We start from the raw sequence: 47,108 nt of genomic DNA, 5'->3' as shown, positions 1-47,108 counted from the left end.
GCGGATGCGTTCTACCTGGAAAACCGCGATAGCCGGTTTTAGGGCCGCTTCGCGACCCAGCGGGGGCAAGCCCCCTCGCCACAGGTAGGGTGTTCGACCAGCGAGATATGTAGATACCTATGCCCCTTGGGGAGAGGGTTGGGGTGAGGGGTGGTTCCTAAGCCTGACCAACAATCGGCAGCGCTCACCAAGAGCGGTTATTCGTATTGAGGAACGGTATCAGCCAAACAACCAATACCCCAGCAACGTCAACACGACAACTGCCAGCACTGGCCGCAAAATTCTATAGAGCTTCGGATTGCGGCGTTTCCACTGTTTGATCACGCCGCTGAAGCTGTCGCTTGAGCGCTTGCTCCAGGCATAGAGCTGATTGATCCCGCCGACCCGTTCGTCATCGAGGTTCTGTGGTGCAGTGGCGCGTCCCAGCAGGCCACTGATCCAGCGGTTGATGCCTGTCATAAAGCGGTTGCTCAATGGGCGCTCGATATCACAGAACAGGATGACCCGGGTCTGGTCCGTCTCGTTCTTGACCCAGTGCACGTAGGTTTCGTCGAACATCACGTCCTCGCCATCGCGCCAGGCATATTCCTGACCGTCGACGAAAATCCGGCAATTGTCGGAATTGGGTGTCGACAACCCCAGGTGATAACGCAGGGAGCCGGCGAATGGATCGCGGTGCGGGTTGAGGTGACTGCCGCCTGGCAGCAAGGCGAACATCGCACCTTTTACGTTGGGGACAGTATTGAGCAGCGCCACAGTTCTCGGACACAGCGCCTCGGCCGATGGCAGCGGTTTGTCGTACCACTTGAGGTAGAAACGCTTCCAGCCCTTCTTGAAGAACGAACCGAAACCGGCGTCGTTGTTTTTCTCGGCGGCGCGGATGTAGCCCTCGTCGAACAGGCGCATGGCTTCGTCGCGGATGACTTCCCAGTTGTCCTTGAGCACATCCAGCTCCGGGAACTTGCTGCGATCCAGATAGGGTTGGGACGGCACGCCAGAGAACAGGTACATCAAGGCGTTGTAAGGAGCGAACAGTGCCGAATGGTTGACGAACTGACGCAACACCGGCAAACGCGCCTTGCCACGCAAATGGACATACAGCGTGCTGCCCAAAAACAGCAGCAACACCGACACCTTGGCAGCGAAGGAATAACTCATGACCCTCTCCTTGAAAATCAGTAACGCTGCACCCTGTCATTTACCCGACACTGCAGCCTGCCATGATAAACACTACCGGCTTCGGGAAAAACCCGTTTGAATCAACATTCAATGTTGAGGAATACGTAATGAAGCACTGAATAACATAGGGTAGCTGAAGGAGAGCTGATACCGATCAGCAAATACCCTTTGCAGGTGTGCTCGGTCGGTGTAGGAGCTGGCGTAGCCTGCGATCTTTTCGAGCCAGTCGAAGATCAAAAGATCAAAAGATCAAAAGATCAAAAGATCGCAGCCTGCGGCAGCTCCTACGGGGGGGGAATGGGTTGCCGTCGTTATTGTTGAATCTCCTGCTCGGTGAACAGATCACTGAACAACATGCTAGACAAGTAACGCTCTCCCGAGTCCGGCAGAATTACCACGATGGTCTTGCCCTGCATTTCCGGGGTTTCGGCCAGACGTACCGCGACCGCCATGGCGGCGCCACAGGAAATGCCGCTCAAAATCCCCTCTTCCTGCATCAAGCGCAGGGCCATGGCCTTGGACTCTTCGTCGCTGACCAGCTCGACCCGGTCGACCATCGACAGATCGAGGTTTTTCGGTACAAAACCGGCACCGATGCCCTGGATTTTGTGCGGACTTGGCTTGATCTCTTCCCCGGCCAGTGCCTGAGTGATCACCGGCGAGACGATGGGCTCCACCGCCACCGACAGAATCGGCTTGCCCTGAGTCAGCTTGATATAACGTGACACCCCGGTAAGGGTTCCCCCGGTGCCCACGCCCGCGACCAGCACGTCCACCGCGCCATCGGTGTCATTCCAGATTTCCGGGCCGGTGGTCTTTTCATGGATCGCCGGGTTGGCCGGGTTATCAAATTGCTGCGGCATGAAGTACTGGGCCGGATCGCTGGCGAGAATCTCGGCGGCCTTTTCGATCGCGCCTTTCATGCCTTTGGCCGGTTCGGTCAGCACCAGCTCGGCACCCAGTGCCTTGAGAACTTTACGCCGCTCGATGCTCATGGACGCCGGCATGGTCAACACCAACCGGTAGCCACGGGCCGCCGCGACGAAGGCCAGGCCGATGCCGGTATTGCCCGAGGTCGGCTCGACGATGGTCATGCCAGGTTTGAGCTTACCGCTGCTTTCGGCGTCCCAGATCATGTTCGCGCCGATCCGGCATTTCACCGAATACCCGGGATTGCGCCCTTCGATCTTGGCCAGGATGGTCACGCCACGGGGTGCGATGCGGTTGATCTGTACCAGTGGCGTATTGCCGATGGAATGGGCGTTGTCTGCGTAAATGCGGCTCATGGCTGGGTCCTTATACAGCGTTGAAGAAGCATTCAAGGGTATGCCTCGGGCCCCATGGGCGTCCAGTTGCGACGAACGACTACTTGTTACAGCAGTCACAGGCTTTATACGGCGGAGACTTAACATTATGAAACGTCGCTACAGTTGGCCCCTCTGGACCCTGGCTGGCATAGTCGTGCTGCTGGTAGCGCTGCACATCGCCCTGCCCTTGCTGGTTCGCGACTACCTCAACGACAAACTGGCGGACATGGGTGACTACCGCGGCCAGGTTATCGATGTCGACCTGGCACTGTGGCGCGGCGCCTACCGGATCAATGGCCTGAAGATCGTCAAGGTCGACGGCAAGGTGCCGGTGCCTTTCGTCAATGCGCCGCTGATCGACCTTTCGGTGAGTTGGCATTCACTCTGGTACGACCATGCAGTGGTGGCCGAGGTGCTGTTCGTCAGACCGGAGCTGAACTTCGTCGACGGCGGTGCCAACAAGCAGGCCTCCCAGACCGGCCAGGGCACCGACTGGCGGGCACAATTGAGCAAGCTGCTACCCATCACACTGAACGAAGTGCGGATCAACGATGGACGAATCACGTTCCGCAACTTCAACTCGAAACCACCGGTCAACATGGACGCCACCCAGGTCAACGCCAGCGTCTACAACCTGACCAACGTGGTCGACGTCAAAGGCAAACGCGACGCCCGCTTCGAAGGTAAAGCCCTGCTGCTTGGGCACGCACCGCTGGAAACCACCGCCACTTTCGACCCGCTGAGCAATTTCGAAGAGTTCGAATTCCGTCTGCGCGCCAGGCACATCGAGCTCAAGCGCATGAATGACTTCGCCTCGGCCTATGGCAAGTTCGACTTCAATGCCGGTCATGGCGACGTTGTGATCGAGGCGCGGGCCAACAAAGGCCAACTCACAGGTTATATCAAACCGTTGCTCAGAGACGTCGATGTGTTCAATTGGCAGCAGGACGTCGAAAACGAGAAAAAAGGCCTGTTTCGTTCCGTATGGGAAGCCTTGGTTGGCACCACTGAGACAGTGCTCAAGAACCAGAGAAAAAACCAGTTCGCAACCCGCGTCGAGCTCAGCGGCAGCGTTCACCAGCGCGATATCAGCGCATTCCAGGCGTTTTTGCAGATCCTGCGCAACGGCTTCGTCCAGGCGTTCAACGCCCGCTATGAACAGTCAAAACCGTCGACTGACTAGTTTTTTCCAGTCATTTTAGAGGCTTGAGTGTCAGAACATCAGACATAGGTATGCGTTAGCGGCGGGCGTTATTGCGAGACCCTATCCAATGCCGGAACCACGCAAAAATGGCGCTTGGCCCTGACCGAGTCAACATGTGACGGCCCATTCAGAGACTGAATGGGCCGTCTGCGTTCACAGTCGACCGGGCGCCGCGTTATAGTCAGCTATAAGTTTTAATTCGCCCGCCCTGCTTTGCTCAGGTCGGCGTTACCGTTCGAGGAATTGCAGATGAAGTTCGAAGGCACCAGCGCATACGTCGCTACCGATGACCTGAAGCTTGCGGTCAATGCCGCCATCACGCTGGAGCGGCCATTGCTGGTGAAGGGCGAGCCGGGTACCGGCAAGACCATGCTCGCCGAGCAAATGGCCGAGTCCTTCGGCGCGCGGCTGATCACTTGGCACATCAAATCCACCACCAAGGCTCATCAGGGTCTCTACGAGTACGACGCGGTCAGCCGTCTGCGCGACTCGCAACTGGGTGTGGACAAGGTCCATGACGTTCGCAACTACCTGAAAAAGGGCAAACTCTGGGAAGCCTTCGAATCCGAAGAGCGGGTGATTCTGCTGATCGACGAAATCGACAAGGCCGACATCGAGTTCCCCAACGACCTGCTGCAAGAACTCGACAAGATGGAGTTCTACGTTTACGAGATCGACGAAACGATCAAGGCCAAGAAGCGCCCGATCATCATCATTACTTCCAACAACGAAAAAGAACTGCCGGACGCTTTCCTGCGCCGCTGCTTCTTCCACTACATCGCCTTCCCTGACCGCGTCACCATGCAGAGGATCGTCGACGTGCATTACCCGGATATCAAGAAGGATCTGGTCAGCGAGGCGCTGGACGTGTTCTTCGACGTGCGCAAAGTACCGGGCCTGAAGAAAAAACCTTCGACCTCCGAACTGGTGGACTGGCTGAAACTGCTGATGGCCGACAACATTGGCGAGGCGGTGCTGCGCGAACGCGATCCGACCAAAGCCATTCCGCCCCTGGCCGGCGCACTGGTGAAGAACGAACAGGACGTGCAATTGCTTGAGCGCCTGGCGTTCATGAGCCGTCGCGGCACTCGCTGATACTCCTTTTTTACGATCTCAAGGGCGACAGCCATGCTGCTCAACCTGTTCAATGAAATGCGCGCAGCCAAGGTCCCGGTCTCGGTACGCGAGCTGCTCGATCTGATCAATGCGCTGAAACAGCGGGTGATCTTCGCCGACATGGACGAGTTCTATTACCTCGCCCGGGCGATTCTGGTGAAGGACGAACGGCATTTCGACAAGTTCGACCGGGCGTTCGGCGCCTATTTCAATGGCCTGGAGAAGCTCGACGATCACCTTCAGGCGTTGATTCCCGAAGACTGGCTGCGCAAGGAATTCGAACGCAGCCTGAGCGATGAAGAACGTGCGCAGATCCAGTCCCTCGGAGGCCTGGACAAATTGATCGAGGAGTTCAAGAAACGCCTCGAGGAACAAAAGGAACGCCACGCCGGCGGCAACAAGTGGATCGGCACGGGTGGCACCAGCCCGTTCGGTTCCGGCGGTTTCAACCCGGAAGGCATTCGGGTCGGCGATGCCGGCAAACGTCAGGGCAAGGCGGTCAAGGTCTGGGATCAGCGCGAGTACAAAAACCTCGACGATTCGGTCGAACTCGGTACGCGCAACATCAAGATAGCCCTGCGTCGTCTGCGCAAATTCGCGCGCCAGGGCGCGGCGGAGGAGCTGGATATCGACGGCACCATCGACCACACCGCACGTGACGCCGGGCTGCTGAATATTCAGATGCGCCCGGAGCGACGCAATACCATCAAGCTGTTGCTGCTGTTCGATATCGGCGGCTCGATGGACGCCCATGTGAAGATCTGCGAGGAATTGTTTTCGGCCTGCAAGACCGAGTTCAAGCACCTGGAGTATTTCTACTTCCACAACTTCATTTATGAATCGGTGTGGAAGAACAACATGCGTCGCAGCTCGGAGCGGACCTCGACCCACGACCTGCTGCACAAATACGGCGCCGACTACAAAGTGATCTTCATCGGCGACGCCGCCATGGCGCCCTACGAAATCACCCAGCCCGGCGGCAGCGTCGAGCACTGGAACGAAGAAGCCGGTTATGTGTGGATGCAGCGTTTCCGGGAGAAGTACAAGAAGCTCATCTGGATCAACCCGTACCCGAAAGACACCTGGGGCTACACCGCCTCGACCAACATCGTGCGGGAGCTGGTTGAAGATCAGATGTTCCCGCTGACCTTGCGTGGGTTGGAAGAAGGGATGCGGTTCTTGTCGAAATGATGGGGTGATGGTCAAAAGATCGCAGCCTGCGGCAGCTCCTACGGGTTTTGCATACACCCGACAATTCGCGGGTGTATGCAACCTTTGTAGGAGCTGCCGCAGGCTGCGATCTTTTCCGGCTTCACGCAAATCTGCGCAAATATTCAACCTGCTGCTGATGCGCCGTCTCCTGCACCACAGGCGTCAGCCGCACTTGCATACCCGGCAGACACTGCGCCAGCCGCGCCAACGCCAACGGCGTCAACGCTCCCAACCGCGGATAGCCACCAATCGTCTGTCGGTCATTAAGCAGCACGATCGGCTGCCCATCCGGCGGCACTTGAATCGCCCCCAGCGGGATGCCTTCGGAAATCATCGGCTGGCCCTGGTACTGCAACGCCGGCCCCTGCAAACGAATGCCCATGCGATCGGCGCGGCTGTCGACCGTCCAGACGCTGTTGAAAGCATCGAACAGGCTTTGCCCACTGAACTCGCCAATCTGCGCTCCCAGCACCACCTCCAGTGGCAGCTTCAATTTGAAATCCGGGATTTGTTCGCGAGGCAATTCGCGCAACTCAACTGCCGGTCGCAAGTAACTCAGCTCGGCACCTTTGGCCAACGCCCGGCCAAAACCGTCAAGCCCTCCCAATTCTTCACGCACCACCGTGGCACAACTGCCCAGCACTTTGTTTGCGGCGAACCCACCCGGCGCGGCGAGATAAGCCCGTGCACCGAGCAGCGGCTGGGTGAACTGCAGGCGCTGGCCCTGCTTCAGGCTGAAAGCGCGCCAAGGTGCCAGAGGCTGACCGTCGAGTTGCGCGCCAAGATCCGCCCCGGCCAACGCCAGGCAGCAATCGTCTTGCGCCACCAGAGTAAAACCGCCGAGGGTGATTTCGACCACTGCCGCGTCCAGCGAATTGCCCAGCAGCCAGTTGGCCCAGGACATCGACACCCAGTCCAGCGCCCCACCCTGAGTCACTCCCAGATGCCGCACGCCGAAACGCCCGGCGTCCTGCAGCAGGCACAACGGCGTGCTGGCTTCGATCAATAAACGGCTCATGCCAGGTTCTCCTGCGGCGTGTCATCACCGCCCAGGCGGATGAATTCTGCATGATTGATGGCTTCGAAGCGCACCGTATCGCCCGGTTGCATCAGGCTGTAGCCGTCACGTTCGCGGTCGAACAACTTGCTTGGAGTGCGACCTATCAGGTTCCAGCCACCCGGAGACACCACCGGATAAGCAGCGGTCTGCCGCTCGGCGATGCCGACGCTGCCCGCCGCCACACGCTTGCGCGGCGTACTCAAGCGCGGTGCGGCCAGCGCCTCTTCCACCAGGCCCATAAAGGCAAAACCCGGCGCAAAACCCAAAGCGAAGACTTGATACTCGCGCTCGCTGTGGCGACGAATCACCTGATCGACCGTCAGCCCGCTGCGCTGAGACAGCAAATTCAGCTCAGGCCCGACGCTCAGGTCATACCAGACCGGCAACACATGGCACTGGCCGCGGGCCTGGGGGTTCGCCGCCAGATCGGTCAAGGCTTCGGCGATCAGTTCACGGGCCTGTGACGGCGTCAGCGCGCTCAGATCGTAATGCACCATCAAGGTCGTATAAGACGGCACCAGATCGATCAGATGCCTGCCGAACCCGGCGCGCAACCGCTCAGTGGCGGCGAGCATCCACGGCATATTGTCTTCGGTAATGACCTCAAACAGACGCACCATCAAGCAATCGACAGCCACTACTTCAATCCGCGGCTTCATGATTGAGTCTGCTGGTTCAAGGCTTCGCGGATACACCGCACGGCAGCCACCGAACTGGCATTGTCGCCATGTACACACAGCGTGTTGGCCTGCAGATGCAAGGCGCTACCGTCGCTGGCGACCAGGTTGTCGCCACGGGCAATGATCAGCGCCTGTTCAATGATTTTCTCGGGATCGTGGTGCACCGCCCCCGGCGACTGCCGCGACACCAGCCGCCCGGCACTGTCGTAAGCGCGATCGGCGAAGGCCTCGAACCACAGCGATACGCCATACTCATCACCCAGGGCTTGAGCCACACTGTTGTCGCGAGTCGCCATCAGCATCAATGGCAATTGCCGGTCATACGCGGCCACGGCCTGGATCACCGCCCGCAACTGCTCAGGGTTGGCCATCATGTCGTTGTACATCGCGCCGTGGGGTTTGACGTAACTCACGCGGCTGCCCTGAGCCCGGCAAATGCCATCCAGAGCGCCGATCTGATAGTGCAACAGGTCCTGAATTTCCTGCGGGGTACAAGCCATGGAGCGCCGGCCGAAACCCACCAGGTCCGGATAGGCCGGATGGGCGCCGATCTGTACGCCGTTGGCCAGTGCCAGGCTGACCGTCTTGCGCATGATGCTCGGGTCGCCGGCATGGAAACCACAAGCGATGTTGGCGCAATCAATGAAGGGCATTACCTCGGCGTCCAGACCCATGGTCCAGTTGCCAAAGCTTTCGCCGATGTCGCAGTTCAATAGCAGGCGGTTCATGGTGAACACTCCTGTAGGCCTTTGAATATTCTTGTGCTGGACCGTTCGTCAGCGTCCCTTGGATTACAAGCTACTGCGCATCGAGTTGTTTGCCCTGGGTTTCCGGCAGGCTCAGGGCCGCGAGAATCACCACGCCGTAAGAGACCGCCGCGAAAACCCCGATCCCCATGCCCAATGGGATTTTCTGGCTGAGCAGACCGATCAGCAGCGGAAAGAACGCCGCCAGCGCCCGGCCGATGTTGTAGCAGAAGCCCTGGCCCGAACCACGAATCCGGGTCGGGAACAGCTCGGTCAGGAAGGCGCCCATGCCACTGAAAATCCCCGAGGCGAAGAACCCCAGTGGAAAGCCCAGCCAGAGCATCACGCCGTTGCTGACCTGCAGCTGGGTATAGAGCACGACGATGATGAAGGAGCCGACCGCGAACAGGATGAAGTTCTTTTTGCGACCCAGAATATCGGTCAGATAGGCGCTGATCACATAGCCGACGTAGGAGCCGACAATCACCATGGCCAGATAACCGCCGGTACCCAGCACACTCAATCCGCGCTCGTTCTTGAGGAAGGTCGGCAGCCACGAGGTGATGGCGTAGTAGCCGCCCAGGGCACCGGTGGTCAGCAACGAGGCGCGCAAGGTGGTGCTGAGCATGCCTGGAGCAAAGATCTCGTAGAACTTCGCCGGCTTGCTCGGTTCCTGCTTGGCCTTGGCTTCACGATAGATTTCCGGATCCTTGACCAGGCGACGGACGAAAATCACGAAGATCGCCGGTACGATGCCCAACAGGAACAGCGCACGCCAGGCGTCTTCTGGCGGCAGCAGGGAGAACAGTATGGCGTAGAGAATTGCCGTCAAACCCCAACCCAGTGCCCAGCCCGATTGCACCATGCCCACGGCCTTGCCGCGATCCTTGGCGCGGATGACTTCGCCCATCAGCACCGCGCCGGCCGTCCATTCACCACCAAAGCCGAAGCCCATCAAGGTGCGGGAGATCAGCAGTTGCTCGTAGTTCTGAGCGAAACCGCAGAGAAAGGTGAAGAAGGCGAACCACAAAACCGTCAGCTGCAAGGTGCGTACGCGACCGATGCGATCGGAGAGAATCCCGGCGACCCAGCCGCCGATGGCCGAAGAGATCAAGGTGCTGGTGTGAATCAGCCCGGCCTCACCGGTGGTGATGCCCCACATGGCAATCAGGGTCGGCACGACAAAGCTGAGCATCTGCGTGTCCATGCCGTCCAGGCCATAGCCGATCTTGCAGCTCCAGAATGTCCGGCGTTCCTGCTTATTGATATTGCGGTACCAGTCGAAGGGACCGGGCCGGCCTGCGGGCTTGGCGACGTCGAGGGTGTCGGGCGCATTCATGGCAAAATCTCCACGTTAATTTTATTGGTATTGTTCTGAGCCCCGACGACGCATATCGTGAGGAGGACTGATTTTTGGCACCCATGCCCTCCTGCGTCCAACTAATAAAAACCACCCCAAGGCATAAGAAAAAGTTGATCCCATGAATCTCAAGTTTCTCGAAACCTTCGTCTGGGTTGCCCGGCTCAAGAGTTTTCGCCTGACCGCGGAAAAACTCTTCACCACCCAGGCCTCGATATCCAGCCGCATTGCCGTGCTCGAAGGCGAGCTGGGGGTGAAGCTGTTTCTGCGGGATTCACGCGGAGTGCGGCTGACGCCGGAAGGCTTGAAGGTGCTCGACTACGCCGAACAGATGATGGACACCATGCAGGCGCTCAAGCAGTCGATCTCTACCGGCTCGAGCAAAGTCGGGCGGATTCGCATCGGCGTGATGGACACGGTGATCCATACCTGGCTCAGCCCATTGGTGGCGGAAATGATGGACACCTATCCCCTGGTGGAAATCGAGTTAGTCGCCGATACTTCACTCAACCTCTGCGATCAGCTGCAAAAAGGCTTTCTCGACATCGCGTTGCAAACCGATCTGCTGCGTCAGGAAACCATCCGCAGCCTGGAGCTGGCGAGTCATCCCATCGGCTGGATCGCCGCCACCAATTCGATCTACAACCGCGAGTACTCGAGCGTCGCCGATCTTGGCCGCGAGCGGATCATTACCTACTCGAAAAACTCCCACCCCCATCAGGACGTAGTCAGCCTGATGCAGGCCAACGGCGTGACCGCCCCGCGACTCAACTGCGTGAACTCGGTGTCGGCGATCACCCGCCTGCTGCGTGATGGCTTCGGCATCGCCGCGCTGCCGCCGGTGCTGGTCAGCGAAGAACTGGCGCGGGGCGAGCTGACCTTACTGGCGATCGACCAACGACCGCCGAATTTGCAGGTAGTGGTGTCATGGCGGGTCGGGGTGGAACTGGTCGAGGAGATAGTGGTGTTGTGTCAGGAGGTCCTGCGCAGCTATGCGCAGAAGGTTGGTGAGGGGTATATCGTGTTGAGCAAGCCAGCGGCCAAAGTCTGATCTGGCGCTCCGGCCTTCTGTGGCGAGAGGCTTGTTGTGGCGAGGGGGCTTGCCCCCGTTCGAGCGCGAAGCGGTCGCAATCAGGTTGACTCAATATGTCTGAAAGAACGCGATTGCAGGTTTTACGACTGCTTCGCAGCCGAACGGGGGCAAGCCCCCTCGCCACAACAAGCTCCCTCGCCACAGTGATCGTGTCTGGCTTGGGGTTTTTTACAACCCCTTCAAATCCCGCTCTTCAATCGGCCGGCTCTGGCGCAGGCGTTTGCCGCCGAGCACCACCCAGTCGATCAGGCGAAACAGGCACTCCAGACCGAACGACAGCAGCAGCGCACCGCCCAGGCCCCAGCCCATCGCTTCGGGAGTCAGCAGGATCTGATAGCTGTAGCCGTTCCAGGTTTCCTTGCGAATCTCCGGATCGGCGGCCAGGGCCACCTGCAGCACACGGATGTACCACGGACCTTGCATGGCCTGGAACTGCTTGTCGAGCGCCTCCTGGCGGCCGAGCAAGGTGCCCAGGCTGTCGGCATCGCTGCGAAAGACCGGGTCTTCACTGGCGCGGTAATGGGCTACCAACGCCTGCAGGTCGCCCTTGAAGAACTGTTGGGCGGTGCCCTGAAAACCCTGGAGACCGGTCTGTGCTTCGATCAAGTGAGCTTCAACGCGCTTGGCATAGTCGCTGATGAAACCCGGCACTTGCACACCAACCAACAGGCCAATGGCAAACAACACCAGTCGCAGATAACTGAGCAACATAGGGGATGTCCTTATTCGGTCTGGCCCTGGCTGACGCATTCGCCGCGTCGCCACAGGCTCCATTGGCCCGGTTCGTAGCGGGTCCAGGTCTCGTTTTCGGTCAAGGGTTCGGTGGCAATCACCGTCACCACGTCATTGGGCGTGGTTTCTGCCTGGAAGTCGACGATCACATCGACATCCTTCAAGCGCGCCGGGCCGAAGGGTGCACGGCGGGTGATCTGCGCAAGCTTGGTCGAGCAATAGCAAAACAGCCAGTCGCCATCGCTGAGCAGGCAGTTGAACACGCCCTTGCTGCGGTATTCGGCGCAGGCTGCCACCAGGTCCGGGAGCAATTGCTCGACGTCCACCGGTTCGGGAAAGGCCTGGCGCACCCGGTTGAGCAAATCGCAGAACGCCGCTTCGCTGTCGGTATCGCCAATCGGCCGATAGAAACTGGCGACCGGCCGGAAATCGGCCAACTGGCCGTTATGGGCGAAACACCAGTTACGCCCCCACAACTCACGCACGAATGGATGGGTGTTGGACAGGCAGACCTTGCCGACATTGGCCTGACGGATATGGCCAATCACCACTTCGCTTTTAATCGGATAACGCTGCACCAGTTGCGCCACTTCGGAGTCGCAACTGGCCGCCGGGTCCTGAAACAGACGCAAGCCGCGGCCTTCGTAGAATGCGATGCCCCAACCGTCACGGTGTGGACCGGTGCGGCCACCGCGCTGCATCAGCCCGGTAAAGCTGAACACAATATCAGTCGGTACATTGGCGCTCATGCCCAATAACTCACACATGCTCGGACTCTCGCTTCAATGCCGGGACAGGTTACAAACGCGGTTCGACTCGCAAACGCTGGGGGTTACCGGGGACCGGTGGGCGACCATAACGGTCATCACCGGCACCACCGAAAGGTTGCTCTTCCTCGGGCTCCGGCACGGCTGCCGCAGCCTTCGCCGCAGCGACCTGCTCCTTGCGGGCGTTGGAGCCACGCTCCATCAGCCAGCGAATCAGGACGAATATGAGGTAGATACCGAACGCGATCATGCCGTACATGAACAGATCGGAGACCGCGCGCCAGGCGTTGTTGCCGACCTTGAACAGCAGGTCCAGAGCCGTAATGGCCAGTGCCGGGGCGAATTTTTCCTTCACCGGGTCGATAATGGTCGGAGTGAACAGCAGCACCGCCATCAACAGGCGCAATGGCTCACGCAACCAGCGCCACATCCAGCGGGTCATGCGCAGCCACACCAACAGGCAGCCCAAAGCGGCGAAGGCGTACAGCCCCCAAGCGAACAGATAGTCGTTCTCGGTCATGGTGTCCATGGCAAGGCAGGCAAAGAGGCGCTTATGATAACGGCTTTTCGCATGTCAGGCTGCACCGCTGTCCGCGAACCCTTCTTTTGTACAACCTCCGAGAGCCATTCATGCCCCTATCCGCCAACGTTCTCGCAGCTCCCATCGCCCACAAGGCCGATGGTGCCGACCCTTATGCCTGGCTGCAGGACCGCGACAGTAAGCCTGTGCTCGACTACCTCAAGGCAGAAAACCGCTATCAGGAGGCGCAACTGGCCGATCAGGCCGAACTGCGCGAAACCCTGTTCGAAGAAATCAAAGCACGGATTCGCGAGACCGACCTGTCGCTGCCCTCGCCCTGGGGCCCGTATCTGTATTACACCCGCACCACGGCCGGTGATGAATACGCCCGGCATTACCGCTGCCCGCGTCCGGCCGATGACAGCCAACAGGTCGATGAAAGCCAGGAGCAGCTACTGCTCGACCCGAACGAATTGGCCAACGGCGGCTACTTCTCCCTTGGTGCGTTCAGCATCAGCCCGGACCACCAGCGCCTGGCCTACAGCCTGGACACCAATGGCGAAGAAACCTACACCCTGTTCGTCAAGGAACTGTCCGACGGCAGAGTCAGCGAGCTGTCGTTCGAAAACTGCGACGGCAGCATGACCTGGGCCAATGACAGCCTGACGCTATTCTTCGGCGAGCTGGATGACACCCATCGCCCGCATAAACTGTTGCGCTATCGCCTGGACGGTACCGCAGCCGAAGAAGTGTTCCATGAGTCTGACGGACGTTTCTTCCTGCACTGCTACCGCTCAAGCTCCGAGCGTCAACTGATACTGTCCCTGGGCAGCAAGACCACCAGTGAAGTCTGGGTCCTCGACGCCTCGCAGCCGCAGCAACCCTTTACTTGCCTGGCGCCGCGGGTCGAAGAGCATGAGTATGACGCCGACCACGGCAAGCTCGACGGCCAATGGACCTGGCTGTTTCGCAGCAACCGCGACGGCATTAACTTCGCCCTGTACCAGGCTGCCGACAATGGCGTCGTACCGACCGAGACCGACTGGCAGAACCTGGTTCCCCACAGCGACAGTGTGATGCTCGACGGCATGAGCCTGAACGCTGCGGCGCTGACCCTGAGTCTGCGTGAAGGTGGCTTGCCGATCATTGAAGTCCGCCCCGAGGGTCTGCCTGCCTACCGCGTGCAACTGCCCGATGCGGCCTACAGCCTGCACGTGCAGAACAGCCTGGAGTTTGTCAGCGATAAAATCCGTCTGCGCTACGAAGCGCTGAATCGCCCGGCGCAAATCCGTCAGCTTGAGCTGGCCACCGGCGAGCAGAAAGTCCTCAAGGAAACCCCGGTGCTCGGCCCGTTCGATCCCGAGGCTTATGTCAGCCAGCGCCTATGGGCCACCGCTGTCGACGGTACCCAGGTGCCGATCAGCCTGGTGGTCAAACGCGAATCCCTCGGCAAACCGACGCCGCTCTACCTTTACGGCTACGGCGCCTATGGCGAAAGTCTCGACCCATGGTTTTCCCATGCTCGCCTGAGCCTGCTCGATCGCGGCGTCGCCTTCGCCATCGCCCACGTGCGTGGCGGCGGTGAGCTGGGCGAAGCCTGGTATCGCGCCGGCAAGCAGGAACACAAACAGAACACCTTCGGCGACTTCATTGCCTGCGCCGAACACCTGATTGCCAATGGTTTCACCACCCCATCGCAACTGGCGATCAGCGGCGGCAGCGCCGGTGGACTGCTGATTGGCGCGGTGCTTAACCAGCGTCCCGAGCTGTTCCAGGCGGCAATCGCCGAAGTGCCGTTTGTCGACGTATTGAACACCATGCTCGACCCGGACCTGCCGCTGACCGTCACCGAATACGACGAATGGGGCAACCCTGAAGAACCGCAAGTCCATGCGCGGATCAAGGCCTACGCGCCCTACGAAAACGTCCGGGCCCAGGCCTACCCGGCGACCCTGGTGATCGCCGGCTACAACGACAGCCGCGTGCAGTATTGGGAAGCAGCGAAATGGGTGGCGAAGCTGCGAGCGACCAAGACCGACGATCATCTGCTGCTGCTCAAGACCGAGCTCGGCGCTGGCCACGGCGGCATGAGCGGTCGTTATCAGGGATTGCGTGACGTAGCGCTCGAATACGCCTTTGTCTTCAAGGCTCTGGGCATCGCCTGAGGCACTCGGCCCGAGCTTCATTGCGGGCGCCGGGCAACTGCTGTTGCGACAGATCTAACCGCCGGGTGTCTTGGCTTTCGGCTGGTTTTGCTCCAGACCGGGCAATGTCTGGTCCTTGGGCGGCCTGGGCATCGGGATCGGTGGCAGCAAAGGTGAACCGTCGCCGCCGCCGGCCTTGGGAATGCTCGGAGGGGTGATCTGTGGATACGGCGTGGGCGTCGCGGTGCCCGGCGAACCCGGCATCGGTGCCGGCGTAATTGGCACAGATTGCAGCTGTTGCGCCGGCACTGCACTTATCGAGAGCGCGGCCAACGCAATGACCGTTAGAATGGTGCGCTTCATCAATGGCTCCGTTGCCCTTGTCATCGCACCTCAGGCTACTCCCAACCGCGCAAGTTTGCCTTTCTCAATGCCAGTTTCCCCTCACTAATGAGAGTCCCATGAAACGTTTCGTTCTGCTCGACACCACCCCGATCCCCGAAAACGGCGGTGCCTTGTGCCTGTTCGAATACGGTGAGGATTTCGTCATCAAGATCCAGGGTGGTGACGGCGGGCAACTGATGAACACCCGCATGCACGGTTCAGAAGACGCGCTGGCCGAGATCCCTTGCCGCAAGGTAGCCGGTCGTCCAGGCTCGCGGGTGTTGATCGGCGGCCTGGGCATGGGCTTCACCCTGGCCGCGGCGCTGAAGCATCTGGGCAAGACCGCCGAGGTGGTGGTCGCGGAACTGGTACCGGGCGTCGTGGAGTGGAATCGCGGGCCGTTGGGAGAAAAATCCGGGCGGCCGCTGCTCGACCCGCGCACCGTGATCCGCATGGAAGATGTGGCCAAGGTACTGCAAGCCGAACCACAGGGTTTCGACGCGATCATGCTCGACGTCGACAACGGCCCCGAAGGTCTGACCCATAAGGCCAACAGCTGGCTTTACTCCTCGGGCGGCCTCAGTGCCTGCGCCAAGGCCCTGCGCCCCAAAGGCGTGCTCGCCGTGTGGTCGGCCAGTGCCGACCGGCAGTTTTCCGACAAGCTGCGCAAGGCCGGCTTCAAGGCCGAGGAAGTGCAAGTCTTTGCCCACGGCAACAAAGGCACCCGGCACACCATCTGGATTGCCGAGAAGCTCAAGGCCTGAGCTAAACTTGCTGCATAACCGTCATTAGTCTTTAACAAAGGTGAACCCATGAGTTCGTCAACACCTCCGTCCAACACCGCCAAACTGGACCGCATCCTTGCTGACGCCCAGCGCGACCGCGAGATGGGTTACCGCGACAAGGCCCTGAAGATGTACCCGCACGTCTGCGGGCGCTGCGCCCGTGAATTCTCCGGCAAACGCCTGAGCGAGCTGACCGTGCACCACCGCGATCACAACCATGACAACAACCCGCAGGACGGCTCCAACTGGGAGCTGCTGTGCCTGTACTGCCACGACAACGAACACTCGCGCTACACCGACCAGCAGTATTTCAGCGAAAGCTCCACCAGCTCGCCGAAAATCGCCAAGGCCACCCACAACCCGTTCGCCGCGCTGGCGGGGTTGATGAAGAAAGAAGACTAAAAGCAAAAGATCGCAGCCTGCGGCAGCTCCTACAGATTAATGTGAACTCCGTGTAGGAGCTGCCGCAGGCTGCGATCTTTTCGGCCCTCACCGGCTATCTCCCCCTTGATGCCCCCGTCCCCCGACAAACCCGTATAATCACGGTTTTTCCCGAAGGCACCCCGCTCGTGGCCAACAAACGGTACAGCTGCATTGGTTTGTATAACCCCAAATCACCGGAGAACGTCGGTTCGGTGATGCGCGCCGCTGGCTGTTACGGCGTGGCGTCGGTGTTCTACACCGGCAAGCGTTATGAACGCGCCCGCGACTTCGTCACCGACACCAAGAAAGTCCACCAGGACATTCCGTTGATCGGCATCGAAGACCTGAAAAAAATCCTTCCGCTGGGCTGCATCCCGGTCGCTGTCGAACTGGTCGAAGGCGCTCGTTCGCTGCCGGAGTACACTCACCCGGATCGCGCGCTGTATATCTTCGGCCCGGAAGACGGCTCGCTGGATAAAGACATCCGCGACTGGTGCGAAGACGTGGTCTACATCCCGACCACCGGCTGCATGAACCTTGCCGCGACGGTCAACGTGGTGCTTTACGACCGCATGGCCAAGGGCAATAACACCCGCTCCGGGCCGAAATTCTAGTTTGTAAAAATAGAAAACCGACGGAACAAGCCGCCCGCTTCGGCAGTCAGCTTTATATCCATCACCCTCTGGAGACAGATCATGAGCGACAGCAAAATCGTAGAGCGCATCGAGTCCACCCCATTCCAGACCCGGCCGACGCAGAACGTCCAGGGCTGGGAACGCCTTGGTTCGCTGGCTGGTGGCGTGCTGATGATGGGCAAAGGCCTGCGCCGTGGCGGCGTTTTCGGTCTGATCCAGGTAGCGATTGGCGGCGTGGCCCTGGCCCGCGGCATCACTGGCCACAGCTCGGCGAAAGACTTGCTGGAAAAAAGCCGCCAGGACATGGACAACGTGCGCGCGAAAATCGAACGGGCCGGGGAAGATTTGCGCCGGATGAAAGCCAATGCCGAGGCGGCGACCCGCACGGCGACGGTGACCGGTAATGATTCGCTGAAATCGCCTGACGTCGGGGTTTGATGGTTTTGGTGTACCAGGAAAATCTGCGTTAGCCGAAAAAAGATCGCAGCCTGCGGCAGCTCCTACGCCGACCGCGCACCCCTGTAGGAGCTGCCGCAGGCTGCGATCTTTTGATCTTTTTTCAGGTCACTGCAACAACTTGCTATCGAGCACCGTCGACGATTCGCCAAGAATGCTGTCGCTCAACTGCACGAACTCCTGGGTACTGACACTTTCCAGGCGCATGACGGCGTGTAACACATCGTCCAGCGAACGTTTGTTGCGGGTTTTCAGGCGAATCTCGCTATCCAGCTCCTGCAGCAGCAGCACCGCTCTGGCAACCGTCGGACCGCTGATTTGCTCACCGCGCAAGGTGCTGACTTTATGGCTGTCCCTGGCCAATCGGTGCTGCAGGCTCTGATACCGCTCGTCACTCATGCCGCCAGCCCGGCGTACCAGCTCGATCACGTAATACTCGGCAAATCCTTCACTGATCCAGTCGCTACGCTGACTGTCGTTGATCCGCCCAAACACCTGAGCCAATTCACGTACCAGAGGGCTGGTGCCGTTTTCACTGACCAGCGGTATGCGGCTGTGCAGGTAGATCGAGTCCCGCCCGGCCAGGCTACCGCGCCACATCGGGTCGCCCGCGCCGACAATCAACAACTTGGTCGGGTGGCGCGGGAATGCCGCCTGCACTTGCGGCCAAACGAAGGTCAGCAGCGTCAGCACGTCCATGCGGCGCATGCCCTGCCCTTGCGGCGAGGCGACCGTGACTTCGGTTTCTCCCAGGCGAGTGCGGCGACTGCCCAGGGTGCCGGTGAGTATCCAGCCAGTCGGTCGGTCGAACAGCCGCGAGACGTTGTCGACCCGAAAGCGGTTCTTGCCGATACGTGGCCAGGCGGTCTCGACGCTTTTCCAGCCCGCCGGCAACTCGAATTCCAGCCGCGACACCAGCTCGATGCCATCCTGCTGGTCGAGGCGAGCGGCAGGTACCAGGTCGTCACCGCGCAGCAACGCCCAATTCGGGGTCATGCGCGCTTCGAAAGTGCCATTGTTGCGGGCATGGCTGATGCGCACGCGGTAAGTCAGGCTGGCCTTGCCACTGGCAGGACGCCAGATGCCACGCTGGCCTTCGGGGAGTTTGGGCGCAGAGGATTGCCACTGGCCATCGGCCTTGAAATCGCTGTAATCGCCGCGATTGCCCAGATCCAGGTCAAGACTGCGTACCGCCGCGCCGTCGGCCAGGGTCAGCCGCACTTCGGCCTGATCGCTCTGGGGCAACAGGCGCACGTGGTAATCCAGATTGACTTTCCTGGCCGCCCACAGCGGCGAACTCAGCGCCAGCAGCAAACAGGCTAACGCTAGCCTTGCCCCCACAGCCATACACACTCCCTCGTGAAATAACCTTGAAACGCTAAACCGGCGCGCGCTTGACCCGCAGGCTTTTAACCCGCACGAAAGATCAGATGATCCTCCCAATCCTCTTCGGCCACGCTGCCCTCGGCGAGCATGCGCCCGGATTGGGAGATGCGTTCGTGGTGCACCGCATCGCGATCACCGCAGACCAGATGGTGCCAGAGCGGCAAATCCTTGCCCTCGCTGACCAGACGGTAGCCGCAGGTCGGCGGCAGCCATTTGAACTGATCGGCCTTGCCCGGTGTGAGCTGGATGCAGTCGGGCACCGACTCGCGACGATTGCTGTAATCGCTGCACTGGCAGGTTTTCAGGTCCAGCAGTTTGCAGGCAATGCGCGTGTAGTAGACGCTGTTGTCATCTTCGTCCTCGAGCTTTTGCAGGCAGCACAGGCCACAGCCATCGCACAACGACTCCCACTCTTCTTGATCGAGTTGTTCGAGGGTTTTGCGTATCCAGAAAGGTTCGACTTTGGCGGCCATGGCTCAAGTATCAGTATCAGGCAGTGAAAAGGCCGCCAGTCTAGTGCGCGCGGGCTCTGCGGCCAAGCGCTTGCGACTGCCGGTACAACAGGACTTGTCAGTTCCTGCGCGGCGAAGTAGCTTTGCCAGTCGCAAAGAGCCCCTACCCGAGTGCCATTAACGCTCAACCGCGTTGCATTCAGGTGAACGGCTACGGCTCAAAAAGACCTCACTGCCCAGCCCAACTGCGCCCCTCGGTTATCATGCGACTTCCCGACTCAAACCCAGCAAGGAATCTCTTCATGAGCGCTAATCCCCGCGTCGCCGACTATGCCATCCACCCGCAGTTCACCGAGCGCTGGTCGCCCCGCGCGTTCACCGGCGAAAGCATCCCGCAAGAAACCCTGCTGAGCTTTTTCGAAGCCGCGCGCTGGGCACCCTCGGCCTACAACTCGCAGCCGTGGCGTTTTCTCTACGCCCGTCGCGACACGCCGAACTGGGAGCGCTATCTGGGCCTGTTGAATGAATTCAACCGCAGCTGGGCACAACACGCCTCGGCGCTGGTGATCGTGATTTCGAAAACCACCTTCACCGCTCCTGGTGCCGAAGCAGAAACCCCGGCGTTGTGGCACACCTTCGACACCGGCTCGGCCTGGGGCCATCTGGCGCTGCAAGCCAGCCTCAGCGGCTGGCACACCCACGGCATGGCCGGCTTCGATCAGGAGCTGACCCGCAAGGAGCTGAATATTCCTGAAGGCTACGCGCTGCACGCTGCGGTGGCGATCGGCAAGCTGGGAGACAAGGCCACCCTGGCCGAGTACCTGCAGGCCCGCGAAGTCCCAAGCCCGCGCCGTTCGTTGAGCGAGACCGTGGCCGAGGGTGATTTCAGTCTGTAAGCAGCGCACGAGCGTTACGCTGCAACCCTTGTGGCGAGGGGGCTTGCCCCCGCTGGAGCGCGGAGCGGTCCTAAAACCGGCGATCGCGGTTATTCAGGTAGAACGCATCAGCTGGTTTTACGGCTGCTGCGCAGCCGAGCGGGGGCAAGCCCCTTCGCCACAGCAAGCTCCCTCGCCACATTGATCGCGGTGTGCTTAGTACCCCCGCTCGAAACTCACTTCCCCACGCAACGCCGTATCGGCCTGATACGCCCGCAGGTTCTCGACAAACAACTGCACCATCATCGACGGTGAAGTCGGCGCCGAACTGTGGCCGGTCAGCAGCAAGCCCCAGGCGGTCCAGAACGGGTGACGCTGCGGCAACGGCTCCTGGCGGCAGACGTCGATCACCGCCCCGGCCAGATGCCCTTCCTTCAAGGCTTCGACCAAATCCGCATCGACCACCGCCACACCGCGCCCGACGTTGATGAACAACCCGGTCGGCTTGAATTGCTTGAACAGCGCCGCGTCGTACAGATCATGGGTGTTCGGCGTATTGGGCAGCAGGTTGATCACATAATCGACCTCCCCCACCAAGCGCCCGAGATCTTCCAGCCCGGCGACTTCGATAAACGGCGCCTGCTCACGCGCTTCGCTGGCAATGCCGTACAACTCGACACCGAATGGCTGCAGGAACTGCGCCACGCTGCAGCCGATGTCGCCGCTACCGACGATCAATACCTTGCGCCCGGCCAGGCTCTGGCCCTGGCGATTGTCCCACTTGCGCTCGACCTGGCTGACCAGCCGCGCGAGCACGTCGCGCTCATGACCGAGCAGGTAGGTCAGCACGTACTCGGCCATGACCTGACCGAAAATCCCCACCGCCCGGGTCAGGCGATAATGCCGTGGCAAACCCTCGGCGAGCAACGGGGTGATCCCGGCCCAGGTCGATTGCAACCACTGCGGCTCATGGCCCTGACGCAGGAGGGTCGCCAGCAGGTCCGGCTGGCCGAGCCAGATCGGGCAATCCGCGGCCAGGCTCGCCAATTCGGCGGAGTCACCGCTGGTGAGCACTTCCAGATCAGGAGCGGCCTGGCGCAACAGTTGGGCGTAAAGAGCGTGGTCGTGTTCAGCAATCAGAACGCGCATGGTTCAAACCTTTCAAAAACAGTGCAGCGGGTCGTCGACGGGGTTTGCCCACCATTAACGCCCTGCGCCGGGTTATTCAGTTTCATGGGCAAGAGTGCTCCGCACAGAGCACCCGGACCGGTCCGTCAGAGCGGATCATTGCGCCGCAGCAGTTCTTCGGGCAAGTGTTCGATGTACTCGTCTTCGGCCGGCGGCATTTGCAGGTGATAGCCCTGTTTATCGAGATTCTCGAGCACCACGTTGATGTCCTCGCGGGACAACTTGCGTTCCGGGCTCAGCACCAGGTCGAAGGCGTGGTGCGGTTTGCCGAAGGCCAGCAGCAGGGTTTCCGGGACGCGCTCCAATGCATCGCTTTTCAGCACGTAAAGGTACATCTCGTTCTTGCGCAGGCTTCGGTAGATGGAGCAAATACGTTTCAAGGCTGTTCTCCGGCGGTGGCCAGGCTGTCGAGCAGCATCTGGCCCATCAATTCGCGGCGCCAGCCACGCAACGAATCAGGCAATTGATAAGGACCCTCGGGAAAGCCGCTTTTGAGCAGGGCTTCCAGGGTTTTCTTGCGCAGCATCAGTTCCGGCGCCATGTCCAGGCGTTCGGCTTCGGCCTGGCCCAGCGCCCGCAGACGCTTGATCAACGCCGCGGCTTCGACCGGCAATGGCTCGGGCACTGCTGGCGGCCATTGATCGGGGGATACACTGCCAGCTTGCTTGATCAACTCAAGCAGGAACTCGCCGTCCTGACGTACGGTACGCGGGTGCATGTCTTCGATTTTTGCCAGCGCCGTGAGGTTGTCCGGCTGGGTCCGGGCCAATGGCCACAGCGAATGTTCACGGACAATCCGGTTACGCGGCAGGTCGCGGGCGCGGGCTTCGCGCTCACGCCAGGCACAGAGTTCACGCAACACAACCAACTGGGCACGGGACAGTTTCCAGGCCAGTTTGGCCTCGCGATAGACCTCGTAGGGGTCGAATTCGCGACGCAGGTTGGCCACCAATTCAGCACCGTCCTCCAGCACCCAGGCGTACTTGTCGTCGGACAGTTTCGGACGCAAGCGGATGTACACCTCAGCCAGATGCAACGCATCTTCGGCGGCGTAGCTGATCTGGGTCTCGGACAGCGGGCGTTGCAGCCAGTCGGAACGGGTCTCGCCCTTGGGCAGATCGATCCCCAGCACTTCCTGGACCAGGCGCGAGTAGCCCATGGAAAAGCCCAGGTTCAGATAGGCGGCGGCCAATTGGGTATCGAACAATGCCGCTGGCAGGCTGCCGGTCAGACGCAGCAATACTTCCAGATCTTCGCTGCAGGCATGCAGGACCTTGATCACTGCCGGATTTTCCAGCAAGGCGGCCAAGGGTTGCCAGTTATCGATCGTCAATGGGTCAATCAGGTAAGCGCGCACGCCATCGCCAATCTGCAGCAGCCCGGCGATCGGATAAAAAGTGTCGACCCGCATGAATTCGGTGTCGAGGGCAACGAATGGCAATTGCTGCCACTCGGCGCAAAATTGACCGAGGCTATCGTTGTCGCGAATCCAGTGAATATCGATGGCCACACGGCTCTCCCTTGAAGAATGGCGCGCAGTATATATCGACCCCGGCGATTTCCGAGCATTCACTGCACAAGAGCGTGATGGAAAACACCTGCCGGACTATCAGAATAGTCCGACAGATCGGACTAGTGGCGTTTACGGGCTAACTGCCTTTACGCAGCACGTAGACCCGTGACAGACCGCAGCCGGGCATGAAGTCTTGAGAATGGAGAATCTCGAACCCCGCTTGCCTGAACTCACCTTCGATCTGGGTTTTACCGGCCAGCGGGGGTTTTGCGGCCTCCGCCGATGCCTCCAGGTCAGCGCCTTCGGATCGATGGCGACGAACCCTGAAGCTGCGAGCGACTTGCACCGAAACAATCACCGTGTCGCGGCTGACGCGATGCAGTTCACGCAGCAGGAGCAGGCGATGCTCGCTGCTGACGATCTGCTGAAATAACTGCATGCAGAAAATGCAGTCCACGGCATTGACCGACAGTCCAATGGTGAACGCAGAGCTCTGAAAGGTTTTCACCCGTTCGAGCAGGCCGGGCGAATGATGGGTCTGGGCGTGGTCGAGCATATCCTGAGAGTTGTCCGCCGCCAGGATGACCCGGTTTGCATGCTCGGCCAGCACCGGCCAGAAGCGCCCGGCACCGCAAGCCAGGTCGAGAATCAGCCCGGGTTCGCCCGCCACCTTGAGCGCCTGACGCACCAACTGCTCGGCACGCCAAAGCGAGAGCCGCCGGGCCAGGCCGACGGGGCGCGCTTCCAGACAAACTCTGGCGTGCTCCCGCTCGTAGCGCCTGGCGAACTCAAGCTCAATGATGGATGGGAGTTGCGATGACATTACACTCGGACTCTTGTAAAGGGATCGACTGGCGGCAGATTAACCACTGGCACGTGAAAAAAAGGTCGAATGACGGTAAAGATCTCACTGAGTGGCCAGCACTCCATCGAGCACAGCGCCTCGGCAGCCGGCAAACATATCCAGTTCGGGGTTGTAAACGCTGCTGTTGACCTCCAGCAGGCCAAGCATTGAATGGAACAGATTGTCCTGGCTCAGCGGTTTTTCGCGACTCAGCTGCAGGCAATGGGTGTCCACCGAGAAGGACTTCTGATAGCTGTCCGAGAACCAGGCGAGCATCGCCACATGTTTCTGCTGCTCCGGTGCCAGCATATAAGGCGTGCCATGCAGGAACAGGTTGTACTCACCCAGCGATTCACCGTGATCCGACAGGTAGAGCATCGCGGTATCGACCTTGTCCTGGTTGCTGCGCAGCAAGTCGATCAAGGTCGCCAACACGTGATCGGTATACACCAGCGTGTTGTCGTAACCGTTGATGATGCTTTCGCGGCTGCAACTGTTCAGCGCGTTGCTTTCGCAGACCGGGGTGAAGTGCTCGTACTCCTTGGGATAACGCTTGAAGTATTCCGGACCATGACTGCCCATCTGGTGCAGCACCAGCACGGTGTCTTTATCGAGGTGATCGATAAAGTGCTGCAAGCCTTGCAAGAGGATTTCATCGCGGCATTCGCTGTTGGCACACAACCCCGGATCCTTGAAATTGCTCACATCCTCAAACGTGACCCGGTCGCAGGTGCCTTTGCAGCCGGACTGGTTGTCGCGCCAGATCACTTCCAGCCCGGCATGCTTGAGCACATCGAGCAGGCCTTCTTCATTCTTCGCCATGCTGGCGTTGTAGTCCTTGCGGCCCATGTTGGAGAACATGCACGGCACCGACACCGCGGTTTCCGTGCCGCAGGAGTGCACGTCGGTAAAGGCGATCAGGCCGGCCTCTTTATTCAGTTTCGGCGTGGTATCGCGGTCATAACCCAGAATGCCGAAATTTGACGCACGGGCACTTTCGCCCACCACCAGCACCGTCAGCGACTTGCGGGCACGGGCCTGCCAGCTCGGGTTCTTCTGCGCATCCTCGCCAATCTTGACGAATGGCTGCCGAGCGGACACCAACTGCTCACGCAGATAGCCGAAGGACGCGCCAATGTAATTGCTCGGCACTATCATCAAGCGCAACTCGTGGTGATTACGAAACAACGAAGACAACCCCTGGTAGTTGGCCAGCGCGACAACACCCAGCACGCCCGCCGAGACAACACCCAGCAAAACCTTACTTAATACTTCACGGTGCCAGCGACGGTAGTTTATCGGGGTCTTCCACAACAACCACGACGGCAACACGCCAAGAAAGAAAACGTAGACAAGCCACTTGACCGAGAGTAAGTCACGCACTTCGGTGGCATTGGTTTCGGCAAAGTTACGCAACATGCCTCGATCAATCACAACACCGTATTGCCCCATAAAGTAAGCCACACCGGCACTGATTAGAAACATCAGTATCAGCACCGGCTTGAGCACGTATGGAAAGGCCAGCAGGCTCAACACAATATTGAACGCGCACCAGATCATCAGGCCAAACGCCACGCCCATGGCCATGCCTTGGCCGTCGGACGAGGTAATTTCGAACAGGTGTTGCCAGAGCACAAAGTTGAAACCGATCAATAAAAAGGCACTGGCAACCAACGTCACCCACTCGGGGCGCACGGCTTTAATAGTCCACATGACGGTCTGCTTTTTCCTTGAAAGTAGTGCCGCCAGGAAGCAACTAAAACACTCACTTCCCACGACAGCACAAACTTTAAGCAGCCAACCATCAATTTTTCGTGAAAAATAAGCGAACGAATAGTTTTGTCAGCGGCAAGTTTCAAGCGACAAGCTTCAGGTTGTGAGCTTGCGGCTTGCGGCTTGAAGCTGCTCTTAGGCTTGATGTAAATACCAGCGCCAGTCCTGTTCGCCCACTTCGCCCATGAATTGCCGGTATTCCGCACACTTTACCGCCAGGTAAACCCCAAGAAACTCGGTCCCGAAGGCGTCCCGAGCCCAGGACGAGCCTTCCAGAGCGCGCAAGGTGGTCAGCCAGTCCGTCGGCAACAGCTCGGTAGCCTGAGCGTAACCATTGCCTTCGACCGGCGCGCCAGGGTCGCGCTGTTCACGAATACCCCGATGAATCCCCGCCAGGATCGCCGCTGCCGCCAGATACGGATTGGCATCGGCGCCGCAGATACGGTGTTCGATATGCCGGGAGAACGCCGGACCACCCGGTACTCGCAGACTCACCGTACGGTTGTCCACGCCCCAGGTCGCGGCCAGCGGCGCGTAACTGTTGGTCTGGAAACGCCGGTAGGAGTTGGCGTTGGGACAAAACAGCAGCAACGAGTCGAGCAAGGTACTGAGCATGCCGCCGACCGCCTGCCTGAGCAGCGGCGTACCGTCGGGCGCTTCGCTGGCGAAGAGATTATTACCGTCCTTGTCCGCCAGGCTGACATGCATGTGCATGCCGGTACCCGCCAGGTCATCGAAAGGCTTGGCCATGAAACAGGCGGTCATCCCGTGCTTGTGCGCCACGCCTTTGACCAGGCGTTTGTAGCGCACCGCCTCATCCATTGCCTGCAAAGCATCGCTGCGGTGTTCAAGGGTAATCTCCACCTGCCCCGGTGCGTACTCGGAAATCGCCGTGCGCGCCGGAATGCCCTGGAGTTTGCAGGCGTTGTACAGATCGGCGAGAAACGGTTCGATCTGCTCCAGTTCACGCAAGCCATAGACCTGGGTAGAACGCGGTCGACCGCCGTCGACATCCCGCGCCGGTTGCGGCCGACCGTTACTGTCGCGCTCACGATCCAGCAGATAAAACTCCAGCTCCGCCGCCATGACCGGATAGTAGCCATCGGCCTTGAGCCCATCGATCACCTTGGTCAACAAGTGCCGCGGATCGGCTACCGTCGCCGGCATCCCCTCCTGCGGGTGCATGCTGACCTGCACCGCTGCGGTGGGGATCAGCCGCCACGGCATGCGCTGCAAACTGCCGCTGAGCGGATACGCCCGACAGTCGATATCGCCCACTTCCCAGACCAGCCCGGAGTTTTCCACATCGTCGCCATTGATGGTCAACCCGAGGATGGTGCTTGGCAGCGGCCGGCCGCTTTCATACACCTCCAACAATTCATCGCGATGCAACAACTTGCCCCGTGGCACGCCGTTGTTATCGAGGATAAACAGCTCGAACATCTCGATATCCGGGTTGTTCGCCAGAAAGGACTGGGCTTCTTGTAGGGAGGCAAAGGGGGTCGTGGCAAAACTCATGGGGAACTCTCGTATTTCCGCGTCAGGCAAGCGCGCAGGCGCCGCCGGTTCGATCCACCGCACAGGGCAAACCATATGAAGACTTAACGGGAAATGCAGGTATCCGGTGGGCGCGCATGGCGACAGTGCCACAGCGCCCAGAAGGCCAGCTCGGAAGGGAGTGCAGACAGGTTCGGTGCGCTGGCGGGTGTAAATCGACGACAAAGGCCCGAAGCGCTGAGGCCGGGCGAAGCCTTGTGTGTGATTCCGATCAGCCAGGCGACCATAGGAAAACCGCAGTAAACAGATGCCGAGCAGCGTCACACGGGCGAATAAGCCGTTAAATCCGGATTTGACGAAGCTTGGTTGTGGGTTGGCTAAACATTCCCCCGCTGTTCGACCAACTCGACAAACGCCCCGCACGCGGTACTTCGGTAAGCGCCCTTGCGACTGAGCAAGGCGACGGTGCGTTGCAGCAGTGCCGGTTCGAGTTCCAGCGCCTGCAAGCCCGTCTGCTCGCGGGCAATGGATTGCGGAAGGATGGTCGCCAACGAGCTGCGGCGCACGATCTCGATGATCGCGCTGATGGAGTTGGCTTCAATGGCGATGCGTGGCGCGATGTTTTGTTCGCGGCAGTAGCGGTCGATGTGCTGGCGGGTGGCGAAATCGCTGTTGAGCAAGACCAACGCCTGCTCGCCCAGTTCGTGAGCACTCAACGACTGTTGCCCGACAAACCCCGGATGGGTATCACTCACCACCAGGCTCAGGGTTTCGGCGAACAACGCCTGTGATTCGATATCGGGCAGATGTTCACCGTAAAAACCGATGCCGATATCCAGGTGGTCTTCAGCCAGCGCCGCTTCAATTCGGTCCTGAGTCATTTCCTCGACGCTCAGGGTGATCGCCGGGTAAAGGCTGTTGAAGCGGGTCAGCAGCGGGCCGATCAGATAGGTGGTGAAGGTCGGGGTCATCGCCAGGCGCAACGAACCGCGACTCAGATCCTGCACGTCATGCATCGCCCGCTTGGCCGCCTGCAGATCCTGCAAGGCTTGCCGTGCATAACGCACATAGGCCTCACCGGCATCGGTCAGGCGCACGCAACGTCCCGAGCGGTCGAACAACGGCGCGCCAAGGGAGTCCTCCAATTGCTTGATCTGCTGCGACAGCGTCGGCTGCGACACATGCAGAGCTTCGGCGGCTCTGGTGAAGTTGCGATGTTCGGCAACCGCCAGCAGGTAGCGAATATGGCGTAACAGCATGGCCGCTCAACTATAGGAAGGGCTAATGGCAACAATAATAAACCGGTCTTGGACGCTATAGCTGAAAAATTTCATCCTTGCCCCATCAGCGACGCAAGGAGAATCACCATGCAAGACATCATCGACGGCTTTCTCAAGTTCCAGCGTGAGGCTTTTCCGGAGCGCAGCGAACTGTTCAAGCAATTGGCTACCCGCCAGAGCCCGGGCACCTTGTTCGTCACCTGTTCCGACAGCCGTGTAGTCCCGGAACTGCTGACCCAGCAGGAACCCGGCGACATGTTCGTGATCCGCAACGCCGGCAACATAGTGCCGGCCTACGGTCCGGAGCCGGGAGGCGTGTCAGCCACGGTGGAATATGCGGTCGCCGTGCTCGGTGTCAGCGACATCGTGATCTGCGGCCATTCCGATTGCGGCGCGATGACCGCCATTTCCACCTGCAAATGCCTCGATCACTTGCCGGCGGTAGCCAACTGGTTGCGCCATGCCGAGTCGGCCAAGGTGATCAACGCCTCCCGGACTCATGCATCGGCCGCGGACCGCCTGGATTCACTGGTTCGGGAAAACGTCATCGCCCAACTGGCCAACCTCAAGACTCACCCGTCAGTCGCTCTGGCCCTGGAGCAGGGTCGCCTGAACCTGCACGGCTGGGTCTACGACATTGAGAGCGGCGGCATCATCGCGCTGGACGGCACCAGCCAGGGCTTCGTCTCGCTCAGCGACCATCCGCAGACCTGTGCCCAGTCCAGCAAATTGTCACACGCCGCCTGACCCACAGTGCGGGAGCAACTTTCGTACGTCACCCAAGAGGAAATCACCATGCTGCAATCCCAATTCGCTCAAGCTCCACGCCTGGCCCTGGCCGACACCATCATCGACGCCAAGGCCCGCAAGAACCTGTCGTGGCAGGACCTGACCGACGGCACCGGCCTGAGCCTGGCCTGCGTCACCGCCGCCCTGCTTGGGCAACATCCTCTGCCGGCTGAAGCCGCCGATGTAGTCTGTGACAAACTCGACCTGGACCAGGACGCCAGCCGCCTGCTGCAAAGCGTGCCATTGCGCGGCAGCATCCAGGGCGGCATCCCGACCGATCCGACCGTCTACCGCTTCTATGAGATGCTGCAGGTCTATGGTTCGACGCTAAAAGCCCTGGTCCATGAGCAGTTCGGCGACGGCATCATCAGTGCCATCAACTTCAAACTCGACATCAAGAAAGTCGAAGACCCGGACGGCGGTTCCCGGGCGGTGATCACCCTGGATGGCAAGTACTTGCCGACCAAGCCGTTCTGATTGAAAAAGTCATTGTCCGCGGGGAAATCGGCGTAGGTTCTGATGCCGCCATCGCGGGCAGGCCCGCTCCCACAGGTATTGCGCTGTCTCTGTAGGAGCGAGCTCGCGATGGACGTTAACGATAACGCGTGTTTTCTGAGTAAACGCGCCGCCTTTGAGTCCATCGCGAGCGAGCTCGCTCCTACAGACGCATCAGAACCCGATAGCCGTCTTGGTGTACGACTCCCGGTCAATATCCAGAATCTCCGCGCACAACTGCACTTCGACATTGGCCGGCCATTCACACAGGTCCTGCAGTACCGCCAACAGGCTCTGCGACAATTGCCGCTTGGTCTCGGCCGAGCGCCCGCTCAACAGCGCCAGCTTCACATGCACGAAAGCCCGCTCGCCCAGTCCGGTACCGATCCGAAATGTCCCCACCTGCACTGCCCGACTCTTGATATCGAACTCCGCCGCAAACTGCCCTGAAGCCACCAACGCAAGGTTGAGTCGCAACAATGCCTTGTCGGCATCCAGTTCTGGCAGATTGGGGGTGTATTCCATATGCAGGTGAGGCATGACAGTGCTCCTGGCTTGAAGGTAAGTTGGTAGATATAGCACAAGCCGCCCATGGCTCCGGTCTCAGAGTGGCTTGAAATTTGCCGCCTCTCGCTCACCCATGAACGCTTCCAGTCGCGAGCGTAACCAGCGCTCGGCCGGGTCGCTGTCGACGTGGCTCAGCCAGACCATCGACAGATCCAGGGTCGGCGTCTTGAACGGGAACGGCTCATTGAACAACTGACCGGAAGCCGCCATGGCCGCGGCGGTGTAATCCGGCAGGCTGGCGATCATGTCGGTGCCGGCGAGCAATGCCGGCAAGGAACTGTATTGCGGCACCGAGAGCACCACCTGGCGCTTACGGCCGATTTCAGCCAGCCACTCATCAGCGAAACCACTGACATTGGCGGTGTGGGAAACCAGCACATGGGGCCGTGAGCAGTATTCATCGAGGGTCAACGGGGTGTCAGACGCGTCAGCACGCAACACGCTGGGCTGAATATACCGGAGCAATTTGCGTTTGGCGTTGGCTGGCAGGCCGCGGGTCTGGCTGATGCCGACGGTGATGTCGCCGGATGCCAGCAAGTCCGGGATCCGCCAGTAATCGACGTGCTGGACGACGAACACCACCTGCGGCGCTTCCTGGCGCAGCGCCCGCAACAACGGCGGCAGCAAGCCAAACTCCACATCATCCGACAGGCCGATGCGAAAGGTCATGGTGCTGCTGGCGGGGTTGAAATCATGGGTCAGGCTCAAGGCGGCCGACAGCGAGTCCAGCGCCGGCGAGAGATGGCGAATGATCTCCTCGGCTCTTGCCGTCGGCTCCATGCGATGCCCGACCCGGATAAACAGCGGATCGTTGAACATCGCGCGCAAGCGGTTGAGCGCCGAGCTGATAGTGGGCTGTCCGAGAAACAGCTTCTCCGCGACCCGCGTCACATTGCGCTCGAGCATCAGCGTTTCGAACACGACCATCAGATTGATGTCGGCCTTGCGCAGTTCGTTGCGGTTCATCGAGTGCCCCAGCCTCAGATACGGATGACAGTTTAGGGAGGAGTAGGGACTGGCGTCTATGTACGGAGGCAACAACGCTCGCTGCACGATGGAATCTGAAGCACCGACAGGACGCATAAACGATGACTATTGATTCACTCTCTACGTTTAAAACACCGGTGACCACTTCCCGCTTCGTACAGCCTTTTCCTTTTTTCTGCTTGCCTCTGGCAAGGCGGTCGAAGGCTATTAAGCTGTGGATGGCAGGGGCCAAAACGATGTAAACCGTCCCGAAACCACCCATTAACCCGATAAGGAAATTATTCATGGCTAGAGACAAAGCAAAAGATGACAAACACTTCAACTGCGCAGAAGACCATGAAACTGACTATGTCGCCGGTCTTTATCCACGCTCGAAGCAAGAAGTTAAAACGCTTCTGACTTCAGCGTGCAAAAATAAAACTCTCCACAACTCCACACACAAAGAAGTGTACGACCTGATTCAAAGGAAACTGGGTCTGCCGCATCCATAGATCAGTCATGGAAAATGAAGCTGCTCTTATCTACAGGAGCAGCTTCTGCGTTTCAGACCTCAGTTTTGCAGCCGTACACCCAGCCTCCTGCTCTGAAAATGCCCTGATCAAAACGCCAGAAACAAAAAAGCCCCGTAGCTTTTCAGCTACGGGGCTTTTCTATGTATGGCGGAGAGATAGGGATTCGAACCCTAGGTACCGGTGAAGGTACAACGGATTTCGAATCCGTCCCATTCGGCCACTCTGGCATCTCTCCAACGGCGCGAATCATAACAGCACCTTTGCCGGAAGCGAAGCCCCCGAGCAAAATTTTTCCGTGCTATCAGTCGCTTGCGTCGGTTAAAGCGGTACGCCCAGACGTTTGGCGACTTCTTCGTAGGCTTCGATAACATCACCGAGGCCCTGGCGGAAGCGGTCCTTGTCCATTTTCTTGCGGGTTTCCTTGTCCCACAGGCGGCAGCCGTCCGGGCTGAATTCGTCACCGAGGACGATTTCACCGTGGAATACGCCGAATTCGAGTTTGAAGTCGACCAGCAGCAGACCGGCGTCGTCGAACAGTTTGCTCAAGACTTCGTTGACCTTGAGCGACAGTTCTTTCATGCGCACCAGTTGCTCGGCCGTGCCCCAACCGAACGCCACGACGTGGGATTCGTTGATGAACGGGTCGCCCTTGGCGTCGTCCTTGAGGAACAGTTCGAAGGTGTAAGGCTCGAGCTTGAGGCCTTCTTCGACGCCCAGGCGCTTGACCAGGCTGCCGGCGGCGTAGTTACGCACGACGCACTCGACCGGGATCATGTCGAGTTTCTTCACCAGGCATTCGTTGTCGCCCAGCAGTTTGTCGAATTGGGTCGGCACGCCGGCTTCTTCGAGTTTCTGCATGATGAAGGCGTTGAACTTGTTGTTCACCGTGCCTTTGCGGTCGAGCTGCTCGATGCGCTTGCCGTCGAACGCCGAGGTGTCGTTGCGAAACAGCAGGATCAAGCGGTCAGCGTCGTCGGTCTTGTAAACCGATTTGGCTTTGCCGCGGTAGAGTTCTTCACGTTTTTCCATGATGGGCTCCGCTTGCTAAGTAGGTGGGCTAGGCGATATGTCGCCAGTCGAGCCCTGAATCTTGATCGGCCAGTTGCAGCCAGTCCGGGTCGCACCCGAGGGTATCGACAAAACATTGCCGGGCCAGCTGCGGCAGGTTGTTCTTGCTGCTCAGATGGGCCAGGACCAGGTGTTGCAGGTCTTTCCAGCCCAACTCGGCCACCAGGAATGCCGCCTGGTGGTTATTCAAATGTCCCAGCTCCCCGCCCACCCGCTGCTTGAGAAAGTACGGGTAGTGACCGCGGGCAAGCATGTCGCGGCAATGGTTGGACTCGATCATCAACGCATCGAGATCCCGATAGCCTTCCAGCACCTTGCTGCAATACGAACCCAGGTCGGTCAACAGGCCGAAACGCCGCTCACCGTCACTGAAGACGTACTGCGTCGGCTCCTGTGCATCGTGGGCCACGGCAATCACCCCGATGCTCAATGCGCCGATCTGCAATTGCTCGCCGCCGGCCAGAAAAGCTGCGGGTTCAACCGGTTTGCGCATCCCGCGCAAGGTACCGCGACTGAGGTAGACCGGTAGATTGTAACGCCGAGACAGCAAACCCACGCCATGCACGTGATCGGCATGTTCGTGGGTCACCAGAATCGCGCTCAGCTGCGTCGGGCTTACACCCAGGCGCAGCAGGCGTCGCTCGGTTTCACGCAGGGAGAAACCACAATCCACCAGAATGTACGTGTCATTACTGGCTATCAGCGTGCCATTCCCTTGGCTACCACTGCCGAGAACGGCAAAACGCATCTGATCAGCCCAGTTTGTCCTGAATCACGCCCAACACTTTGCGCGCCACTTCTGGCGGTGCAACGGTGTTGATGTTTTTCTCGACTGTGACTTGCACGGTGTCGCCCACCTTGCTCAGGCGAACCTGATAACGCTCGGCGCGGGCTTCGACTTCTTCCTTGGCCGGTTTGCTGCCAAACAGCTTGCCGAAGAAACCTGGCTCGTTGTCTCTGGTCTCGGCTTTTTCAGCGAGGTTGATGTAGTACAGGCCCAGGCTGCGGTTGATGTCTTCAACCCGCCAATCGCCCTGCTCCAGCGCGCGGCCGACACTCGACCAGGCACGGTCGAGGTCTTCGCCGAGGTTGAGCACCACGTTGCCGCTGCCGTCCTCGGTGAGGCTGACGCGCTCAGGGGTATCGAAATCACGTGCGGCCAACAGGGAGACCGAACCGCCCTTCTCGGAGGTACGACTCATGCTCGCGAGCATTTCATCGACCAGCGCGGCGTCCAGCCCGGTGTTGACCGAGCGGTTGGTGAACTCGGTATTGGCGGTACTGCCGGCAGCACGCTCGGCACTGACTACATAGACTTCACTGGTATTGCGCTGCACACCCGGCTCGATGCGGACCCGAACCCGGAATTCGCTGTCGGACGCCGTTGTATTGCTGCTCAGGCGTTTGGCCAGCGACGCGGAGAGTTCATCGGTGCGCTGCCAGGTAGTGGTGAACTCGCCGGTCTGCGGGCGTTGTTCGTCAAGGCGAAAACCATTGTCCTGGAAGAACTGCACGGCCACTGGCCAGACTTCAGCGGGCGGACGCTGCGCGGTGACCCAGCGCGATTCGCCGGTTTTCTGCAGGCTGTAGGCGCTGGACTCGGCGCTGGCCGTCAGCGGCTGCGGACGCGGCACTTCGTATTCGCCCTTGACGCTGTCGTCGGCCACGTTACGCGGGATCGGCAACAGTGGGTCGAGGCGCTTGGAGGTGCTGACATCCGGTGGCAATTGCATCGGCGCAGTCTGTTGCGCCTCCAGGTAATCGCTGCCACGGTCGCGGAAGTAACCTTCCGGGCCCCAAAGCCACCCACAGCCACTTGTGCTGGAGATAATCAAGGCAAGTGCGGAAAGTCCGGCCATTCGCTTCATGCGTAGTACTTCCTCAATTAAACCAATACGCCGGACTGGCGCATGGCCTGCCGCAGCGGTTCGTGACAGGCAGCACTGAGCCAGGTGAGCGGCAGACGGATACCGTCCGGCATCAAGCCCATTTCATGCAGGGCCCATTTCACGGGGATCGGGTTGGATTCGATAAACAGGGTTTTATTGAGCGGCATCAACTTTTCGTGGATCGCCCGGGCGGTCACGGCATCGCCACGCATCGCGGCGGCGCACAGATCGCTCATGGCCCGCGGAGCGACGTTGGCGGTCACCGAGATATTGCCTTTGCCGCCGAGCAGCATCAGCTCGACCGCAGTCGCGTCGTCACCGGAGTACACCAGGAAGTCGCTGCTGACGCCGGCCAGGATGTCCTTGGCGCGCTGCAGGTCACCCGTGGCTTCCTTGATACCGATGATATTCGGCACGGTCGACAGACGGATCACGGTCTCGGCCTGCATGTCACACGCCGTACGGCCGGGCACGTTGTAGAGGATCTGCGGAATGTCGACTGCTTCGGCGATCGCGCGAAAATGCAGATACAGGCCTTCCTGGGTCGGCTTGTTGTAGTACGGAGTTACCAGCAGGCACGCGTCGGCGCCAGCGTTTTTCGCGTTGGTGGTCAGTTCGATCGCTTCGCGCGTCGAATTGGCGCCGGTACCGGCGATTACCGGAATACGCCCTGCAACTTGAGCTACCACGCGACGAATCACTTCGATGTGTTCGTTCACATCGAGGGTGGCCGACTCACCTGTGGTGCCGACCGCCACGATGGCGTTGGTGCCCTCTTGCAGGTGGAAGTCCACCAGTTTGCTCAGGCTGTCCCAATCGAGACGACCCTGTGCATCCATGGGTGTGACCAGTGCCACCATACTGCCCGCAATCATGCCACCGCTCCTGCCGGAAAAAGAGAGCGGTAATGGTACTGGCGCCAAGATGCTTGTACAAGCGAAGTACTGCGCTCGCGCCATTCCCCTGAGCGATGGTTTTCGCTACCCTTCAGACTTTGATCGGTACTGATAAGCTTATACGCCAGGTTTGAGCCTCCCTTTTCGGCCTCTGAAGCCCCGATCCTGCGTTGCCACCCTTCGCTCTTGCCTTAATGGAGCTCGTCGCAACCTATGGAGTCAGGGTTTCCGAATTCGTATCTGGACGCTTGCTCCCCGCACTTGAGCCCGTAAAAGTATCGACCGCTCATCGTTTTAGGAATGCTGCATGTCCACCCCCACAGTCCGCGAACAATTCCTTGTCATCAGTGCCCTCGGCGCCAACCCCATGGAGCTGACTAACGTCCTGTGCCGCGCCAGCCATGAAAATCGCTGTGCCGTGGTGACCTCCCGCCTGACTCGCCACGGCGAATGCAGTGCGCTGGTCCTGCAGATTTCCGGCACCTGGGACGCGCTGGCGCGCCTGGAAGCAGGCTTGCCGTCCCTGGCCAAGAAACATGCCTTTACGGTCAACGTGGTGCGTAGCGCGGCGCTGGAAAATCGCCCCGAGGCGCTGCCTTATGTGGCGTATGTCAGTTCGGCCTATCGCTCGGACATCGTCAACGAGCTGTGCCAGTTTTTCATCGACCACAACGTCGAGCTGGAAAACCTCACCTGCGACACCTACCAGGCACCGCAGACCGGCGGCACCATGCTCAATGCGACCTTCACCGTGACCTTGCCGGCCGGCGTGCAGATCAGTTGGCTGCGTGACCAGTTCCTGGATTTCGCCGACGCGCTGAACCTCGACGCGCTGATCGAACCATGGCGCCCACAGAACCCAATGTAAGGAAGCTTTCATGGCCGTTGCCATCGACCAACCGGTCGCCGACTTCGAAGCGCCTGCCACCAGCGGGCAAACCATCAGCCTTGCCGGGCTCAAGGGCAAGCAAGTGGTGATCTACTTCTATCCGAAGGACAGCACCCCTGGCTGCACCACCGAAGGCCAGGGCTTTCGCGATCAGTACGCCGGGTTCACGGCAGCCAACACCGAAGTGTTCGGCCTATCGCGCGACAGCTTGAAGTCCCACGAGAACTTCAAGTGCAAACAGGAGTTTCCATTCGAGCTGATCAGCGACAAGGATGAAGCCATCTGCCAGCTGTTCGATGTGATCAAGCTGAAGAAGCTCTACGGCAAGGAGTACATGGGCGTCGACCGCAGCACCTTCCTGATCGATAAGGATGGCGTCCTGCGCCAGGAATGGCGCGGCGTGAAAGTACCGGGTCATGTGGATGCGGTGCTGGCTGCGGCTCAGGCCCTGAACAAGGCCTGATAGTTGACGGGCACTTGTGGCGAGGGGGCTTGCCCCCGCTGGGTCGCGCAGCGGCCCTAAAACCTGCAATCACATTTTGGCAGGCAGACCGCATTCACAGGTTTTGCGGCTGCTGCGCACCCGAGCGGGGCGGTGCGGCGTTCCGACAAGCCCCCTCGCCACAGATTTACGTTCGGCTGACTGGCATTGTGGCAAGCCCGCTCCCACAAAGGCCTCACATCCCGACAAATCTACAACAACGGCGCCACAATCGGCTCCTTGCGCGGCCAGGCATCCAGTACGGCCTTGAACAGGGTTGCCAGCGGAATCGCGAAGAAGATCCCCCAGAAGCCCCACAACCCGCCAAACAACAGCACCGCACAGATGATCGCCACCGGGTGCAGATTGACCGCTTCGGAGAACAGCAACGGCACCAGCACGTTGCCGTCCAGCGTCTGGATGATTCCGTAGACCGCCATCAGATAGATGAACTGATCGCTCCAGCCCCACTGGAACAGCGCAATCAGCAACACTGGCACTGTGACCACCACCGCCCCGACATACGGCACCACCACCGAAACCCCGACCAACAGCGCGAGCAATGCCGAGTAATTCAGGCCCAAGGCAACAAAGGCAATGTAGGTCACCCCACCGCAAATGAAGATCTCGATCACCTTGCCGCGAATGTAGTTGGCGATCTGGCGGTTCATTTCCTGAGCAACCCGGGTAATCAATGTGCGCTCGCGGGGCAGGTAGCCACGAACCCATTGTCCGATCATTTCCCGGTCCTTGAGGAAGAAAAACACCAGGATCGGCACCAGCACCAGGTAGATCATGATGTTGACCAGCAACGGCAGGCTGGACAGCGAGAACGTCAGCGCCCATTGGCCGAACTTGCCGATTTCGCCGCGGGCCACTTCGATGGCCCGCAATACCTGCTCATCGGACACCAGATGCGGATAACGCTCCGGCAGCAACAACAGCAAGGATTGCCACTTGGCGAGCATGCCCGGCAATTCGTTGAACAAGGTGATCAACTGATGCCAGAGCAGCGGCACCACCACTACGATGAACACCAGCAGCACGCCCATGAACAAGGCGAACACCAGGCCAACCGCAGCCCCGCCGGGCAAGCGCAGGCGTTCCAGGGTGCTCACCAGGCCTTGCATCAGGTAGGCCAGGACCATACCCGCCAGGACCGGCGCCAGCATCCCACCCAGGGTCAACACCGCGGTAAAGGCCAGGATCAGGAGAACGGCCAGCACCACAGCCTCTTCATCGGAGAAATAGCGCTGAATCCAGTCGCGTAACACCTTGAACATCAATAATCCTTAAAAATGGGCGAGGCAGAACTCAGGCTTTACGTAACCAGTAGCGATAAACACCGGCTTCATCTTCCTCACGAAGCAGCGTATGACCGGCCAAACGGGCAAAGGTGCGAAAATCCCGTTGAGAACCGGCGTCCGTGGCGATGACCTTGAGCACCGCACCGCTGGGCAGGCGATTGAGCTCCAGCTTGGCCTTGAGCAATGGCAGCGGACAGTTCAAACCACTGGCGTCCAGTTCGGCGTCGTACTCTACAGCTTCGGTCATCGATTCACTCCGGGCGGGTATTAGGGAGCTGCCTAGAATATCTGGTCCCGGGCCAAGTGTCCGGCTACAGTAAGCTCTTTGTCGACTAAGGCTTTGTGCATGACTTTTTTGCGCCCTACCCTGCTGACGCTCGCTTGCCTGCTCGCCTCACCGGGCTTCGCCGACGACCTGCCGTCACTCGGCGACGCCAGTTCTGCCATCGTCTCGCCGCAACAGGAACACCAACTGGGCCGTGCCTGGCTGGCACTGTTGCGCAGCCAGGTGTCTGCGCTCAATGACCCGCAACTCAAGGATTACGTCGAGACCAGCGTCTATAAGCTGGTAGAGACCAGCCAGCTCAACGATCGGCGCCTGGAGTTCATCCTGATCAACAGCCCGCAACTCAACGCCTTTGCGGCGCCGGGCGGGATTGTCGGGGTCAACGGCGGGCTGTTCCTCAATGCACAGACCGAAGGTGAATATGCCTCGGTACTGGCTCACGAATTGGCTCACTTGTCGCAACGCCACTTTGCTCGTGGCGTAGAAGCTCAGCAACGCATGCAAGTGCCAATGATGGCCGCGCTGCTGGCCGGGATTGTCATTGCCGCTGCGGGTGCCGGGGACGCCGGGATTGCCGCGATCGCCGGCACCCAGGCCGCAGCGATTCAGGAACAACGGCGCTTCTCGCGCCAGAACGAGCAGGAAGCCGACCGTATCGGCATTCTCAACCTGGAAAAGGCCGGCTACGACCCGCGCTCCATGCCGACCATGTTCGAACGACTGTCCCGTCAGTACCGCTTCGACGCCAAGCCACCGGAATTCCTGCTGACTCACCCGGTCACCGAATCGCGGATCGCCGACACGCGCAACCGCGCCGAACAGGCCCCGGCGGGCGGCACCGAAGATACCCTGCGCTATCAGCTGATCCGCGCCCGAGTCCAGCTGGTCTATGAAGAAACCCCCGGCCTGGGCGCCAAACGCTTTCGCGCCCAGCTCGATGAAAATCCGCAGAACGACGTGGCCCGCTACGGCCTGGCGATCGCCCAGATCAAAGGCGGACAGTTGAATGAGGCTCGAGAGAACCTCAAGCAGCTGCTGGCCAAGTCACCGAATGACATCACCTATAACCTGGCGCAGGTCGATCTGGACATCACCAACAACCGCCTGCCGGATGCCCAGTCGCGGGTGGATCGCATGCTGACCCAATACCCAGGCAACTACCCGCTGAACGATGTGCGCGTCGACCTGCTGCTCAAGCAGAACCGCCCCGCCGATGCCGAGAAAGCGCTCGATAACCTGCTCAAGAGTCGCCCGGACGATCCGGATGTCTGGTACATGGTGGCAGAAACCCGAGGGCTGTCCGGCAACATCATCGGCCTGCATCAGGCCCGGGCCGAATACTTCGCACTGGTTGGCGACTATAGTCAGGCCCTCCAGCAACTCGACTTCGCCAAGCGCCGGGCGGGCACCAACTTCCCGCTGTCTTCAAGGATCGACGCGCGGCAGCGGGAGTTGATGGAACAGGAGCAGATAGTCAAAGACATGATGCGCTGATTGTTGTGGGAGCGCGGCCTGCCTGGTACCTGGAAGTCAAGAGAAATCCACAGTACTTCGACATAAGCCAAAGGCTTTCGGCGAACGGGATATCGCCAAGATCGCAGCCTGCGGCAGCTCCTACGCCGATCGTGTCCATCCGCCATTTCGCGGGTGTACGCCAACCCGCTGGAGCTGCCGCAGGCTGCGATCTTTTCGGGCCATCCGATAGTTGACTGACTGGCGTCAAAGCCCACAAAAAAGCCCGCCTCTTTCGAGACGGGCTTTTTAATGCCGCAGATAAACGGTTACCCGGTTATTCAGCCAGTTTGAAGGTGATGAAACTGGCACGGCCCTGACGCAGAACCCGCATCGATACCGAACGATTCTTCGGCAGTGCCTTGGCGATCTCGGTGAAGTTCTTGGTCGAGGTGATCGCCTGATTGTTCAGGTGAGTGATCACATCGCCCGGCTGCAGGCCGATCAAGGAAGCAGGACCGTCCTGAATTTCCTTGATGACCACGCCACCCTTGAGATCGTTGGCCTTCTTCTCTTCTTCGGTCAGTTCAGCCACCGCAACACCCAGACGGTTGCTGCTGCGCTCGACGCCGGATTTAGGCAGGGAGTCCAGTTCCTTACCTTCTTCCGGAATAGCGCCGACGGTCAGCATGACGTTTTTACGCTGACCTTCACGGATGACCTCAAGATTGGCCTTGGAGCCGGCCTTGAGCGCGCCCACCAGGTGTGGCAAATCGGCAGACATGACGATCGGCTGATCATTCATGCTCAGGATCACGTCACCTACCTGCAGGCCGCCCTTGGCTGCCGGGCCGTCATCCTGAATCTGCGCCACCAGCGCACCGGCCGGTTTATCCAGACCGAAGGACTCGGCCAGGTCTTTGCTCACTTCCTGGATCACCACACCCAGCCAGCCGCGGCTGACTTTGCCACCGCTCTTCAGCTGATTGGAAACGTCCATCGCCACATCGATCGGGATGGCGAACGATACGCCCATGAACCCGCCGGAACGGGTGTAGATCTGCGAGTTGATGCCGACCACTTCACCGGCCAGGTTGAACAGCGGACCGCCGGAGTTGCCCGGGTTGATCGGCACGTCGGTCTGGATGAACGGCACATAGTTTTCATTCGGCAGGCTACGGCCGATGGCGCTGATGATGCCCTGGGTCACGGTATGGTCGAAACCAAACGGCGAGCCGATTGCCACTACCCACTGCCCGGCTTTCAAATCCTGGGATTTACCCAGCTTCAGAACCGGCAGGTCCTTGCCTTCGATTTTCAGCAGCGCCACGTCGGAACGTGGGTCAGTGCCGATCAGCTTGGCCTTCAATTCACTGCGATCGGCAAGACGCACGATGATTTCATCGGCATCGGCGATCACATGGTTGTTGGTCAGGATGTAGCCGTCATTCGAGATAATGAAACCCGAGCCCAGGGATTGAGCTTCGCGCTGACGATCACCACGGGGCGAACGTGGCTGCTGGGGCATACCGCGCTCGAAAAACTCCCGCAACATTGGCGGCAGGCCTTCCAGATCAGGCATTTGAGAGCCTGAGACCTTGCGATCCGGCAGTTTTTGCGTGGTACTGATATTGACTACCGCGGGCGAGGCCTGCTCGACCAGTTGCGTGAAGTCCGGCAGCTCGGCCGCTTGGGCGGCGACCGTCTGACCGAGCAACAACACGGTGGCGACAATGGATAGATAAAACTTCAAGCATGGAATCGACATACGGCTCCCGTTACGACGAGCATGGTTAAGCGATATGGAGCAAGAACACCGAGGAAATATACGCCGGTAGTTTTGTTCCGGGAACAACAAACAAGGCCAGAGCCGAGGAGCTCTGACCTATAAAAAAAATCCGGTATTTTTGCAAATTGAAATGCTCACCAAACATTTCGAGAACTCAATCGAGCGTTCAATTGTAAAGCGCGCATTGGCGACCTCTTACACAACCAACAAGCGTTTTGATGAGCATCGATTCAGCAGCTCACTGCTTGGACGCAGTGGCATCGTTGCGCATCGAAAGCGCGATCCGTTCAGCAGTGCCAATCGGAATTTCACCGACCACGGTCACCATAACGGCACCTTGCGAGGTGGTCAGGCGCCGCGAAACCGCAGCCGTCGGGCCCAGCTGGGTTCGAGTGTCGGTGACCACCTCACCGTTCAAAGGCTCGAGAAACACCGAGAACCGCGCCAGGCCATCGTCATACATCAGACTATTGACCAGGATCTTGGTGTCCGCATCCCTGTGCGCAGAACTGCTGGTCAGTTCAAACCCTGGCGGTAGCCAGTCGGAATGCCAGGCCTGGGAAGCCTTCACCACCGAAGCCTTGTCCCTGTCCAGGGCCACAGGCTTGCACTCGGCACTCGCCTGCAGCTCGCTGTCACGGGGCACGTCAGTGGTATCGAGACGGGTAAACTGGAAGCGTTCGAGCAACCGTCCTTTGTCATTCAACAGCAATGACTTCAAAGGCAGACCCGTTTCACGGTCCAGGTGCAGTTCGAACCCGTACCGATGCTGATCGCGAGGCGTCACTGAGACAATGACCGCCGATCGACCGGCCACACGCGACTTGCCGATAACGGCAAGGTCGTACCAATTCTTGAGCTTTTGAGGATCCAGTGTTCGAGCGGAGGAGTCGGGTGCATCCCCAAGCCCTGCTATCAGGGTGCCGCTGACGCATTGAGTATGCCCATCAATGCGCACGACTTCCTGAGCCGAGCCGTCGAGCTGAAGCAAACGCTCGCGGACCTGGCCATCCTGGACGCGATGCCAGATGTTATGGGTAGAAAAGCTACCGTTACGCTCGTAGACGAAAGTACCGTGGAAGCTTTGCTGTTGCTCAGCTTGACCCAGGCGGGTCAACCAGTCCTGGGCTTCGTCGGCATGGGCTGGAACAATGAACCAGCCACCGAGCAGAAGCGTAAGTAGAGGTATGGCGCGCATGATCCTCCTTAATTAGCGATTTTCCAGGCTTGCCGCACGGGCGTAAGGCAGAGCGCTTTCAGTGCCTTTGAGTGCAGCTTGTTGGGCATGTTGGCGCAAGTAGCCTGGCAAACGCTGATTGTGCCAGCCTGGCTGAGCTTGCAGTACACCGTTGGCCATAGGACCAGTGGTTTCCGAACTCTCACTATAGCCTGCCAACACCGCAGGGCCTTTAACTTGTGGGACAGCCAGGCCTGGTTGAGCCGATTGCTGAGCCAGTTCGACCCCAGCGATCTCATCCTGGTTGTACAGACGCACACCCGCCAGCACTGCAACAGTCACCGAAGCGGCAACCGCCAGACGCCCGAGGTTACGCCATGGACCACGCGTGGCCTTGGCCGGCACGGCTTCTTCAGCCAGAGCAGCAGAAACTGCCGCAGCGATATCCAGACGAGGGAGCAACAAATCTTTGTGCATGACCGCACGAGCGACTTGGTAGCGAGCCCAGGTATCACGGGTTTCAACATCGCCGAAGGCATTCAACACCCGACGCAATTCCAGTTCGTCCGCTTCGTTATCCATCACCGCGGACAGCGATTCCTGCAGGGCTTCACGACTCATGGCGGTTCCTCTCTTGGCTGTCGCCGCTGTCTCAGTTAATCCTGCAACAACGGCTGCAGGGCTTTATCGATGGCTTCCCGAGCGCGGAAAATCCGGGAGCGCACGGTACCCACCGGACACTGCATGACGCTCGCAATGTCCTCGTAACTCAGACCATCGAATTCACGTAAAGTTAAGGCCGTACGTAAATCTTCTGGTAATTGCTGAATGGTTCGATGGACGGTGCCTTCGATCTCATCCCGCAGCAATGCACGCTCTGGCGACTCGAGATCCTTGAGGCCATGATCGCCATCGTAGAACTCCGCATCTTCAGAACTGACATCGCTATCCGGCGGCCGACGGCCGCGTGAAACCAGATAGTTTTTCGCCGTGTTGATGGCGATGCGGTACAGCCACGTATAAAACGCACTGTCGCCGCGAAAATTACCAAGTGCACGATAAGCCTTGATAAAGGCTTCCTGTGCGACATCCTGAGCTTCATGGGTGTCGTGCACGAAACGCACGATCAACCCGAGAATTTTGTGCTGATATTTCAGCACCAACAGATCGAAAGCTCGCTTGTCGCCACGCTGAACGCGCTCTACAAGTTGCTGATCCTCTTCCTGGGTTAGCATGAACACTCCTCGTTAAACTCGCAGGAGGCTTGCATTCCCAATCGATCAAGCTTGCAAACATAGACTCGGGTTTTTCGCAAAAGTTCTCCCCCTCCAAGCAAGTTTCCTGCACGCTCTGATTTGGCACGCACGAAAAGCGCAGCGCGGACTCAAAGCCGGCTGCGCGAATAATCTTGTCGTCGAATTCAGCTGCAAGGACTGGTATACCGGTCCTGCATGATTTCGACGTTGCCACCTTCCATCGGGCAACCTTCTATTGAGCCTGGCGGTTCAGCAAAAGTTCCCGATATTTATAGCCTTGCGATCCGGACATTGTGCAACCAGGACGAGGAAAAGCCTGGTTAATCCTCGATACAGTCATCGGATCGTCGATTTAACTGGTAAATCAACCGGCGCCTGCTCAAGCTGAGAACAACCTTCAGCCACAGTAGTCTCACAATGCCACGACTGCCTGGCTATTGTGCCGATCCACCCCTCTATATACTAGTGGGCTGTGTGGCTGCCTTGACTCGCCGATCCAGGTGTCTTGCGCCCACCCCAACCCGGATCGCATTGAGCGGAATCCTGAAATGAGCCAACAGTTTCAACACGATGTATTGGTGATTGGCAGCGGCGCTGCCGGCTTGAGCCTTGCGCTGACCTTGCCCGGTTATCTGCGCATTGCCGTATTGAGCAAGGGCGACCTCGCCAATGGCTCGACCTTCCGGGCCCAGGGCGGTGTTGCCGCCGTGCTGGATGACACCGACACCATTGAGTCCCATGTCGAAGACACGCTCAATGCCGGTGGCGGTCTATGCCATGAAGACGCAGTGCGCTTTACCGTCGAACATAGCCGTGAAGCCATCCAATGGTTGATCGACCAAGGCGTGCCCTTCACCCGCGATGAACAATCCGGCACCGAAGACGGCGGATTCGAGTTCCACCTGACTCGTGAAGGCGGCCACAGCCACCGGCGCATCATTCATGCCGCCGATGCCACCGGCGCGGCGATTTTCAAAACCTTGCTGGACCAGGTAAAACAACGGCCGAATATCGAACTCCTGGAACAGCGGGTCGCCGTTGATCTGATTACCGAAAAACGCCTGGGCCTGGACGGCGAGCGCTGTATTGGCGCCTACGTGCTCAACCGCAGCAGCGGCGAAGTCGACACCTATGGTGCGCGCTTCACCATCCTCGCCTCCGGCGGTGCAGCCAAAGTCTATCTCTACACCAGCAACCCCGACGGCGCCTGCGGTGACGGCATAGCCATGGCCTGGCGCGCGGGTTGCCGGGTGGCGAACCTGGAATTCAACCAGTTCCACCCGACCTGCCTGTACCACCCGCTCGCCAAGAGCTTCCTGATCACCGAAGCCCTGCGCGGCGAAGGTGCACACCTGAAGCTGCCCAACGGTGAACGCTTCATGCCGCGCTTCGATCCTCGAGCCGAACTGGCGCCGCGGGACATCGTCGCCCGCGCCATCGACCATGAAATGAAACGCCTGGGCGTCGATTGCGTGTACCTGGACATCAGCCACAAGCCGGAAGCGTTCATCAAGAGCCACTTCCCGACCGTGTATGAGCGTTGCCTGGAATTCTCCATCGATATTACCAAGCAGCCGATCCCGGTCGTCCCCGCGGCGCACTACACCTGCGGCGGGGTAATGGTCGATCAACAGGGGCGTACCGATGTGCCGGGCCTGTACGCCATCGGCGAAACAAGCTTCACCGGCCTGCACGGGGCCAACCGCATGGCCAGCAACTCGCTGCTCGAGTGTTTCGTCTACGCCCGCTCGGCGGCGGCAGACATTCTTGAGCAGCTGCCGCATATTCCGGACTCCCTCGCCCTGCCCGCCTGGGATGCCAGCCAGGTTACCGATTCCGATGAAGACGTGATCATTGCGCACAACTGGGATGAATTACGGCGCTTCATGTGGGACTACGTCGGTATCGTGCGCACCAACAAGCGCCTGCAACGGGCCGAGCATCGTGTGCGCCTGCTGCTGGATGAGATCGATGAGTTCTACAGCAACTATAAAGTCAGCCGTGATTTGATCGAGCTGCGCAACCTGGCCCAGGTGGCCGAACTGATGATCCGCTCAGCCATGGAGCGCAAGGAAAGCCGCGGCCTGCATTACACCCTAGATTACCCGGATATGCTGCCGGTCGCTCTCGACACTATTCTGGTGCCGCCCACCTACGTCGACTGAATTTGAGTCGAACCCGCAGGCGTCGGTGCAGATCCGCCGCCTGCGAGTCATGGGGCACGCAGATCGCCCGCACCCGCCGCTCACCACGCAGACGAAACCGCAACACGACGATCAGCGGCAGCGCCAGGCTGTCAGGTCGCAACTGCACCGGTTGCCAGCCATGGGCGGCACTCCACAGTTGCCAGCCGTCGGCATCCCGGCGCAATCCGCGGAACGACGAAGGATGAGTCAACAGAATCTGCCGCGGCAGTGCCCACAGGCCATGGGCCAGGCACAGGGCAGCCCCGGGCAGGCTCGCCCAGATCGGTATGGATAGCAGAAACAGCGAACCCAGCGCGAACAGTTGGGCCAGAAGATAAGCCGCCAGCAATTGCCGCGAGGCATGCCAGCGGCATTCGAAATGATTACTTGGGCTGGACACGATCCAGAATCATTCGGACCATGCGCTGCAACTCGGGATCCTCCGATTCGGCGCGTTCCATGAACCAGCCG

General features: G+C 59.5%; 50 protein-coding genes and 1 tRNA gene (1 of these 51 cut by a window edge). 17 read left to right on the top strand and 34 right to left on the bottom strand.

Translation table 11 applies throughout. From position 1 onward, the window contains the following. Positions 1–219: 219 nt before the first annotated feature. Positions 220–1,158 (bottom strand): aspartyl/asparaginyl beta-hydroxylase domain-containing protein, encoded by a 939-nt coding sequence (locus tag F8N21_RS10895; RefSeq protein WP_150642133.1) that lies wholly within the window; start codon positions 1,156–1,158, stop codon positions 220–222. 332 nt (positions 1,159–1,490) lie between these two features. Then, complete coding sequence (cysK, locus tag F8N21_RS10890; protein WP_150642132.1) at positions 1,491–2,465, bottom strand: cysteine synthase A; 975 nt, start codon at positions 2,463–2,465, stop codon at positions 1,491–1,493. Between the two features lie 127 nt (positions 2,466–2,592). Between cysK and F8N21_RS10885 the strand changes: the two genes are divergently transcribed. The 3 genes from F8N21_RS10885 (at position 2,593) to F8N21_RS10875 (ending at position 5,997) form a co-directional block, all read left to right on the top strand. Then, on the top strand, positions 2,593–3,669 hold the full coding sequence (locus tag F8N21_RS10885) for a DUF748 domain-containing protein (protein ID WP_150642131.1): 1,077 nt from the start codon (positions 2,593–2,595) through the stop codon (positions 3,667–3,669). Between the two features lie 270 nt (positions 3,670–3,939). Continuing rightward, a complete protein-coding gene (locus F8N21_RS10880; RefSeq protein ID WP_150642130.1) occupies positions 3,940–4,785 on the top strand; it encodes an AAA family ATPase in 846 nt (281 codons plus the stop codon). A gap of 33 nt (positions 4,786–4,818) precedes the next feature. Next, the gene (locus F8N21_RS10875) at positions 4,819–5,997 is read left to right on the top strand and encodes a vWA domain-containing protein (RefSeq protein WP_150642129.1); all 1,179 of its coding nucleotides are present in this window, start codon (positions 4,819–4,821) and stop codon (positions 5,995–5,997) included. Between the two features lie 121 nt (positions 5,998–6,118). Here F8N21_RS10875 and F8N21_RS10870 read toward each other — a convergent pair whose 3' ends face one another. The 4 genes from F8N21_RS10870 to F8N21_RS10855 all read right to left on the bottom strand — a co-directional run bounded on the left by F8N21_RS10870 (position 6,119) and on the right by F8N21_RS10855 (position 9,843). Then, positions 6,119–7,036, bottom strand: a complete 918-nt coding sequence (locus tag F8N21_RS10870; protein ID WP_150642128.1) for a biotin-dependent carboxyltransferase family protein — start codon at positions 7,034–7,036, stop codon at positions 6,119–6,121. After that, positions 7,033–7,737: a 5-oxoprolinase subunit PxpB gene (pxpB, locus tag F8N21_RS10865; RefSeq protein WP_150642127.1), complete on the bottom strand. Its 705-nt coding sequence runs from the start codon at positions 7,735–7,737 to the stop codon at positions 7,033–7,035. Before pxpB ends, F8N21_RS10870 begins: the two co-directional genes overlap by 4 nt. Beyond that, on the bottom strand, positions 7,734–8,486 hold the full coding sequence (locus tag F8N21_RS10860) for a 5-oxoprolinase subunit PxpA (RefSeq protein ID WP_150642126.1): 753 nt from the start codon (positions 8,484–8,486) through the stop codon (positions 7,734–7,736). Before F8N21_RS10860 ends, pxpB begins: the two co-directional genes overlap by 4 nt. Before the next feature lie 70 nt (positions 8,487–8,556). Next, positions 8,557–9,843, bottom strand: coding sequence for an MFS transporter (locus F8N21_RS10855; RefSeq protein ID WP_150642125.1), 1,287 nt, complete (start codon positions 9,841–9,843; stop codon positions 8,557–8,559). A gap of 142 nt (positions 9,844–9,985) precedes the next feature. Here F8N21_RS10855 and F8N21_RS10850 point away from each other — a divergent pair, with 142 nt between their 5' ends. Continuing rightward, on the top strand, positions 9,986–10,915 hold the full coding sequence (locus F8N21_RS10850) for a LysR family transcriptional regulator (RefSeq protein WP_150642124.1): 930 nt from the start codon (positions 9,986–9,988) through the stop codon (positions 10,913–10,915). Between the two features lie 210 nt (positions 10,916–11,125). On the opposite strand, the gene F8N21_RS10845 is transcribed toward F8N21_RS10850, so the two are convergent. The 3 genes from F8N21_RS10845 to F8N21_RS10835 are packed head-to-tail and all read right to left on the bottom strand — an operon-like array spanning position 11,126 to position 12,985. Next, a complete protein-coding gene (locus F8N21_RS10845) occupies positions 11,126–11,668 on the bottom strand; it encodes a DUF2937 family protein (protein ID WP_150642123.1) in 543 nt (180 codons plus the stop codon). A gap of 11 nt (positions 11,669–11,679) precedes the next feature. Further along, on the bottom strand, positions 11,680–12,456 hold the full coding sequence (locus tag F8N21_RS10840; RefSeq protein ID WP_150642122.1) for a class II glutamine amidotransferase: 777 nt from the start codon (positions 12,454–12,456) through the stop codon (positions 11,680–11,682). Between the two features lie 31 nt (positions 12,457–12,487). Continuing rightward, positions 12,488–12,985: an MFS transporter gene (locus F8N21_RS10835; RefSeq protein ID WP_150642121.1), complete on the bottom strand. Its 498-nt coding sequence runs from the start codon at positions 12,983–12,985 to the stop codon at positions 12,488–12,490. A gap of 101 nt (positions 12,986–13,086) precedes the next feature. Between F8N21_RS10835 and F8N21_RS10830 the strand changes: the two genes are divergently transcribed. Beyond that, positions 13,087–15,141, top strand: a complete 2,055-nt coding sequence (locus F8N21_RS10830; RefSeq protein WP_150642120.1) for a S9 family peptidase — start codon at positions 13,087–13,089, stop codon at positions 15,139–15,141. Positions 15,142–15,195: 54 nt separating this feature from the next. Here the strand turns inward: F8N21_RS10830 and F8N21_RS10825 are convergent, their stop codons facing one another. Then, entirely contained in the window at positions 15,196–15,483 is a 288-nt protein-coding gene (locus F8N21_RS10825) for a hypothetical protein (RefSeq protein ID WP_150642119.1), read from the bottom strand. A 98-nt stretch (positions 15,484–15,581) separates the two neighbouring features. Between F8N21_RS10825 and F8N21_RS10820 the strand changes: the two genes are divergently transcribed. The 4 genes from F8N21_RS10820 (at position 15,582) to F8N21_RS10805 (ending at position 17,785) form a co-directional block, all read left to right on the top strand. Further along, the gene (locus F8N21_RS10820) at positions 15,582–16,268 is read left to right on the top strand and encodes a spermidine synthase (RefSeq protein WP_150642118.1); all 687 of its coding nucleotides are present in this window, start codon (positions 15,582–15,584) and stop codon (positions 16,266–16,268) included. A gap of 48 nt (positions 16,269–16,316) precedes the next feature. Continuing rightward, positions 16,317–16,691, top strand: coding sequence for a YajD family HNH nuclease (locus F8N21_RS10815; RefSeq protein WP_150642117.1), 375 nt, complete (start codon positions 16,317–16,319; stop codon positions 16,689–16,691). A 167-nt stretch (positions 16,692–16,858) separates the two neighbouring features. After that, positions 16,859–17,326 carry an RNA methyltransferase gene (locus tag F8N21_RS10810; protein ID WP_150642116.1) on the top strand — a complete coding sequence of 156 codons (468 nt, stop codon included), beginning with the start codon at positions 16,859–16,861 and terminating at the stop codon, positions 17,324–17,326. 81 nt (positions 17,327–17,407) lie between these two features. Next, complete coding sequence (locus tag F8N21_RS10805) at positions 17,408–17,785, top strand: DUF2892 domain-containing protein (RefSeq protein WP_150642115.1); 378 nt, start codon at positions 17,408–17,410, stop codon at positions 17,783–17,785. Positions 17,786–17,911: 126 nt separating this feature from the next. Here the strand turns inward: F8N21_RS10805 and F8N21_RS10800 are convergent, their stop codons facing one another. Both F8N21_RS10800 and F8N21_RS10795 read right to left on the bottom strand, forming a co-directional pair. Continuing rightward, a complete protein-coding gene (locus F8N21_RS10800; protein WP_150642114.1) occupies positions 17,912–19,150 on the bottom strand; it encodes a hypothetical protein in 1,239 nt (412 codons plus the stop codon). Between the two features lie 62 nt (positions 19,151–19,212). Continuing rightward, positions 19,213–19,662 (bottom strand): YcgN family cysteine cluster protein, encoded by a 450-nt coding sequence (locus tag F8N21_RS10795; RefSeq protein WP_150642113.1) that lies wholly within the window; start codon positions 19,660–19,662, stop codon positions 19,213–19,215. Positions 19,663–19,943: 281 nt separating this feature from the next. Here F8N21_RS10795 and F8N21_RS10790 point away from each other — a divergent pair, with 281 nt between their 5' ends. Further along, positions 19,944–20,537, top strand: a complete 594-nt coding sequence (locus F8N21_RS10790; RefSeq protein ID WP_150642112.1) for a nitroreductase family protein — start codon at positions 19,944–19,946, stop codon at positions 20,535–20,537. Between the two features lie 195 nt (positions 20,538–20,732). On the opposite strand, the gene F8N21_RS10785 is transcribed toward F8N21_RS10790, so the two are convergent. From F8N21_RS10785 to cynR, 7 genes are all read right to left on the bottom strand, one after another. Continuing rightward, entirely contained in the window at positions 20,733–21,665 is a 933-nt protein-coding gene (locus F8N21_RS10785; protein WP_150642111.1) for a D-2-hydroxyacid dehydrogenase, read from the bottom strand. 125 nt (positions 21,666–21,790) lie between these two features. After that, complete coding sequence (locus F8N21_RS10780) at positions 21,791–22,084, bottom strand: YcgL domain-containing protein (RefSeq protein WP_150642110.1); 294 nt, start codon at positions 22,082–22,084, stop codon at positions 21,791–21,793. Further along, positions 22,081–23,214: a ribonuclease D gene (gene rnd, locus F8N21_RS10775; RefSeq protein WP_150642109.1), complete on the bottom strand. Its 1,134-nt coding sequence runs from the start codon at positions 23,212–23,214 to the stop codon at positions 22,081–22,083. Before rnd ends, F8N21_RS10780 begins: the two co-directional genes overlap by 4 nt. Before the next feature lie 139 nt (positions 23,215–23,353). Next, positions 23,354–24,040: a class I SAM-dependent methyltransferase gene (locus tag F8N21_RS10770; RefSeq protein ID WP_150642108.1), complete on the bottom strand. Its 687-nt coding sequence runs from the start codon at positions 24,038–24,040 to the stop codon at positions 23,354–23,356. A gap of 84 nt (positions 24,041–24,124) precedes the next feature. Next, positions 24,125–25,774 carry a phosphoethanolamine transferase gene (locus F8N21_RS10765; protein ID WP_150642107.1) on the bottom strand — a complete coding sequence of 550 codons (1,650 nt, stop codon included), beginning with the start codon at positions 25,772–25,774 and terminating at the stop codon, positions 24,125–24,127. 195 nt (positions 25,775–25,969) lie between these two features. Further along, positions 25,970–27,352: a glutamine synthetase family protein gene (locus F8N21_RS10760; protein WP_150642106.1), complete on the bottom strand. Its 1,383-nt coding sequence runs from the start codon at positions 27,350–27,352 to the stop codon at positions 25,970–25,972. Between the two features lie 356 nt (positions 27,353–27,708). After that, on the bottom strand, positions 27,709–28,590 hold the full coding sequence (gene cynR, locus F8N21_RS10750) for a transcriptional regulator CynR (protein ID WP_150642104.1): 882 nt from the start codon (positions 28,588–28,590) through the stop codon (positions 27,709–27,711). A 108-nt stretch (positions 28,591–28,698) separates the two neighbouring features. On the opposite strand from cynR, the gene F8N21_RS10745 reads away from it, so the two are divergent. Further along, positions 28,699–29,358: a carbonic anhydrase gene (locus F8N21_RS10745; RefSeq protein ID WP_150642103.1), complete on the top strand. Its 660-nt coding sequence runs from the start codon at positions 28,699–28,701 to the stop codon at positions 29,356–29,358. A 48-nt stretch (positions 29,359–29,406) separates the two neighbouring features. Continuing rightward, the gene (cynS, locus tag F8N21_RS10740; protein WP_150642102.1) at positions 29,407–29,877 is read left to right on the top strand and encodes a cyanase; all 471 of its coding nucleotides are present in this window, start codon (positions 29,407–29,409) and stop codon (positions 29,875–29,877) included. Positions 29,878–30,069: 192 nt separating this feature from the next. On the opposite strand, the gene F8N21_RS10735 is transcribed toward cynS, so the two are convergent. Together F8N21_RS10735 and F8N21_RS10730 are read right to left on the bottom strand one after the other, a co-directional pair. Beyond that, positions 30,070–30,435 (bottom strand): 5-carboxymethyl-2-hydroxymuconate Delta-isomerase, encoded by a 366-nt coding sequence (locus F8N21_RS10735; RefSeq protein ID WP_150642101.1) that lies wholly within the window; start codon positions 30,433–30,435, stop codon positions 30,070–30,072. 63 nt (positions 30,436–30,498) lie between these two features. Further along, positions 30,499–31,428 carry a LysR family transcriptional regulator gene (locus F8N21_RS10730; RefSeq protein WP_150642100.1) on the bottom strand — a complete coding sequence of 310 codons (930 nt, stop codon included), beginning with the start codon at positions 31,426–31,428 and terminating at the stop codon, positions 30,499–30,501. A 305-nt stretch (positions 31,429–31,733) separates the two neighbouring features. Here F8N21_RS10730 and F8N21_RS10725 point away from each other — a divergent pair, with 305 nt between their 5' ends. After that, on the top strand, positions 31,734–31,940 hold the full coding sequence (locus tag F8N21_RS10725; protein ID WP_150642099.1) for a hypothetical protein: 207 nt from the start codon (positions 31,734–31,736) through the stop codon (positions 31,938–31,940). A gap of 166 nt (positions 31,941–32,106) precedes the next feature. Here the strand turns inward: F8N21_RS10725 and F8N21_RS10720 are convergent. The 5 genes from F8N21_RS10720 to dapA all read right to left on the bottom strand — a co-directional run bounded on the left by F8N21_RS10720 (position 32,107) and on the right by dapA (position 35,793). Next, a tRNA-Ser gene (locus F8N21_RS10720) sits at positions 32,107–32,196 on the bottom strand. An 83-nt stretch (positions 32,197–32,279) separates the two neighbouring features. After that, positions 32,280–32,990 carry a phosphoribosylaminoimidazolesuccinocarboxamide synthase gene (gene purC, locus F8N21_RS10715; RefSeq protein WP_150642098.1) on the bottom strand — a complete coding sequence of 237 codons (711 nt, stop codon included), beginning with the start codon at positions 32,988–32,990 and terminating at the stop codon, positions 32,280–32,282. A gap of 28 nt (positions 32,991–33,018) precedes the next feature. Further along, positions 33,019–33,777, bottom strand: coding sequence for an MBL fold metallo-hydrolase (locus F8N21_RS10710; RefSeq protein WP_150642097.1), 759 nt, complete (start codon positions 33,775–33,777; stop codon positions 33,019–33,021). Positions 33,778–33,781: 4 nt separating this feature from the next. Continuing rightward, entirely contained in the window at positions 33,782–34,897 is a 1,116-nt protein-coding gene (bamC, locus tag F8N21_RS10705; protein WP_150642096.1) for an outer membrane protein assembly factor BamC, read from the bottom strand. A 17-nt stretch (positions 34,898–34,914) separates the two neighbouring features. Next, positions 34,915–35,793, bottom strand: coding sequence for a 4-hydroxy-tetrahydrodipicolinate synthase (gene dapA, locus F8N21_RS10700; RefSeq protein WP_150642095.1), 879 nt, complete (start codon positions 35,791–35,793; stop codon positions 34,915–34,917). Positions 35,794–36,121: 328 nt separating this feature from the next. Between dapA and F8N21_RS10690 the strand changes: the two genes are divergently transcribed. Both F8N21_RS10690 and F8N21_RS10685 read left to right on the top strand, forming a co-directional pair. Further along, the gene (locus F8N21_RS10690) at positions 36,122–36,682 is read left to right on the top strand and encodes a glycine cleavage system protein R (RefSeq protein ID WP_150642094.1); all 561 of its coding nucleotides are present in this window, start codon (positions 36,122–36,124) and stop codon (positions 36,680–36,682) included. 10 nt (positions 36,683–36,692) lie between these two features. Continuing rightward, a complete protein-coding gene (locus tag F8N21_RS10685; protein WP_150642093.1) occupies positions 36,693–37,166 on the top strand; it encodes a peroxiredoxin in 474 nt (157 codons plus the stop codon). Between the two features lie 230 nt (positions 37,167–37,396). On the opposite strand, the gene F8N21_RS10680 is transcribed toward F8N21_RS10685, so the two are convergent. Continuing rightward, positions 37,397–38,467, bottom strand: a complete 1,071-nt coding sequence (locus tag F8N21_RS10680; protein ID WP_150642092.1) for an AI-2E family transporter — start codon at positions 38,465–38,467, stop codon at positions 37,397–37,399. 31 nt (positions 38,468–38,498) lie between these two features. Beyond that, entirely contained in the window at positions 38,499–38,738 is a 240-nt protein-coding gene (locus F8N21_RS10675) for a sulfurtransferase TusA family protein (protein ID WP_150642091.1), read from the bottom strand. A 99-nt stretch (positions 38,739–38,837) separates the two neighbouring features. On the opposite strand from F8N21_RS10675, the gene F8N21_RS10670 reads away from it, so the two are divergent. Further along, positions 38,838–40,271 (top strand): M48 family metalloprotease, encoded by a 1,434-nt coding sequence (locus tag F8N21_RS10670; RefSeq protein ID WP_150642090.1) that lies wholly within the window; start codon positions 38,838–38,840, stop codon positions 40,269–40,271. A gap of 295 nt (positions 40,272–40,566) precedes the next feature. On the opposite strand, the gene F8N21_RS10665 is transcribed toward F8N21_RS10670, so the two are convergent. From F8N21_RS10665 to rpoE, 4 genes are all read right to left on the bottom strand, one after another. Next, entirely contained in the window at positions 40,567–41,997 is a 1,431-nt protein-coding gene (locus F8N21_RS10665) for a DegQ family serine endoprotease (RefSeq protein ID WP_150642089.1), read from the bottom strand. Between the two features lie 259 nt (positions 41,998–42,256). Beyond that, a complete protein-coding gene (locus tag F8N21_RS10660) occupies positions 42,257–43,216 on the bottom strand; it encodes a MucB/RseB C-terminal domain-containing protein (RefSeq protein ID WP_150642088.1) in 960 nt (319 codons plus the stop codon). A 12-nt stretch (positions 43,217–43,228) separates the two neighbouring features. Continuing rightward, a complete protein-coding gene (locus tag F8N21_RS10655) occupies positions 43,229–43,816 on the bottom strand; it encodes an RseA family anti-sigma factor (protein WP_150642087.1) in 588 nt (195 codons plus the stop codon). A 35-nt stretch (positions 43,817–43,851) separates the two neighbouring features. Next, complete coding sequence (gene rpoE, locus F8N21_RS10650; protein ID WP_150642086.1) at positions 43,852–44,430, bottom strand: RNA polymerase sigma factor RpoE; 579 nt, start codon at positions 44,428–44,430, stop codon at positions 43,852–43,854. A gap of 569 nt (positions 44,431–44,999) precedes the next feature. Here rpoE and nadB point away from each other — a divergent pair. Next, a complete protein-coding gene (gene nadB / locus F8N21_RS10645) occupies positions 45,000–46,616 on the top strand; it encodes an L-aspartate oxidase (protein WP_150642085.1) in 1,617 nt (538 codons plus the stop codon). On the opposite strand, the gene F8N21_RS10640 is transcribed toward nadB, so the two are convergent. Then, positions 46,585–47,037: a protein YgfX gene (locus tag F8N21_RS10640; protein WP_150642084.1), complete on the bottom strand. Its 453-nt coding sequence runs from the start codon at positions 47,035–47,037 to the stop codon at positions 46,585–46,587. The genes nadB and F8N21_RS10640 overlap by 32 nt on opposite strands. Beyond that, positions 47,021–47,108: the end of a succinate dehydrogenase assembly factor 2 gene (locus F8N21_RS10635; RefSeq protein WP_150642083.1), read on the bottom strand. It continues 167 nt past the right edge of the window; 88 of the gene's 255 nt are visible here — the last part of the coding sequence; the start codon falls outside the window, past its right edge; it ends in the stop codon at positions 47,021–47,023. Before F8N21_RS10635 ends, F8N21_RS10640 begins: the two co-directional genes overlap by 17 nt.

Source organism: Pseudomonas fluorescens (assembly GCF_902497895.1).
Lineage (GTDB): Bacteria > Pseudomonadota > Gammaproteobacteria > Pseudomonadales > Pseudomonadaceae > Aquipseudomonas > Aquipseudomonas fluorescens_BP.
This window is presented reverse-complemented; position numbering and strand designations above follow the sequence as displayed.

What these genes read in the sequence shown, in the direction of transcription:
- F8N21_RS10730 (WP_150642100.1), bottom strand. Translation starts at nt 31,428, where the DNA reads ATGAACCGCAACGAACTGCGCAAGGCCGACATCAATCTGATGGTCGTG.
- F8N21_RS10860 (WP_150642126.1), bottom strand. Translation starts at nt 8,486, where the DNA reads ATGAACCGCCTGCTATTGAACTGCGACATCGGCGAAAGCTTTGGCAAC.
- F8N21_RS10710 (WP_150642097.1), bottom strand. Translation starts at nt 33,777, where the DNA reads ATGCGTTTTGCCGTTCTCGGCAGTGGTAGCCAAGGGAATGGCACGCTG.
- F8N21_RS10885 (WP_150642131.1), top strand. Translation starts at nt 2,593, where the DNA reads ATGAAACGTCGCTACAGTTGGCCCCTCTGGACCCTGGCTGGCATAGTC.
- F8N21_RS10725 (WP_150642099.1), top strand. Translation starts at nt 31,734, where the DNA reads ATGGCTAGAGACAAAGCAAAAGATGACAAACACTTCAACTGCGCAGAA.
- purC (WP_150642098.1), bottom strand. Translation starts at nt 32,990, where the DNA reads ATGGAAAAACGTGAAGAACTCTACCGCGGCAAAGCCAAATCGGTTTAC.
- cynS (WP_150642102.1), top strand. Translation starts at nt 29,407, where the DNA reads ATGCTGCAATCCCAATTCGCTCAAGCTCCACGCCTGGCCCTGGCCGAC.
- F8N21_RS10840 (WP_150642122.1), bottom strand. Translation starts at nt 12,456, where the DNA reads ATGTGTGAGTTATTGGGCATGAGCGCCAATGTACCGACTGATATTGTG.
- F8N21_RS10820 (WP_150642118.1), top strand. Translation starts at nt 15,582, where the DNA reads ATGAAACGTTTCGTTCTGCTCGACACCACCCCGATCCCCGAAAACGGC.
- F8N21_RS10675 (WP_150642091.1), bottom strand. Translation starts at nt 38,738, where the DNA reads ATGACCGAAGCTGTAGAGTACGACGCCGAACTGGACGCCAGTGGTTTG.
- cysK (WP_150642132.1), bottom strand. Translation starts at nt 2,465, where the DNA reads ATGAGCCGCATTTACGCAGACAACGCCCATTCCATCGGCAATACGCCA.
- F8N21_RS10870 (WP_150642128.1), bottom strand. Translation starts at nt 7,036, where the DNA reads ATGAGCCGTTTATTGATCGAAGCCAGCACGCCGTTGTGCCTGCTGCAG.
- F8N21_RS10880 (WP_150642130.1), top strand. Translation starts at nt 3,940, where the DNA reads ATGAAGTTCGAAGGCACCAGCGCATACGTCGCTACCGATGACCTGAAG.
- F8N21_RS10790 (WP_150642112.1), top strand. Translation starts at nt 19,944, where the DNA reads ATGAGCGCTAATCCCCGCGTCGCCGACTATGCCATCCACCCGCAGTTC.
- F8N21_RS10785 (WP_150642111.1), bottom strand. Translation starts at nt 21,665, where the DNA reads ATGCGCGTTCTGATTGCTGAACACGACCACGCTCTTTACGCCCAACTG.
- F8N21_RS10830 (WP_150642120.1), top strand. Translation starts at nt 13,087, where the DNA reads ATGCCCCTATCCGCCAACGTTCTCGCAGCTCCCATCGCCCACAAGGCC.
- F8N21_RS10800 (WP_150642114.1), bottom strand. Translation starts at nt 19,150, where the DNA reads ATGGCTGTGGGGGCAAGGCTAGCGTTAGCCTGTTTGCTGCTGGCGCTG.
- F8N21_RS10680 (WP_150642092.1), bottom strand. Translation starts at nt 38,467, where the DNA reads ATGTTCAAGGTGTTACGCGACTGGATTCAGCGCTATTTCTCCGATGAA.
- F8N21_RS10825 (WP_150642119.1), bottom strand. Translation starts at nt 15,483, where the DNA reads ATGAAGCGCACCATTCTAACGGTCATTGCGTTGGCCGCGCTCTCGATA.
- F8N21_RS10690 (WP_150642094.1), top strand. Translation starts at nt 36,122, where the DNA reads ATGTCCACCCCCACAGTCCGCGAACAATTCCTTGTCATCAGTGCCCTC.
- F8N21_RS10855 (WP_150642125.1), bottom strand. Translation starts at nt 9,843, where the DNA reads ATGAATGCGCCCGACACCCTCGACGTCGCCAAGCCCGCAGGCCGGCCC.
- F8N21_RS10875 (WP_150642129.1), top strand. Translation starts at nt 4,819, where the DNA reads ATGCTGCTCAACCTGTTCAATGAAATGCGCGCAGCCAAGGTCCCGGTC.
- F8N21_RS10660 (WP_150642088.1), bottom strand. Translation starts at nt 43,216, where the DNA reads ATGCGCGCCATACCTCTACTTACGCTTCTGCTCGGTGGCTGGTTCATT.
- F8N21_RS10670 (WP_150642090.1), top strand. Translation starts at nt 38,838, where the DNA reads ATGACTTTTTTGCGCCCTACCCTGCTGACGCTCGCTTGCCTGCTCGCC.
- nadB (WP_150642085.1), top strand. Translation starts at nt 45,000, where the DNA reads ATGAGCCAACAGTTTCAACACGATGTATTGGTGATTGGCAGCGGCGCT.
- F8N21_RS10735 (WP_150642101.1), bottom strand. Translation starts at nt 30,435, where the DNA reads ATGCCTCACCTGCATATGGAATACACCCCCAATCTGCCAGAACTGGAT.
- dapA (WP_150642095.1), bottom strand. Translation starts at nt 35,793, where the DNA reads ATGATTGCGGGCAGTATGGTGGCACTGGTCACACCCATGGATGCACAG.
- F8N21_RS10765 (WP_150642107.1), bottom strand. Translation starts at nt 25,774, where the DNA reads ATGTGGACTATTAAAGCCGTGCGCCCCGAGTGGGTGACGTTGGTTGCC.
- pxpB (WP_150642127.1), bottom strand. Translation starts at nt 7,737, where the DNA reads ATGAAGCCGCGGATTGAAGTAGTGGCTGTCGATTGCTTGATGGTGCGT.
- F8N21_RS10685 (WP_150642093.1), top strand. Translation starts at nt 36,693, where the DNA reads ATGGCCGTTGCCATCGACCAACCGGTCGCCGACTTCGAAGCGCCTGCC.
- bamC (WP_150642096.1), bottom strand. Translation starts at nt 34,897, where the DNA reads ATGAAGCGAATGGCCGGACTTTCCGCACTTGCCTTGATTATCTCCAGC.
- F8N21_RS10815 (WP_150642117.1), top strand. Translation starts at nt 16,317, where the DNA reads ATGAGTTCGTCAACACCTCCGTCCAACACCGCCAAACTGGACCGCATC.
- F8N21_RS10760 (WP_150642106.1), bottom strand. Translation starts at nt 27,352, where the DNA reads ATGAGTTTTGCCACGACCCCCTTTGCCTCCCTACAAGAAGCCCAGTCC.
- F8N21_RS10665 (WP_150642089.1), bottom strand. Translation starts at nt 41,997, where the DNA reads ATGTCGATTCCATGCTTGAAGTTTTATCTATCCATTGTCGCCACCGTG.
- F8N21_RS10770 (WP_150642108.1), bottom strand. Translation starts at nt 24,040, where the DNA reads ATGTCATCGCAACTCCCATCCATCATTGAGCTTGAGTTCGCCAGGCGC.
- F8N21_RS10835 (WP_150642121.1), bottom strand. Translation starts at nt 12,985, where the DNA reads ATGGACACCATGACCGAGAACGACTATCTGTTCGCTTGGGGGCTGTAC.
- F8N21_RS10850 (WP_150642124.1), top strand. Translation starts at nt 9,986, where the DNA reads ATGAATCTCAAGTTTCTCGAAACCTTCGTCTGGGTTGCCCGGCTCAAG.
- F8N21_RS10805 (WP_150642115.1), top strand. Translation starts at nt 17,408, where the DNA reads ATGAGCGACAGCAAAATCGTAGAGCGCATCGAGTCCACCCCATTCCAG.
- rpoE (WP_150642086.1), bottom strand. Translation starts at nt 44,430, where the DNA reads ATGCTAACCCAGGAAGAGGATCAGCAACTTGTAGAGCGCGTTCAGCGT.
- F8N21_RS10845 (WP_150642123.1), bottom strand. Translation starts at nt 11,668, where the DNA reads ATGTTGCTCAGTTATCTGCGACTGGTGTTGTTTGCCATTGGCCTGTTG.
- F8N21_RS10655 (WP_150642087.1), bottom strand. Translation starts at nt 43,816, where the DNA reads ATGAGTCGTGAAGCCCTGCAGGAATCGCTGTCCGCGGTGATGGATAAC.
- cynR (WP_150642104.1), bottom strand. Translation starts at nt 28,590, where the DNA reads ATGCTGTTACGCCATATTCGCTACCTGCTGGCGGTTGCCGAACATCGC.
- F8N21_RS10895 (WP_150642133.1), bottom strand. Translation starts at nt 1,158, where the DNA reads ATGAGTTATTCCTTCGCTGCCAAGGTGTCGGTGTTGCTGCTGTTTTTG.
- F8N21_RS10745 (WP_150642103.1), top strand. Translation starts at nt 28,699, where the DNA reads ATGCAAGACATCATCGACGGCTTTCTCAAGTTCCAGCGTGAGGCTTTT.
- F8N21_RS10795 (WP_150642113.1), bottom strand. Translation starts at nt 19,662, where the DNA reads ATGGCCGCCAAAGTCGAACCTTTCTGGATACGCAAAACCCTCGAACAA.